This window comes from Enterococcus casseliflavus, from assembly GCF_029215545.1.
Classification (GTDB): Bacteria; Bacillota; Bacilli; order Lactobacillales; family Enterococcaceae; genus Enterococcus_D; species Enterococcus_D casseliflavus.
Genome location: NZ_CP119393.1, coordinates 2,593,455 through 2,651,125, shown reverse-complemented (window position 1 = coordinate 2,651,125; position 57,671 = coordinate 2,593,455). Strand labels below are relative to the sequence as shown.

General features: G+C 42.8%; 50 protein-coding genes, 1 tRNA gene and 1 other annotated feature (2 of these 52 cut by a window edge). Of the genes, 37 read left to right on the top strand and 14 right to left on the bottom strand.

Translation table 11 applies throughout. From position 1 onward, the window contains the following. Positions 1 to 701, top strand: partial view of a glycoside hydrolase family 1 protein gene (locus tag P0G38_RS12700; RefSeq protein ID WP_275851654.1) — the 3' end only. 730 nt of this gene lie to the left of the window's left edge; 701 of the gene's 1,431 nt are visible here — the last part of the coding sequence; its start codon lies off the left edge, out of view; the stop codon is at positions 699 to 701. Positions 702 to 818: 117 nt separating this feature from the next. Here the strand turns inward: P0G38_RS12700 and P0G38_RS12695 are convergent, their stop codons facing one another. Then, positions 819 to 2,423, bottom strand: coding sequence for an amidohydrolase (locus P0G38_RS12695; RefSeq protein WP_275851651.1), 1,605 nt, complete (start codon positions 2,421 to 2,423; stop codon positions 819 to 821). Continuing rightward, entirely contained in the window at positions 2,424 to 3,503 is a 1,080-nt protein-coding gene (locus P0G38_RS12690) for an ABC transporter substrate-binding protein (protein WP_061054440.1), read from the bottom strand. Positions 3,504 to 3,770: 267 nt separating this feature from the next. Here P0G38_RS12690 and P0G38_RS12685 point away from each other — a divergent pair, with 267 nt between their 5' ends. From P0G38_RS12685 to P0G38_RS12670, 4 genes are all read left to right on the top strand, one after another. Continuing rightward, complete coding sequence (locus P0G38_RS12685; protein ID WP_275851644.1) at positions 3,771 to 4,739, top strand: NADP-dependent oxidoreductase; 969 nt, start codon at positions 3,771 to 3,773, stop codon at positions 4,737 to 4,739. Positions 4,740 to 4,753: 14 nt separating this feature from the next. Beyond that, positions 4,754 to 5,116 (top strand): TIGR02328 family protein, encoded by a 363-nt coding sequence (locus P0G38_RS12680; protein WP_016610641.1) that lies wholly within the window; start codon positions 4,754 to 4,756, stop codon positions 5,114 to 5,116. 152 nt (positions 5,117 to 5,268) lie between these two features. After that, on the top strand, positions 5,269 to 6,330 hold the full coding sequence (locus P0G38_RS12675) for an LLM class flavin-dependent oxidoreductase (RefSeq protein WP_275851638.1): 1,062 nt from the start codon (positions 5,269 to 5,271) through the stop codon (positions 6,328 to 6,330). Next, positions 6,323 to 7,039 carry an NADPH-dependent F420 reductase gene (locus P0G38_RS12670; RefSeq protein ID WP_275851634.1) on the top strand — a complete coding sequence of 239 codons (717 nt, stop codon included), beginning with the start codon at positions 6,323 to 6,325 and terminating at the stop codon, positions 7,037 to 7,039. The genes P0G38_RS12675 and P0G38_RS12670 overlap by 8 nt, the downstream gene beginning before the upstream one ends. 236 nt (positions 7,040 to 7,275) lie before the next feature. Here the strand turns inward: P0G38_RS12670 and P0G38_RS12665 are convergent, their stop codons facing one another. Then, positions 7,276 to 7,728 carry a DIP1984 family protein gene (locus tag P0G38_RS12665; protein ID WP_005225396.1) on the bottom strand — a complete coding sequence of 151 codons (453 nt, stop codon included), beginning with the start codon at positions 7,726 to 7,728 and terminating at the stop codon, positions 7,276 to 7,278. A 562-nt stretch (positions 7,729 to 8,290) separates the two neighbouring features. Between P0G38_RS12665 and P0G38_RS12660 the strand changes: the two genes are divergently transcribed. Next, positions 8,291 to 9,943: a peptide ABC transporter substrate-binding protein gene (locus P0G38_RS12660; RefSeq protein ID WP_275851626.1), complete on the top strand. Its 1,653-nt coding sequence runs from the start codon at positions 8,291 to 8,293 to the stop codon at positions 9,941 to 9,943. Positions 9,944 to 10,036: 93 nt separating this feature from the next. Here P0G38_RS12660 and P0G38_RS12655 read toward each other — a convergent pair. Continuing rightward, positions 10,037 to 10,118, bottom strand: a tRNA-Leu gene (locus P0G38_RS12655). Between the two features lie 630 nt (positions 10,119 to 10,748). After that, positions 10,749 to 10,988: a binding site (T-box leader), on the top strand. Positions 10,989 to 11,079: 91 nt separating this feature from the next. Between P0G38_RS12655 and P0G38_RS12650 the strand changes: the two genes are divergently transcribed. The 6 genes from P0G38_RS12650 to P0G38_RS12625 all read left to right on the top strand — a co-directional run bounded on the left by P0G38_RS12650 (position 11,080) and on the right by P0G38_RS12625 (position 17,173). Then, complete coding sequence (locus P0G38_RS12650) at positions 11,080 to 11,928, top strand: SAM hydrolase/SAM-dependent halogenase family protein (RefSeq protein ID WP_275851623.1); 849 nt, start codon at positions 11,080 to 11,082, stop codon at positions 11,926 to 11,928. Next, positions 11,925 to 12,479, top strand: coding sequence for an ECF-type riboflavin transporter substrate-binding protein (locus tag P0G38_RS12645; protein WP_005225401.1), 555 nt, complete (start codon positions 11,925 to 11,927; stop codon positions 12,477 to 12,479). The genes P0G38_RS12650 and P0G38_RS12645 overlap by 4 nt, the downstream gene beginning before the upstream one ends. Before the next feature lie 26 nt (positions 12,480 to 12,505). Further along, entirely contained in the window at positions 12,506 to 14,215 is a 1,710-nt protein-coding gene (locus P0G38_RS12640) for an ABC transporter ATP-binding protein (RefSeq protein WP_275851619.1), read from the top strand. Further along, positions 14,205 to 15,035: an energy-coupling factor transporter transmembrane component T family protein gene (locus P0G38_RS12635; RefSeq protein ID WP_005225404.1), complete on the top strand. Its 831-nt coding sequence runs from the start codon at positions 14,205 to 14,207 to the stop codon at positions 15,033 to 15,035. The genes P0G38_RS12640 and P0G38_RS12635 overlap by 11 nt, the downstream gene beginning before the upstream one ends. A gap of 441 nt (positions 15,036 to 15,476) precedes the next feature. Further along, positions 15,477 to 16,361, top strand: a complete 885-nt coding sequence (locus P0G38_RS12630) for an ABC transporter ATP-binding protein (RefSeq protein ID WP_115232041.1) — start codon at positions 15,477 to 15,479, stop codon at positions 16,359 to 16,361. Next, positions 16,358 to 17,173 carry an ABC transporter permease subunit gene (locus tag P0G38_RS12625; RefSeq protein WP_275851613.1) on the top strand — a complete coding sequence of 272 codons (816 nt, stop codon included), beginning with the start codon at positions 16,358 to 16,360 and terminating at the stop codon, positions 17,171 to 17,173. Before P0G38_RS12630 ends, P0G38_RS12625 begins: the two co-directional genes overlap by 4 nt. A gap of 285 nt (positions 17,174 to 17,458) precedes the next feature. On the opposite strand, the gene ypfJ is transcribed toward P0G38_RS12625, so the two are convergent. Then, a complete protein-coding gene (gene ypfJ, locus P0G38_RS12620) occupies positions 17,459 to 18,349 on the bottom strand; it encodes a KPN_02809 family neutral zinc metallopeptidase (RefSeq protein WP_275851610.1) in 891 nt (296 codons plus the stop codon). A gap of 201 nt (positions 18,350 to 18,550) precedes the next feature. Between ypfJ and P0G38_RS12615 the strand changes: the two genes are divergently transcribed. From P0G38_RS12615 to P0G38_RS12595, 5 genes are read left to right on the top strand one after another with little or no spacing between them, the layout of a single operon-like run. Further along, positions 18,551 to 20,191 (top strand): BglG family transcription antiterminator, encoded by a 1,641-nt coding sequence (locus tag P0G38_RS12615; protein ID WP_008379149.1) that lies wholly within the window; start codon positions 18,551 to 18,553, stop codon positions 20,189 to 20,191. Then, on the top strand, positions 20,188 to 20,616 hold the full coding sequence (locus tag P0G38_RS12610; protein WP_016610653.1) for a PTS sugar transporter subunit IIA: 429 nt from the start codon (positions 20,188 to 20,190) through the stop codon (positions 20,614 to 20,616). Before P0G38_RS12615 ends, P0G38_RS12610 begins: the two co-directional genes overlap by 4 nt. A 12-nt stretch (positions 20,617 to 20,628) precedes the next feature. Further along, the gene (locus P0G38_RS12605) at positions 20,629 to 20,910 is read left to right on the top strand and encodes a PTS sugar transporter subunit IIB (protein ID WP_005225413.1); all 282 of its coding nucleotides are present in this window, start codon (positions 20,629 to 20,631) and stop codon (positions 20,908 to 20,910) included. A 2-nt stretch (positions 20,911 to 20,912) separates the two neighbouring features. Beyond that, on the top strand, positions 20,913 to 22,163 hold the full coding sequence (locus tag P0G38_RS12600) for a PTS ascorbate transporter subunit IIC (protein WP_060791761.1): 1,251 nt from the start codon (positions 20,913 to 20,915) through the stop codon (positions 22,161 to 22,163). Next, the gene (locus P0G38_RS12595) at positions 22,164 to 22,901 is read left to right on the top strand and encodes an SIS domain-containing protein (RefSeq protein WP_275851596.1); all 738 of its coding nucleotides are present in this window, start codon (positions 22,164 to 22,166) and stop codon (positions 22,899 to 22,901) included. It begins immediately after the preceding gene. Positions 22,902 to 23,049: 148 nt separating this feature from the next. Here P0G38_RS12595 and P0G38_RS12590 read toward each other — a convergent pair whose 3' ends face one another. Then, a complete protein-coding gene (locus P0G38_RS12590; protein ID WP_275851593.1) occupies positions 23,050 to 25,191 on the bottom strand; it encodes a helix-turn-helix transcriptional regulator in 2,142 nt (713 codons plus the stop codon). Positions 25,192 to 25,406: 215 nt separating this feature from the next. On the opposite strand from P0G38_RS12590, the gene P0G38_RS12585 reads away from it, so the two are divergent. The 8 genes from P0G38_RS12585 (at position 25,407) to P0G38_RS12550 (ending at position 38,955) form a co-directional block, all read left to right on the top strand. Beyond that, positions 25,407 to 26,783: an extracellular solute-binding protein gene (locus P0G38_RS12585; RefSeq protein WP_338070804.1), complete on the top strand. Its 1,377-nt coding sequence runs from the start codon at positions 25,407 to 25,409 to the stop codon at positions 26,781 to 26,783. An 85-nt stretch (positions 26,784 to 26,868) separates the two neighbouring features. Further along, the gene (locus P0G38_RS12580) at positions 26,869 to 27,762 is read left to right on the top strand and encodes a carbohydrate ABC transporter permease (RefSeq protein ID WP_008379138.1); all 894 of its coding nucleotides are present in this window, start codon (positions 26,869 to 26,871) and stop codon (positions 27,760 to 27,762) included. Positions 27,763 to 27,771: 9 nt separating this feature from the next. Next, on the top strand, positions 27,772 to 28,602 hold the full coding sequence (locus P0G38_RS12575; RefSeq protein WP_008379135.1) for a carbohydrate ABC transporter permease: 831 nt from the start codon (positions 27,772 to 27,774) through the stop codon (positions 28,600 to 28,602). Next, positions 28,599 to 31,688, top strand: a complete 3,090-nt coding sequence (locus P0G38_RS12570) for an alpha-mannosidase (protein ID WP_275851585.1) — start codon at positions 28,599 to 28,601, stop codon at positions 31,686 to 31,688. The genes P0G38_RS12575 and P0G38_RS12570 overlap by 4 nt, the downstream gene beginning before the upstream one ends. A 799-nt stretch (positions 31,689 to 32,487) precedes the next feature. Further along, a complete protein-coding gene (locus P0G38_RS12565) occupies positions 32,488 to 34,065 on the top strand; it encodes a hypothetical protein (RefSeq protein ID WP_087627101.1) in 1,578 nt (525 codons plus the stop codon). Between the two features lie 70 nt (positions 34,066 to 34,135). After that, the gene (locus tag P0G38_RS12560) at positions 34,136 to 35,638 is read left to right on the top strand and encodes a hypothetical protein (protein WP_275851581.1); all 1,503 of its coding nucleotides are present in this window, start codon (positions 34,136 to 34,138) and stop codon (positions 35,636 to 35,638) included. Positions 35,639 to 35,826: 188 nt separating this feature from the next. Beyond that, positions 35,827 to 37,143, top strand: a complete 1,317-nt coding sequence (locus tag P0G38_RS12555) for a hypothetical protein (protein WP_275851578.1) — start codon at positions 35,827 to 35,829, stop codon at positions 37,141 to 37,143. Positions 37,144 to 37,425: 282 nt separating this feature from the next. Next, positions 37,426 to 38,955, top strand: coding sequence for a hypothetical protein (locus P0G38_RS12550; RefSeq protein ID WP_275851575.1), 1,530 nt, complete (start codon positions 37,426 to 37,428; stop codon positions 38,953 to 38,955). Positions 38,956 to 39,306: 351 nt separating this feature from the next. Here the strand turns inward: P0G38_RS12550 and P0G38_RS12545 are convergent, their stop codons facing one another. Both P0G38_RS12545 and P0G38_RS12540 read right to left on the bottom strand, forming a co-directional pair. Continuing rightward, positions 39,307 to 40,146, bottom strand: coding sequence for an aldo/keto reductase (locus tag P0G38_RS12545; RefSeq protein WP_275851571.1), 840 nt, complete (start codon positions 40,144 to 40,146; stop codon positions 39,307 to 39,309). A gap of 135 nt (positions 40,147 to 40,281) precedes the next feature. After that, complete coding sequence (locus P0G38_RS12540; protein WP_005225417.1) at positions 40,282 to 41,109, bottom strand: manganese catalase; 828 nt, start codon at positions 41,107 to 41,109, stop codon at positions 40,282 to 40,284. 186 nt (positions 41,110 to 41,295) lie between these two features. Here P0G38_RS12540 and P0G38_RS12535 point away from each other — a divergent pair, with 186 nt between their 5' ends. Then, the gene (locus P0G38_RS12535; RefSeq protein ID WP_167822949.1) at positions 41,296 to 42,237 is read left to right on the top strand and encodes a magnesium transporter CorA family protein; all 942 of its coding nucleotides are present in this window, start codon (positions 41,296 to 41,298) and stop codon (positions 42,235 to 42,237) included. 71 nt (positions 42,238 to 42,308) lie between these two features. Here P0G38_RS12535 and P0G38_RS12530 read toward each other — a convergent pair whose 3' ends face one another. The 3 genes from P0G38_RS12530 to P0G38_RS12520 form a co-directional block, all read right to left on the bottom strand. Further along, positions 42,309 to 43,160, bottom strand: a complete 852-nt coding sequence (locus tag P0G38_RS12530; RefSeq protein ID WP_010747711.1) for a carbohydrate ABC transporter permease — start codon at positions 43,158 to 43,160, stop codon at positions 42,309 to 42,311. Further along, on the bottom strand, positions 43,150 to 44,022 hold the full coding sequence (locus P0G38_RS12525; RefSeq protein WP_275851563.1) for a carbohydrate ABC transporter permease: 873 nt from the start codon (positions 44,020 to 44,022) through the stop codon (positions 43,150 to 43,152). The genes P0G38_RS12530 and P0G38_RS12525 overlap by 11 nt, the downstream gene beginning before the upstream one ends. Positions 44,023 to 44,113: 91 nt before the next feature. Next, complete coding sequence (locus tag P0G38_RS12520; protein ID WP_087627106.1) at positions 44,114 to 45,373, bottom strand: ABC transporter substrate-binding protein; 1,260 nt, start codon at positions 45,371 to 45,373, stop codon at positions 44,114 to 44,116. Positions 45,374 to 45,780: 407 nt separating this feature from the next. On the opposite strand from P0G38_RS12520, the gene P0G38_RS12515 reads away from it, so the two are divergent. From P0G38_RS12515 to P0G38_RS12505, 3 genes are all read left to right on the top strand, one after another. Further along, positions 45,781 to 46,029 carry a GlsB/YeaQ/YmgE family stress response membrane protein gene (locus P0G38_RS12515; RefSeq protein ID WP_005225422.1) on the top strand — a complete coding sequence of 83 codons (249 nt, stop codon included), beginning with the start codon at positions 45,781 to 45,783 and terminating at the stop codon, positions 46,027 to 46,029. Between the two features lie 184 nt (positions 46,030 to 46,213). Next, positions 46,214 to 46,615, top strand: a complete 402-nt coding sequence (locus tag P0G38_RS12510; protein WP_005225423.1) for an Ohr family peroxiredoxin — start codon at positions 46,214 to 46,216, stop codon at positions 46,613 to 46,615. A gap of 77 nt (positions 46,616 to 46,692) precedes the next feature. Then, positions 46,693 to 47,727: a hypothetical protein gene (locus P0G38_RS12505; protein WP_275851554.1), complete on the top strand. Its 1,035-nt coding sequence runs from the start codon at positions 46,693 to 46,695 to the stop codon at positions 47,725 to 47,727. A gap of 60 nt (positions 47,728 to 47,787) precedes the next feature. Here the strand turns inward: P0G38_RS12505 and P0G38_RS12500 are convergent, their stop codons facing one another. Next, positions 47,788 to 48,132: a peptidase gene (locus P0G38_RS12500; RefSeq protein WP_005225425.1), complete on the bottom strand. Its 345-nt coding sequence runs from the start codon at positions 48,130 to 48,132 to the stop codon at positions 47,788 to 47,790. Between the two features lie 292 nt (positions 48,133 to 48,424). Between P0G38_RS12500 and pepA the strand changes: the two genes are divergently transcribed. The 4 genes from pepA (at position 48,425) to ytpR (ending at position 51,623) form a co-directional block, all read left to right on the top strand. Then, positions 48,425 to 49,501, top strand: a complete 1,077-nt coding sequence (gene pepA / locus P0G38_RS12495; RefSeq protein WP_034872382.1) for a glutamyl aminopeptidase — start codon at positions 48,425 to 48,427, stop codon at positions 49,499 to 49,501. Between the two features lie 133 nt (positions 49,502 to 49,634). Further along, positions 49,635 to 49,955, top strand: a complete 321-nt coding sequence (locus tag P0G38_RS12490; protein WP_275851549.1) for a thioredoxin family protein — start codon at positions 49,635 to 49,637, stop codon at positions 49,953 to 49,955. A 12-nt stretch (positions 49,956 to 49,967) separates the two neighbouring features. Further along, complete coding sequence (locus P0G38_RS12485) at positions 49,968 to 50,429, top strand: universal stress protein (RefSeq protein WP_005225429.1); 462 nt, start codon at positions 49,968 to 49,970, stop codon at positions 50,427 to 50,429. Positions 50,430 to 51,008: 579 nt separating this feature from the next. Next, entirely contained in the window at positions 51,009 to 51,623 is a 615-nt protein-coding gene (gene ytpR / locus P0G38_RS12480; RefSeq protein WP_005225431.1) for a YtpR family tRNA-binding protein, read from the top strand. Positions 51,624 to 51,691: 68 nt separating this feature from the next. Here ytpR and P0G38_RS12475 read toward each other — a convergent pair whose 3' ends face one another. Beyond that, the gene (locus P0G38_RS12475) at positions 51,692 to 52,996 is read right to left on the bottom strand and encodes a S1C family serine protease (RefSeq protein ID WP_010747716.1); all 1,305 of its coding nucleotides are present in this window, start codon (positions 52,994 to 52,996) and stop codon (positions 51,692 to 51,694) included. Between the two features lie 373 nt (positions 52,997 to 53,369). Here P0G38_RS12475 and rlmH point away from each other — a divergent pair, with 373 nt between their 5' ends. The 4 genes from rlmH to P0G38_RS12455 all read left to right on the top strand — a co-directional run bounded on the left by rlmH (position 53,370) and on the right by P0G38_RS12455 (position 57,395). After that, positions 53,370 to 53,849 (top strand): 23S rRNA (pseudouridine(1915)-N(3))-methyltransferase RlmH, encoded by a 480-nt coding sequence (gene rlmH / locus P0G38_RS12470; RefSeq protein WP_275851540.1) that lies wholly within the window; start codon positions 53,370 to 53,372, stop codon positions 53,847 to 53,849. A gap of 65 nt (positions 53,850 to 53,914) precedes the next feature. After that, on the top strand, positions 53,915 to 54,652 hold the full coding sequence (gene truA / locus P0G38_RS12465) for a tRNA pseudouridine(38-40) synthase TruA (RefSeq protein WP_005225435.1): 738 nt from the start codon (positions 53,915 to 53,917) through the stop codon (positions 54,650 to 54,652). Between the two features lie 42 nt (positions 54,653 to 54,694). Further along, a complete protein-coding gene (gene map, locus P0G38_RS12460; RefSeq protein ID WP_005234612.1) occupies positions 54,695 to 55,453 on the top strand; it encodes a type I methionyl aminopeptidase in 759 nt (252 codons plus the stop codon). A gap of 421 nt (positions 55,454 to 55,874) precedes the next feature. Then, positions 55,875 to 57,395 (top strand): C40 family peptidase, encoded by a 1,521-nt coding sequence (locus tag P0G38_RS12455; RefSeq protein ID WP_275851529.1) that lies wholly within the window; start codon positions 55,875 to 55,877, stop codon positions 57,393 to 57,395. 225 nt (positions 57,396 to 57,620) lie between these two features. Here the strand turns inward: P0G38_RS12455 and P0G38_RS12450 are convergent, their stop codons facing one another. Further along, a protein-coding gene (locus P0G38_RS12450) for an Lrp/AsnC family transcriptional regulator (protein WP_370447890.1) crosses the window boundary here: on the bottom strand, positions 57,621 to 57,671 show its 3' end. Its footprint extends 357 nt past the window's final position; the window shows 51 of its 408 coding nt (coding positions 358-408); the start codon falls outside the window, past its right edge — the gene reads right to left on this strand; it ends in the stop codon at positions 57,621 to 57,623.

Here is a 57,671-nt window from a genome sequence, read left to right as displayed (position 1 = left end):
GCTATCCTTATACCAGCCATCCAAATGATGTATTACTAGCCAAACAAGAAGAAAATATGCACTCGAAGTTTTGTGGCGATGTGCAGGTCACAGGGAAATATCCTTATTATGCAAAGAAATATTTTGCTGATCATGGCTTTACAATCGAGTTTGCACCAGAAGATCAAGCGATCCTAGCTAAGGGAACAGTGGATTACTACACGTTTAGTTACTATCTAACACTTTGTGTCTCTGCAGATGAGAAAGTTACCAAAAATGGACACAGCATGATTGGCGGCTCTGGCGTAAATAATCCTTATCTAGAGCAGACGGAATGGAATGCGATGATTGATCCAGTAGGATTGAGAATTGCGTTGAATGATATTTATGATCGCTACCAACTGCCATTGATGATCGTGGAAAATGGGATCGGGGTTTCAGAAACTGTTGCTGAAGATGGACAGATTCATGATGATTATCGTATCGATTATTTAGAAAAGCATATTTCTGAAATGGAGAAAGCCATCGATGATGGTGTCGAGTTGATTGGTTACACGATTTGGAGTGCCGTTGATATTGTCAGTGCTTCTACAGGAGAAATGAAAAAAAGGTATGGCATCATTTTTGTGGATAAATATGACGACGGGACAGGGACTTTAGATAGAAAGAAAAAAGACAGTTTCTATTGGTATCAAAAAGTGATTGAACGAAACGGCTTATGATTAAATACTCCAGTACTTGCGGTGAACAAGTGCTGGAGTTTTTTTGCGCATCAATTTCAGCGCGTACAAAATAAAAACCACGCGTAGCTCACGCGTGGTTCCTATCGGTGGTTCATGTTAGTTGCCCCGATAAACAAATTGCCCATCAAATACGGTCGCTTCAACAGTCGTTTGAAGCAATTCTTCGGCAGTCAAAGGCAAGATGTTTTGGGACAAAATACAAAGATCGGCTAAACAGCCAACTTCTAATCGCCCGATATCTTGCCGACTCAAGGCTTTGGCGGCGCCTGCGGTGTGGGCATAGAGGGCATCGGCGATGGAGATTTTTTCTTGTGGCATCAATCCGCCTGCAGGCTGGCCGTTTTTTTCCTGCCGAGCAACCGCATAATACAGCGAGTCTAAAGGGGTCACGTCGATCACGACTGGCGTATCAGTCCCAAAAGCCAAGGTTGCGCCTTGCTCTAGAAAGGACTGAAAAGGAAACATTTGACTGGCACGCTGAGGTCCTACTTCTTCATCGAGGGTCTCATAACCGACTAATAAATGGCTAGGCTGTACGGAGAGTACCAGTTGTTCTTGGCGAACTAGTGGCAGATCAGCGGCATCCATCACTTCCAAGTGTTCCAAGGTATTGGCTTTGCCTTTAGAAAGCGGGTAAGCAGCAGCACTTTCTTGATAAAAGAGGAGTGCTTGTCGAATCGCTTCATCACCGATGGTATGGATGCGCATCGGCCAGTCTTGCTGGTTGGCTTGTAAAATAAAGCGGCGCATCCGTTGAACATCGATCAACGGCATCCCGACATCACCAGCAAAATACGGTGTTTCATATTCCTTTTTTAAAAAAGCCGTGTGCGTACTCGTCACGCCATCAAAAAATTGTTTGACGCCGCCCATTTGTACTTTTTCGGAGCGATAAGTATGGTAAGTTTCTTTCAGTTGCGTGATGTCTTCTCGCATGGCTGGATAAAAGACAGCGCGCAAGGTCGCTTCTGCTTCTGTTTGCCGATAAAGAGTGGGGTAAACCAAATCGTCCCAGCTTTCTCCTGTCAAGGCAACATCACCGATCGTCGTAATGCCGTATTGATTGAGCTGCTTCATATAGGTCAGAAAGGCAGCAGGGCTTTGTGCCTGAAATGACTGTAAGACCTTTGCTAAATAATGAATGGCGATCGCTTCTAAAAAGCAGCCGCTTAATTGTCCGCTGTTTTCGTCAAGTAATGCCTCCCCGCTGATCCCTGCTGGTAAGTTCTCAGGTGTGATCCCTAAAGCAGCGATCCCTTGGCTATTCAACCAAATACTGTGGGCATCACCGGAAATCAGCATGACAGGCGTGTCGGCACAATAGTTGTCGATCGAATCTTTCGTTGGGTAGACTTGCTGACCGAAATCACTGCTGAACCAGCCGATGCCGATTTTCCATCCATGGGTGATGGGCAGCGCGGGCACTTGCTGGGCAACGGCTTCTTCTGTCACTCCCGTAAGATGGGTCAGTACCCCTTGATGGAGTAATGCGGAAAGATAAAAATGAACATGAGCATCAATAAAGCCCGGGATGATCATTTGTTCTTTGAGATCAATGACCTGGGTGTCTTCAGCAAGTGTTGGCAGCGCTGAAAGAGGACCCACAGCCGTGATTTTCTGGTCTTCTATCAGGAGAAAGCCCGCAAAAGTCGTTTTCGTTTTGGTATCAAAGATGTGTTCAGATTTTAGTAATAGTGACAATTATAATCCCAACTTCCATTCAAGGAAAAGGTCGTTGTAAAGCTCAACCGCTTCTTTTCCTAAATATTCATAATGTTCCATTTGTTCCATCGCACTTGGCTCAGGGTAGAAAGCTTTGTCAGCAGTCAGTTCAGCCGGCAGCATAGCTTTGGCCGTTTCACTCGGCGTGGCATAGCCCACGTATTCGGCATTTTGTGCGGCATTTTCTGGTCGCAGCATAAAGTTGATGAAGGCGTAGGCTCCTTCAAGATTACCAACGGTTTTCGGAATCGCAAAATTGTCCGTCCAAATCGCACCGCCGTCATTGGGAACGATATAGGTGACGGCAGGATTTTCCGCCATCACATAAGCGGCATCGCCCGAATACCCGATTCCTAAAGGGGCATCGTTGTTGATCATCAAGGTTTTGATCTCGTCGGTCAAAACTGCTTTGACATTGGGACGGATACTTTCCAGCTTCTTCAAGGCTTTGGCGACTTTAGTCGGGTCTTTTTCATTTTGGGAAAGACCGAGCGTCTGTAACGCGATTCCTAAGGTTTCGCGAGCACCATCCACCATCAATACATCATTTTTAAATGCAGGGTTCCATAAATCCCCCCAGCCATGGATCGAAGAAACATCGACTTCTTCAGTATTTGCCATGATCCCGATCGTGCCCCAAAAATAGGGGATCGAATAGGTATTGTTTGGATCAAAGGCTTGATCCATCAAAAAAGGCGACAGATCTTCCGTTCCCGTCAATTTCTGATGGTCTAAAGGCACTAACAGTCCTTCTTCGATCATTTTCGGAATGATCGATTCGCTAGGGAAAACCAAATCATAGCGTGAGCCGCCTTGTTTGATTTTTGTTTCCATCGCTTCGTTGGAGTCAAATGTATTATAAATCACTGAGTAACCAGTCTCAGTTTCGAATGTTTTGATCAATTCGGGGTCAATATATTCGCCCCAATTGTAAATAATCACTGTATTTTTGTCGGACGACGTTGCTGCCCCCGATTCTTTCGTTAACACCGAAGCACCGAAAAACAGCAATGCGGTGATGCCGATCACACCGCCAAAAAATACCCACAACCTTTTCAATTCATCAATTCCTTCTTTCTTTACAATTTCGTATTTCTTGAGTAGCGTAATTGATTTTTAAAGAAAAGGCAATAAAAAAATGAAGAAAAAATAAACCCGTTTCTTTCAAGGCTTAGCAGGAGGAATGGCCAGGTGGCTGCGGCAGTTTCCAAACATATCATTTGTCAAATTTCTTCCTTTTGCCTAAGCTAGGGAAGTGAGAAATCAAGGGATGGAAAAACAGGAACCTCTCTTTGATGAAGAATGAATGTAAGGAGTGAAGCATCAATGGAAACACGTGCTGTCGTTATTGAAGCCTATGGTGGAAAAGACCAATTAAAAGAAGCAACGGTCCAATTACCAGAATTAAAAGCAAATCAATTATTAGTCAAAGTTGCCGCAACGTCCATCAACCCGATCGATTGGAAATTAAGAGAAGGCTATTTAAAACAAATGTTTCCGTGGGACTTCCCAATTATTTTAGGTTGGGATGTCGCAGGGGATATCGTAGAAATAGGTGCTGACGTGACAGAATTCAAAGTTGGTGATGCGATCTATGCCCGCCCTGAAACGACTCGTTTTGGGACGTATGCTGATTACGCCATCGTGGATGCTGAGTTAGCAGCGATCAAACCAGAAAACCAAAACTACGCAGAAGCAGCTGCAGTGCCATTAGCTGGTTTGACTGCTTACCAAGCGTTGTTTGAACACGGTCGTTTAAAAGAAGGGGAAAAAGTCTTGATCCATGCCGGAGCAGGCGGAGTTGGTACCTATGCGATCCAACTAGCAAAAGCAGCTGGCGCTTACGTCATCACGACGGCTAGTCCTCGTAACCATGAGTTATTGCAAAAACTTGGTGCCGATGAGATCATCGATTACCATACGACAGATTTTGAAGAAGTCTTGCAAGACATCGATTTGGTCTTTGATACGATGGGGGGCGACACCCAGAAGAAAAGTTTCACTGTCTTAAAACATAAGGGCCGTCTGATCTCGATTTTGAGTATTGAAGACGAAGACTTGGCAAAAGAAAAAGACATCTTCGCCAAAGCAATTTGGTTACGAACCAACGGCAAACAATTGGCAGAATTGACAGAGCTGATCGAAGCAGAAAAAGTCAACAGTATCATCGGTGCAACCTTCCCATTGACGGCACAAGGAATTTACGATGCCCACGCATTGAGTGAAACACACCATGCAGTCGGCAAGATCGTTATTGAAAACCAAGACAATTTCATCAGCCAAGACGCAGAATAAAGGAGGCTGAACCGATGCGCTTATGGCATGAAGCGCTGATACCTGCTTTGCCTCGGCAGCAGCTGTTAGGCCAGCATCGTGAAGCAGCAGCCTTACGGGGGCTAGGCTGGGGCAAGAAGCACGCAACCGTCGATTACGTTTTTACCCATCCGCCCTATAAATTGTTTCAATACCATCAGTTAGTGCTGGATGAAATGACCCGTCGAGGCTATCGGCCAGCACCTGAATGGTACGATCCAGCGTATCGTGGCAAAAATCTGCCGCTGGAACCCTCCGTTCAAGCTGTTCCTTTGACTACGCCGATCTATCCAGAACATGATGAAGCATACTTGGAAGAATGCTTAGTGAATCTCCATAGTAAAGGGATCTATCTTTAAAGACCAAACACTTTCCTGAATTTTTGTTCGGGAAAGTGTTTTTTTGCTTTAAAATCGATAACTTACAAAAAGTAAGCATATTGTTCGCAACTTTTTTTGTTCCTTGTTATAGTGAGAACAGAGAATCAGTAATGAGAAATGAGGAAAAGAAAATGACCATCAATCACAGAAATCTTGAATTTGGGTTAGATACGTTTGGCGATCTAGCCTTTGATGATACAACGAAAGAACGGATCAGTTATAGCGAATCGTTGCGCAATATCGTGGCAGAAGGAAAATTAGCCGATGAAGTCGGCATCGATGTCATTGCCTTAGGGGAGCACCATCGGGAAGAATATTCGATCTCAAGTCCTGATACGGTACTAGCGGCTTTAGCGATGGTTACCAAAACCATCAAATTAGGTACCGGTGTAACTGTCTTGAGTTCGGATGATCCCGTGCGGGTCTACGAACGGTTTGCGACCGTTGACGCGTTGTCGAACGGTCGTGCACAAATCATGCTGGGACGAGGATCTTTTACTGAATCATTCCCTCTATTCGGCTATGACTTGCAAGATTATGAAGAACTATTTGAAGAAAAAACAGCGATGTTTAGTGAACTGAGAAAAGGCAAACCATTAACTTGGGAAGGCAAGTTCACGCAATCCTTAAAACATGCCGACGTTTTTCCAAAAATCGAGGGACACCAATTAGATACCTATGTAGGTGTCGGTGGAACCCCTGAATCGATCATTCGTGCCGTCCGTTATGGGTTTCCCGTTATGTTAGCGATCATCGGTGGCGAACCTGCTCGTTTTGCGCCGTATGTTGATCTGTATAAAAAGGCAGCGCAGCAATTGGGGCAACCGATTTTGCCAATCGGCATGCACTCCCATGGTGTGATCGCCGACACCGACGAAGAAGCCTATGAAATCGGCTGGAACTACATCAAAAAGAGCATGGACAAAATCGGTCTTGATCGCGGCTGGCCAGCCATGAGCAAAGAGCGCTTTGACTTTGAAGTCGAACATGGATCTTACTATGTAGGCAGTCCAGAAACCGTGGCGCAAAAAATCGCCCGTATGATGCCGCAAGTCGGTGTAGAACGCTTTGATCTGGTTTACGGTACTGGCGGACAGCTGCAAAAAGACCGTTTCAAAACGATTGAATTGTATGGAACCAAAGTGATTCCACGGGTGAAAGAATTGTTGGCAGCAGGTGATAGCAATGCCTAAAACCATCGGTATTTTAGGCGCAGGCAAGTTAGGCTTAGCGCTCGCAAATCTTGGTGCCCAGGCGGGCTATCGGGTCTTGATCGCTAGTACGAAGCCAGCAGAAAAAATCGCCTTGTCCGTTTCTGTGTTGGCTCCGGGAGCGATCGCAAAAAATGCCGCTGAAGTGATGACAGAAGCCCAAACGATCATTTTGGCAATCCCATTGAGTAAGTACCAACAGCTGCCAGCAGAAGCTTTGGCTGGCAAGCTAGTGATCGATGCCATGAACTATTGGTGGGAAGTCGATGGCAAAGAAACAGAATACTCATCCATCGAGCAGACTTCTTCGGAACGTGTGCAACGCTATTTTTCCCAAAGTAAAGTAGTCAAAGGATTCAATCATATGGGGTACCACGATATCCAAGAGGAATCCTTGCTGACGAGAACAGCTGCTCAAGGCACTGCCAAAAAAGCCATCGCCATTGCTGGTGATGACCAAACCGCCCTCGATCAGACAGCAGAAATCATTGCTGCCTTCGGCTTTGATCCCTTTCCTATCGGTGCTTTAGCTAATGGCATCATGTTAGAACCCGGCAGTCCTTTCTTTGGTGCCAATCAAACCAAAGAGGGATTGACGGCATTGATGAAGGCGTTTTGGAGCAGTGAGAAAGGGCAAGCGTTTCTGGCGCGTCCTTCTGCTGTGAGTAACAAGCAGCAGGCTCCCCAGTAAAAGAGCCGCCTCAAAGTACGCCTGGATACGATAAAAACAACCCTCTTCTCAAAAAAAGAAGAGGGTTTTTCCCATCCAGTCAAATCAGCACGTGGTCGCTAAAAAATACAATGTAATTGTTACGATTGTGATTCGTAAGCAGTGGTTGTTACGTTTACGTCTCTGCCAGACGATCCATAGTGTACATATCAGCCTGTACCTGCTTTGTGCTCGCCTTTGACACCCACCCATGTTTGTTAAAGATCGACTAGCCAGTTGGTTTGTTGGATCTTTCCATCTAGTTCTCGCAGCTGTTTGGCGGTCGCATTCAATTGCTCCGTTAGCGTTTTTGTATCGATCGTGCGCACCAGTCGAATTTCGTTGCGACCCATTCGGGGAGCTGCTTTGGTTTCATCCAGTGCTTGTGTAAGCAGTGCATGCTTGCGGCGCAGCTGTTCTCGCTGTTCTAGTGCTTCCATCAGCAATAACGCACTATCTGCTAAAGAGGCAGTCGCATTTTTCCGATTGATGGCAACGACTAATTCTGAATACTGTTGATTGATCTCATCGTATTCCTTGAACAATTCTGTGATACTGCGATCCAAGGTATCGCCTTCTTGGACTAACACACTGCTAGAGATTTCGTTGCGCAATTGAAACAGACGATTGTTCAAATCTCGTCTTAAAAGTAACGCTTCTGCTAATTTCATTTTGGCACACTCCTTTTTTACAAATCAGAAGGCTTATCTAGTTCTTATCCTAGAGAAGAACGTGACGAAAGGCAAGCAAGACGCAAAACAAGCTCTGATAGAAAAATCATAAAAAACTGAATATTCGCAATTCTTGTTGACTTCCAAAAACACCAATAGTATACTTTAAAACAATCATGAAATAGACAAAAAAACGTCATTTACCTGTTTTTTAGATAAAAAGAAAGACGATGAAGAGAAGAGTAGCTTTGGAATCTGTTAGAAGAGAACCCGGATGGTGAGAAAGGGCAGCAGAAAAAAAGTGAAGATGAGCTCTGAGTGATCTGATTTGTTCACGCAAATCAGACGGAAAGCAGCCGTTACCGTGCCAAGTATCTTAGCGTACTGTTGAGGTGCCATTTGTGAGAGTGGTGCGAAAAAGGGTGGTAACACGAAAATCTCGTCCCTTTGTTTGTCAAAGTTGATAAGCAAAGGGATGAGGTTTTTTCTTTTTATCGTTGAATGCGTTTTTTGCTGTCATGAAAAACACTTGCGTTGGTTGCGCAATCACATAGGAGGAAGAATGAAAATGATCTGGAAGAAGCGTTTATTGGTTGCAGCAGGAGTGATTGGGTTGACCCTTTCTGGCTGCACGACAACAGGAAATACTGAGGGATCAGAGGCTGAAACTAACGGAGCGCCGAATCAAGCGATCGCGGTGAGTCTACCAGCTGAGCTGACGACTCTCGATACGACCCAAACGACGGATAAAGCAACGTTTACCATCGTACAACATTTATTCGAAGGGCTCTACCGTTTCGATGAAAACAGCGAACCAGTTCCAGGCTTGGCAGAAGGAGTCGAAATCAGTGAAGATGGCAAAACCTATACCTTTACTTTGCGAGACGATGCGAAGTGGAGCAATGGCGAAGGGATCACTTCGGTTGACTTTGCTTATGCGTGGAAAAAGTTAGTTGATCCAGCAACGATGGGACCAAATGCCTATTTGTTAGATAATGTAGTCAATAGTAAAGACATTCGTGAAGGCAATGCAGAGGTAGAAACGATTGGTCTGGAAACTCCAGATGATGCGACCTTTATCGTGCAGTTGGAGCAGCCGCAACCTTCCTTTTTATCCTTGATTTCCATCGGTTGGTTGGCACCGCAAAATCAAGCCTTTGTTGAAGAAAAAGGCGATACCTATGCCCGGACAAGTGAAGATTTGTTGTATTCTGGTCCCTTTACTTTAACCGATTGGCAACAGACAGGAGACGAGTGGACGCTAGTGAAAAACGACCAATACTACGATGCTGATGTCGTTCAATTGGAGGAGATCAAAGGCTCCACCATCAAAGAAGAAAATACGGGGATCCAATTGTTTGAAAGCGGCGACCTTGATTTGCAAAAAATCAGCGGGATCTACGTCCAACAATACGGGGACAATGAAGAGCTAGTTACGCAAAACGATGTGGCGAACTTTTTCTTAGACTTCAATAAAACCGCCAACGATGCCTTAGCAAATGTTCATGTGCGTAAAGCGATCGCGTTGGCGATCGACAAAGAAAGTCTCGTGGATAATGTGTTGAACGATGGAGCGAAAGTTTTAAATGGATTGATCCCTACCGGCTTAGCTGCGAATCCAAATACTGGCGAAGATTTTCGAGCATATAGCGGTGATTACAACCTGTATGATTTAGAGGCTGCCAAGGAAGAGTGGGAAAAAGCCCAAGCGGAAATTGGCGAAAGTACGACGCTGCGTTTGTTAGTGACAGATGATGACAATGGCCAAAAAATCGGGGAGTACTTGCAAAGCCAACTCCAAGAGAACTTGCCAGGCTTGTCGATCTCCATCAACAAACAGCCACGTGCCAGCTTGAATCAATCAAGAGCAAATAGTGATTATGAGCTTTCCGTTTCTGGCTGGATCGCTGGAAGCAGTGACATGGATATGTTCTTTATCTTATACAAAAACGGCGCTTCCTTTAACTACGGCGGCTATATCAATGAAGAATATACGGCGTTGACGGAAGATGCGCGCACCGTTCATGCCAACGACCCCGATCAATATTTTGAAGATTACAAAGCGGCAGAAGAAATTTTGTTGGAACAAGATGCTGCGCAAGTCCCTCTTTACCAAAGTGCTTCAAATTATTTGATCAAATCAAATGTTAAAGACATCCAATTCCCAGCTTATGGTGCGCATTTCTTTTTCCGCACCGCCTATGTTAGTGAATAAGGGGAAAAATAGTTGAATGAAACGCGCATGTTTATTCGATGAACATGCGCGTTTTGCAACAAAAAAAGCAGTTCAGAAAGCTGAACTGCTAAATGCGGAAGATGGGAGTTGAACCCACACGAGATAAACTCACACGCGCCTGAAGCGTGCGCGTCTGCCATTCCGCCACTTCCGCATAAGATAAAGATAATCCTTTCTAGGAAGAAATGCAAGTCCAATCTCACAAAAAGGAGCCCGCCAGCGGGGACTGGCGGGATAGGAGTAAAAATGAAAAAGTGTTAGGGTTGTTTGTTGGTATGCATTTATAATAGCGGGAAAATGTGAAAAAAAGTTGACGAATCAAACAGAATTCTGAGAAGAAATCGTCAAGAAAAAGTGAAACCATTTAAAACAGTCAGAAGACAAAAAGGAGCCCGCCAGCGGGGACTGGCGGGAAGGAGTAAAAATGAAAAAGTGTTAGGGTTGTTTGTTGGTATGCATTTATAATAGCGGGAAAATGTGAAAAAAAATTGACGAATCAAACAGAATTCTGAGAAGAAATCGCCAAGAAAAAGTGAAACCAGATAAAACGGTCAGAAGACAAAAAGGAGCCCGCCAGTGGGGACTGGCGGGAAGGAGTAAAAATGAAAAAGTGTTAGGGTTGTTTGTTGGTATACAGGTATCATACCGAGAAAATATGAAGAATTTTCGAGTGAAATTTAGAAATTGCGTGAATCTTTTGACAAATTATGGCTTCTGTTTGAATTTTTTCTTAAAAGAGAATTGACAAAAGGCACAAGCTTTGATAATTTTAATGAAACAAAATGCAAACGCGATGAAAAAGAAAGTAGAATCACGGGCGTTGTCTAGCAGAGAGTTCCAGCAGGTGAGAAGGAACGACAACAAATGATTTGAAAATGACTTTGGAGCGGATTTTCTGACTAATTAGGAAAATACGGTTGCCCCGTTAACAAGCGACAGTCTCCGAGTGTTTTCGGGTACTGAATGAGGTGAGGCCTGTGAAGGCTTTACAGATTAAGGTGGTACCGCAGGTGATGCCCTTAGCTTTGGCTAAGGGCTTTTTTTGTGTCTGTAGGGTCAGCTGTTTCATGCGAAGGTTTTGTTGAAAAGGAGAAAGGTTGTTGGGAGGAGAGAAAATGCACAAATTAGTGGTTCAAACCGATTTTGGTTTGCAAGATGGAGCGGTCAATGCGATGTACGGGGTAGCCTATCAAGTGGCACCAAAGCTGGTCATTGCGGATTTGACTCATGAGATCGAGCCATACAACATTCATGACGCCAGCTATCGCCTGCTGCAAAGCGTCACCTATTGGCCAGCAGGAACAGTCTTTGTTTCAGTGGTCGATCCTGGCGTAGGGTCTGATCGAAGAAGTGTGGTTGCCAAGCTGGCGACCGGGCAGTTGGTTTTGACACCAGATAACGGCACCCTGACCTATTTAGCGACTTATATCGGAATCGCTGAACTTCGGGTGATCAATGAGGCAACTGAGCGCTTGGCAGGATCAGCCGAAAGCCATACGTTTCATGGTCGGGATGTTTATATGTATAATGCCGCTCGGCTCGCCAGCGGTGCCATCAGCTTTGAAGAGCTAGGAACACCTGAACCTAAAGAAGCGATCCAAGTTTTTGCCATTGAAAAGCCAAGCCAAACAGCTGAAACGATCACAGGGACGATCGATATTCTCGATATCCGCTTTGGTTCGTTGTGGACGAATATTCCCCACACGTTCTTTAAGCAATGGCAGGTCCAATACAATGAGTCGCTGCTCGTCAGTATCTACTACCAAGATACCCTGCGTTATCAAGAAGAAGTGCGTTTCGGACGCTCCTTTGCGCAAGTGGCAGAACAAGAACCCGTCTTATATGTCAATTCCTTACTGAATATCGGTTTAGGGCTCAACTTGGCTTCATTTGCTGAAACCTATAAAATCGGCACTGGCACAAATTGGAAAATTACCCTCAAAAAAAGGAGAAATGAAAAATGAATCAATCAAAATTTACAGTAAAACACATTGTTGCAATCGGTATCGGTGCTGCGGTCTTTTTCGTCTTAAAACGGTTCGTCACGATTCCGACGGGTTTCCCAAATACAGATATCGCCACAGCCTATCCTTTCTTGGCGCTATTAGGCGTTGTCTACGGTCCGATCGTGGCTGGTTTAGCAGGTTTTATCGGGCATGCCCTAGGAGATTTAACAACTTATGGTCCATGGTGGTCTTGGATCGCCGCCTCTGGGATCTTAGGGGTGTTCTTTGGACTTTTGACTCGTTGGATTCCAATCCAGCAAGGAACCTTTGGCGCTAAAGAAATTCGGACCTTCTTGATCGGTGAAACGATCGCAAATTTGGTCGTCTGGGTGATCATTGCCCCGATCGGGGATATTTTGATCTATGGCGAACCAGCGAACAAAGTCTTTACGCAAGGAGTCATTGCGGGATTGACCAATGCAGTCGTAACTGGGATAATCGGAGTGATCCTGCTAAAAGCCTATGCCCAAACCAAAACCAAAAAAGGCAGCTTGAGCAAGGAATCCTAACCAAAGAAATGTGTGAAGGCTAAAAAATGAAACAAAAAATCATTCAATTTACGAATTTTTCTTTCCAATATGATGCACAAGCGGAACCGACCTTGAAAAACATCGATCTAACGATCTATGAAGGAGAAAAAGTCCTGATCGTCGGTGCCAGCGGTTCTGGCAAAAGTACATTAGGAAAATGTTTGAACGGTTTGATCCCGCAAAACGACAAAGGCAGTAGTACTGGAGAATTGATGATCGGTACCAATGCCTTTGGGCAAGCTTCCATCTACGAGCTGTCTTTGACCGTCGGCACGGTGCTGCAAGACACCGATAGCCAATTTGTAGGCTTGACCGTAGCAGAAGATATCGTGTTTTCATTGGAAAACGATCAGCGCAGTCAAGCAGTGATGCAAGAGGCGCTGCGTTTTTGGGCAGAAAAGACTGACTTAATGGATCATTTGGCGAAAAAACCGCAGGAATTATCGGGTGGCCAAAAGCAGCGTGTTTCAATGGCAGGTGTTTTGATCGATGAAACACCGATTCTACTGTTTGATGAGCCGCTAGCCAACTTGGATCCGCAAACAGGTGTGGAAGCCATCAAAATGATCGACCAGCTGTATCAAGAGAAGCGTTTTACCACCATCATCATTGAACATCGCTTAGAAGAAGTGTTAGCCGCAGCTGTCGATCGCATCATCGTGATGGAAGAAGGCCGCATCCTTGCCGACAGTACACCGAATGAACTATTAAAAACGGATATGCTACAGCAAGTCGGCATTCGTGAACCACTGTATTTAGCTGCTTTAAAAAAAGCGGGGGTTCCCGTGACCGACGCTGCTGATTTGGTCGCGGTAGAAGCATTTGCATCACCTGAGATTGCCGAAAAACTGACTCAGTTTCAAGAAAAATTTCCGAAACCGGCGCTTCCTAGCCACCAGCCGCCGTTGTTGCAAGCAAAAAATCTATCGTTTTCCTACCAAGTGGGCAAACCAATTTTGCAAGCACTGGATTTTACCATCCATCAAGGAGAAATGATTAGTTTGGTCGGGCATAATGGCGCAGGAAAATCGACCTTGTCCCATTTGATTACTGGCTTTTTGACTCCGACTTCTGGCAAGTTGCTTTGGCAAGGAACGGACATGGGCAATGATTCCATCAAAGAACGAGCGCAAAAAATCGGGTATGTGTTGCAAAACAGCAATCAAATGCTGTCAAAAAACTTCCTGTTTGACGAAGTTGCCTTAGGCTTGCGCAACCGAAACGTTCCAGAGGCTGAAATCACAGAAAAAGTTCACCAGACCTTGAAAATTTGTGGTCTTTATCCGTTTCGCTCATGGCCATTGTCGGCACTAAGTCATGGGCAAAAACGCCGAGCCGCCATTGCAGCGATCCTCGTCTTAGATCCTGAACTCATTTTATTGGATGAGCCGACAGCGGGACAAGACTATCGCCATTACACCGAAATGATGCAATTTTTACAGGAGTTGAACCAGCGGGGATTAACGATCGTTATGATCACCCACGATATGCATTTGATGTTGGAGTATACACAGCGAACGATCGTTTTGACAAAAGGAACGATTTTGCTGGACGCACCGCCAGAAGTTGTTTTAGCAGACAAACAAGTGGTGAGTGCCGCAAACCTCAAAGAAACCAGCTTGTATACACTGGCGACCCTTAACCAGCTGACAGATCCCGCCGCTTTTACTGCCGCCTTCATTGCCAGCGAGAAGGGGGGACACGATGGAGAGTAATCTAATCGGCTATCTTGACCGCAAAACGTGGATTCACCAATTAAGCGGTGCCGCAAAACTGATTTGTTTTTTGCTGCTATCCGTCATCGGGATGATCTCTTATGATACGCGCTTTCTCATTGGACTGGCATTGTTTTCGGTCTTTCTATTTGCCAGTGCTGGAATTCGCTACCGAGATATCGCTTTTGTATTAAAATTTATCATCTTTTTTTCGCTTTTGAATTTGGTGGCGGTCTATCTTTTCGCACCAGAATATGGGGTGGAGATCTACGGTACGCGCCACGTGATTTTCGAAGGGATCGGTCGGTATACATTGACCCAAGAGCAAGTGTTTTATGAGCTGAATCTGTTGATCAAATATTTTGTCACGATTCCTCCAGGGTTGATTTTCTTGTTTACCACCAATCCTAGTGAGTTGGCGTCCAGCATCAACCGCATCGGGATTTCCTACAAGATCGCCTATGCAGTCGCACTGGCTTTGCGTTACATTCCCGATATTCAAGATGATTTTCGGACCATTGCCAAAGCGCAGCAAGCACGGGGCGTGGAGCTTTCTAAAAAAGCACCTTTGCGCAAGCGAGTGGCAGGCAATGTCGCGATCGCGATTCCTTTGATTTTTTCCAGCTTGGAACGGATCGACCATATTTCTGCTGCCATGGAGCTAAGAAGGTTTGGCAAGCATAAGCAGCGTACCTGGCTGAAAGCTAAGCCGATCCAAGGCAAAGATCTCTTGGCGATTGCTGTCGTTTGTTTGATCGTGGCGCTCGGATTGTCCTTGATGGTCCTTAATGGCGGACGTTTCTACAATCCGTTTCGTTAACAAATCAACCCATGAAAACTTAAAAAACGGACGCATTGTCAATAATGAAAGTGGGACGGATGAGTCAACTCTGATTTATCCGTCCCAGAAATGATCGAGCAAAAAAACGCAGACCTAGCAGCAACTGACTTTAGCAAATGTAGTACTCGCTAAAGTTAATTGACTGACTATCCTGCGTTTTTTTGCCGAAAAAAAAGGAGCCCGCCAGCGGGGACTGGCGGGATAGGAGTAAAAATGAAAAAGTGTTAGGGTTGTTTGTTGGTATGTATTGATAATAGCGGGAAAATGTGAAAAAAATAGGAAGAGAAAGCAATAGAAGTGTGTCAATCTGTTGATGATTTTCGTAAAATATTCCAGCGGAAGCCTTTTAGATGTTTGATTGACGGAAATGCGAAATAAGGCTACACTGATGGCATCAAAGCAGTACAAGGAGGGGACAGGATGGATGCCATTACGATCAACGGACTAAGCAAACAATACAACAAGAAGTACGCCATCGAGAATGTATCATTGCAAGTGGCAGAAGGAGAGATTTTTGGCTTTATCGGACCAAATGGTGCGGGAAAATCAACGACCATCAAAGTATTGTTGAATTTTATCAAACCAGATGCAGGGCAGGCAGCGATTTTTGGACGAGATTGCCAACAAGCAGCCAAAGAGATCAAAACGTTTACTGGGTATGTTTCCAGTGATGTACGGTTTTATTCAAAAATGACGACAGCAGAACTACTGGCATTTACGGCGGATTTTCATCAAGTCAAGCAGCCAAAAAAAGAGATTCAGGAGTTGATGGAGCTTTTTCAAATTGATCCAAACAAATCGATCGCAGAACTTTCTTTAGGGAACAAGAAAAAAGTCGGGCTTGCGAGCGCCTTGATTGCACAACCGAGAATGTTGATTTTAGATGAGCCGACCAATGGCTTAGATCCTTTGATCCAAAAACGGCTGTTTGAAGAGCTTCTCAGAAGAAACAAACAAGGGATGACGATTTTTCTATCCAGTCATGATCTGCATGAAATTCAGACCTATGCCCATCGGACCGCCTTTATTCGTGAAGGACAGATCATCACCGTAAAAGAATTGAGTGAGGAAGAAAATTTCGGCAAAGTTGTAACGCTCACGAATGAGGACAGCCTCTCATTAGCCGGCTTGGAAAATGTACAGGTTCTTGCTCAGGAATCACACAGCTTGCGTTTTTTCTATCAAGGGGACATGAATCAGCTGGCACATTTTCTAACCAATCCTGCCATTAAAGAGTTCACGATCGAGCACCCAACCCTTGAACAGCAATTTATGCTCCTGTATGAAGGAGGTTCTCAAAAATGACTTTAATGAAAATCGATCTTAAAAATACCTTCAAAGGCTGGCTAGTCTGGGCGATCCTTTTTGCAGCAATCATTTTTGGATTTACGGCTATCTATCCTCAAATGATCACGCCAGAAATGAAAACGTCATTAGATCAGATGTTGGGCTCTTTCAGCCCAGAATTACTAGGCATCTTTAACATCCAACTGACAGGACCCTCAAGTTTGGTTTCTCCAACAGGTTTTTTCGGGTACTACTTTCAATACTTATTTATTGCTGCGTGTATTTATGGGATGCTTTTAGGCTTGAACAGCCTGATCACTGAAGAATCAGAAGGAACGATCGAGTACTTATATGCTCAGCCTATTAGCCGCAGAGAAATCGTTGGGTGGAAGTTCCTCGCTCGATTGTTGTTGCTGACTGGCTTTTGGCTGATTGCTTATGGCAGTAGTCTGGCATCATTTGCTTTGTTCAAACTGCCAGAAGACGACCTGTCCGCTTTTATAGAAGAAATCAGCAAAATCTTCGTTGCCGAGTATGGTGTCTTAGTCTTCTTCCTCTGTCTAGGTTTCTTTTTATCCACGATCTTGCGTTCCAGCAAACAAACCGCCAGCGTCGGCTTAGGCTGCGTGTTCGGTCTGTATTTGCTCGGCATCGTGGGGGAACTCTACGATAAATTGGAATGGCTGGCAGGACTTTCACCTGTGCGGATGGCATTACCCGTCCAACTCATGGATAACGGTGCCACATCAGTCCTATGGGTACTGCTGATCGGTATCATCTGTTTCTTTGGCACCTTTTCCCGTTATGAGCGCAAAGACTTGCAGGTCTGAGTATATCAATCAAAAGATAAAAAAAGAGCCTGTCAGCGGGGACTGACAGGCAAAGGAGTAAAAATGAAAAAGTGTTAGGGTTGTTTGTTGGTATGCTTATATAATAGTCTCGAAATGTGAAAAAAGTATGACGAAGCAGGCACGTTTTTGCGAAAAAATCATTGCGAAAGTTAAGAAAGCGTAAAGCGTCCCTTCACCAAAAGGCTTGAAGGGGCAACAAGAACCTAAAATCACTCCGAAGCAGCAGGCGGTTCATGCTGTTTCGGAGTGATTTTTTAGTTGAAGCTACTTGCTCAAGTCAAGGCTATCGACATTAAAGGTGTCGCCATGTGCTAAGTCACCATAACGATAGCCACGGTTAAACCAGTCCACGCGTTGCTGCGATGTGCCGTGCGTAAAACTATCTGGAACAACATAGCCTTGGTATTCTTTTTGCAGCGTATCATCCCCGATGGCATTGGCAGCCGTGATCGCTTCTTGAATGTCGCCAGCTTCTAAGATCGGTTGTCCTTGATAGGTTTCACCTTGCAAATATTTCGCAAAAGTACCAGCTAAGTAGTCAGCTTGCAGTTCCAAACGAACGCTGTACTGATTGTATTCCTTTTCTGAAACTTGCTGGCGGATTTTGTCCAATTGTTGGGTGATTCCCAGCTCATTTTGCACATGATGACCGACTTCATGGGCGATGACATAGGCCATTGCGAAGTCGCCGCTTGCGCCATATTTATCGGAAAGCTCATTGGCAAAGCTAAGATCAAGGTACACATTCTCATCTGCTGGGCAATAAAACGGACCAACCTGTGACGTGGCATAGCCGCATGCCGACTGGACACTTCCCGTAAATAATACGAGTGTCGGGTCTTGATAGGTTTCTTGCCGCTCTTGAAAAACGTCTTGCCAATAATCTTCTAAATAGCCGAATACGACTGCGGAAAACTCTTTTTCCTCCGTGTACTCACTGGTGCCCACATTTTCTGTCTGGTAATTGGCTGCTTGACCGCTGCCACCCAAGACATCCGGCAGCGAATTTAAATCACCACCGCTAAACAGGAAAAATAAAACAGCGATGATCACCGTACCGATCCCGCCACCAGCAGCCAGCATCCCGCCTGAGTTAGATGATCGCCCCGTTCGATCATCGACATTTCTGCTTTGTCTACCCCCACGCCATTTCATGTTATCTCCTCCTATATAAATCCTAGCTTAATTATAAGAGAAAGGCGGCAGATTGTGAAAAAAAGCGCCTTGAAATTGTTATAAAATGCCAGCAGGAGCCTTGAAAATCAAAGTGTACACTCCTTTTAATCATTCTTTAATCTAACAATTAGCCTTCTAATTTGGTACAGTAGCAATAAAATAGAGGTAGAGGGTGAGCGTATGAAAATGAATTATTCGGGGACATCGGAACGAAGGATTTTGATTTTTAAACGGTTGATTGCTGGCGAGCACCTCAGTTATCAGCAGTTAGCAGAGGATTATTTCGTTTCCCGCAGCAGTATTGCAAAAGATATTTCTTATTTAAAAGAACTGTTTCAAAAAGAAAGCTTACGTCTGAGATTTGATAATTCAGGTACATTTTTTGAAGGAAGTGAATCCCAGATCCATCGAGTGCTGAAACGCTTTTGCTTAATGATGCTGGATCAACCAGCGGCGTTTTCCTTGTTGGTGGAACCTGAGAAATACCAGGAAGTAAATCAGGCGTTTCGTCGAGCGTTAGTGGAAAAACAAGTGGAAATGCCCGACAGCTATATCCAAAGTATCGTCCTTTCCATCGTGCTGCTGATCGAACGGGCGAGTCATGCGGAAAACTTAGTGATTGAAGAAAATCGCCAAGTGGGGAAGCTGTTTTTGGAGTTCGACAAATATCCGTTAGTCTATGAGCTACTGAAAGAAATCGAAGAACAGCACATTTATCAATTTTCACCAAAAGAAGTGCAATATCTAACCTACCTGATCGTCGGTAGCGGCTTGAAATTTTTTATGAAAAGTGAAAAAGTTCCTTTCGTCTTTCGGGGAAAAGTACGCAACTTGATTCAAAAAATCAGCGAAGGCTTAGGCACCGACTTGACCCAAGACAATCGATTGGAAGAAGATGTGACGATCCATCTGTATCAACTGCTGTTGCGGATCGAAGCGCAAACCACAGTCATCAACCCTTTGTTAGAGGAAATCAAACAAAACTATCCTGCCTTGTATGGCGTGGTCTGGTTCTCGCTCCATGATTTTTTGAAAGCGTATCAAGTGGGGATCTCTGATGATGAGATCGGATTTGTCACAATCCATTTTCAAGCAGCGATCGAGCGAATGCGCCGCATGAACAAAATCATTTTTGTCTGTCCCAATGGCGTCGGCACTAGCTCGTTTGTCTCTGCGAAAATCCGTCGCATTCTGCCAGAGATCGACAGTATCGAAACCGTTTCAGTAGAAAAATTAAAGCAGATGGACATCTCGGCGATCGATTTTATTATTTCAACCATCGATCTTGTCGGGATTCAAAAACCTGTGGTGCGGATCTCGCCTATGGTGACCAATCGCGACATGAAGCGGATCATGAATCACTACATCGATTTAGTCATCGATAATGAGGCGGTGGTCGATCAAAATGGTTTACTTCTTCAAGCCCAATCGATGATCCAGCCAACCGTCTTTTTCGAGCGATTTGCCAGCAAAACAGAAGCCATCAATTTTCTGATCGAACAAACCCCTTTTAGTGATGAAAAACGAAAAGCGCAGTTTCAGCAATCCGTCATTGAAAGAGAGCAGCTACAATCAACCTATTTAGATAATGGCTTTGCCATCCCTCATGGCAATCCGAATTATGTCGAAAAAACAGCCATCTCGATTTTACTTTTGGATCAGCCAGTAGAATGGGGCAACCAAAAAGCCGACATCATTATTTTATTGATGATCCGAGAGGATGAGACGCAAAAGGTGGAACCAATGATGAAATTGATCATGCAAGGAATCGAAAACAAAGAATGGTTCCTATCAAAAATGTTGGAGGTTAAATCAGAATGAAAGTGAAGGATTCTTTGCCTGAAAAGCATATACAAACGGATGAGACAGTGGCAGATTGGCGCTCAGCCGTAAAATTAGCCAGCCAGCCCTTGCTGGATGAAGCGCTGATCACGTCAGCTTACATCGAAGCGATGATTCAAAGCGTGGAAGAAAATGGTCCTTACATGGTGTTGGCCGATTACTTTGCGCTGATGCATGCCCGTCCTGGAGAAGGGGTTTTGGAACAAAGTATGAGCCTTTTAGTAACGAAACAGCCCATCGATCTTGAGGGCAAACCGGTGCGGATATTTCTTGTCTTAGCCGCCGCAGATAGTCAAAGCCATCTAGAAAGCTTGAAAGAGATCATGGCGATCTTTATGGATGAAGAAAAATACAACGTGATATTAAATGGCGATCGGGAACAAATTTGTCAATTATTCCAATAGGAGGAAAAGGATATGAAAATTTTAGCAGTATGTGGATTTGGTGTAGGAAGCTCAATGGTATTGAAAATGACGATCGACAAGGTGATCAAAGAGTTAGGGTTGACGGCAACTGCCGAGAATACTGATTTATCAACGGCAAAAGCGACACCAGCAGATGTTTATTTTACGAGTAATGAATTATTGAATGAGTTAAAAGCATCCGTGAAAGCACCCGTTTATCCAATCAAAAAGTATATGGATAAAGAAGAAGTCAAACAGCAAATGGAAAAATTTTTAGCTGAAAGAGAGGGATAATCATGAATTTTGTCACGGATTATATTTTAAAAAATCCGCCAGTCCTACTGGGGATCATTGCCATGATTGGGTTATTGGTACAAAGAAAACCTTTTGCAGAAGTCGTCAAAGGAACCTTAACAGCTTCCTTCGGGATGGTGGCATTGACGGCTGGGGTAAATATGTTGGTGGGAACGATCGCACCGATCAATGCAGCGGTTCAAACCCAATTAGGCGTTGCTGTGTCAGATGGACTCTCTGACATCACCTTTACGGCAGAATACGGCGGAACAGTTGGTTTAGCGATGTTTTTCGGACTTGTCATTCATTTATTGATTGCTCGCTTTACACCTGTGAAGACGATTTTCCTCACCGGTCACATGTTGTGGTGGTTCCCATTTGTCATCGTCGCTGGGGGCGTTGAAGGCGGACTTACTGGAATCCCACTGTTGATCTTAGGGGCTGTTCTATCTGCTTGTTACTGGTCCTTCATGCCATGGATCATGCGTAAATATGTATGGGATGCCACAGGCGATGATTCATTCTTGATCGGTCATCCAACGGGGATCTTGTCATTGGTTTCAGGCTTTGTTGCAAAACGGGTCGGAAACAAAGAAAAATCGACGGAAGATTTGAAAGTGCCTGAAAATCTATCGTTTTTCCGTGAAATATCGATTACTGGCGCGTTAGTGATGTTTTTGATGAATATCGTTATCGGTTTGATTGCGCCCGTATTAGTTCCTGAAGGGGGCAACTTGGTGATGTTTGCGGTTGATGCTGGCTTGAACTTCGGTGCAGGATTATTGATCATGTTGTATGGGGTACGTCTATTGATCAACCAAATCATTCCCGCCTTTCAAGGGATCGCAGAAAAAGTCGTTCCTGGAGCGAAACCAGCTTTTGATGTGCCCATCTTGTTCAACTATCGTCCAAATGCTGTAATCATCGGCTTTATCGTGGCGATGATCACCTCAACGATTTTAGTGGTCATTGCTAATACGACCAACGTCTTTGGCATTTTGATCGTTCCTTTAGTCATCACCAGCTTCTTTGAATGTGGCGGTGCTGCGGTGATCGGCGAAGGTCAAGGGGGCTTGCGAGGTGCCATTATTGGTACGATCACAGCTTCTGTCGTTATGGTAGCACTCGTTGGGATCTCTGCAGCGATGTTCTCAACGACGATTCAAAACTGGATCTTGATTTTCGGTGGGAACGATTTATCTCTATGGGGCATCCTTGGTGAATTGATCGGCAAGCTGTTTGGAGGGTTTTAAATGTTTCAATACTTTGAAAAAGCAAAAGAACTATTGTCTATTGTAGAAGAAAAAGAAGCACCAGCGATTGAGCAAGCCATTGAATTACTGACGCAAGCCAACCTGACCAAAAAAGCCATCTACATTTTTGGCGCAAGTCACGCTGGGATCTTAGCTGAAGAGATGTATTATCGAGCAGGTGGCATGATGACCATCAATGCGATCTTTGGAAGAGAACTGATGCTTGATCGCAGCCCAATCACCTTCACTAGTAAAATGGAGCGCTTAGAAGGCTACGGTAGGGCCTTGGCGGCGACCCAACCCTTTACAGCAGGTGATGTGCTGATCTTGCATTCGGTGTCTGGGCGAAACCCCGTTATCATCGATATGGCGCTTCATGCCAAAGAAAAGGGGGTCAAGATCATCGCATTAACGAACCTTACCTATTCGAAAACAGTCACCAGCCGCCATACTTCAGGCTTGCGTTTGTTTGAAACGGCGGATATCGTCATCGACAATCATGGGGAGATTGGCGATGCAGCGTGTACGATTCCTGACGTCGAACAAAAAGTCGGCCCCACATCCACCGTAGTCGGTGCAACGATCTTAAATGCGATCATCGTAGAAGTTTGCCAAAAACTAAAAGAAGCCGGTGTCGACTATCCGCCGATTTTTTACTCAGCGAACTTAGACGGCGGGGATGAATTGAACCAGTCCCTGTTTGAAAAGTACCAAGAAGCGATCCATTATCAGCTGTGACTGTATAAGTAACTTATCTTTTTATTAGAACGATCAGAACGATAAATTTGAAAACTACTAAATGAATGAAATGCTTTGGGGAATCATTTCGTAAATGTAGGGATCAAATCTCGTTCAGATCGTTTTTTGTGTATTAGAATTTTAAAGCTTAATGAATTTTGTTGGTACGATAAGTACCTGGTGTCGTCCCTTCAAATTGTTTGAATACCCGAATAAAGGAATTGGTATTTTTAAAGCCGACTTTGCTAGCAATTTCATTGATTGAACTTTCTTGTTCACTCATTAGACGTTTGGCTTTTTCCACACGTAGTTGATTGACGTATGGTTTAAAGGACATGGACAGTCGTTCTTTAATCAACCGGCTTAAATAGGCTTCACTTAGATGAAACTGCTGGGCAATATCTGTTAAACTGAGGTCGTTGCAATAGTTGCTATTAATAAATTGAATGATTTCATCTGTTTTGGATCCATTATTATTTTCCGTGGTTTCGATCTGAGTGATCAGCGTGTCAAAAAGGAAAAAAATCGTTTTTTTCACATCGGGATCTGAAAAACCTTTTTTTAAGTAAAGAAATTGTTTCTTATTTTGTTCGTAGAATTCAGGGTAGGAAATCTCTTTGATCACAGCGATACGTTTTATTGTTAAGGTCAGAGCTGTTGAAAATTCCTGAAGGAAGCCTAGGGAACGGTTGCTAGAAATATTGATCTCCACGATTTGTTGCAATAATTCTCTAGCATGGACAAAATCACCTACTTTGAAATATTGAATCAGTAACTGTTCTTCATCAACGGTATAATTGATTTTATGAAAAGCATTGGATGTTGGAACCGGTATTTGATAGAACTGATTATTGCCGTTGCATTCATCTGACCACTGACAGGTTTCATGAAAGACTTCGATAAAATGTTCGAGAGAATGAAAAGGTTTGGAAAGTAGATAAGTCATTCTCAAGTTCAAGCTGGCTTCTATCGTTAGTTTCAATTGATCGGTCTCTTTCATGATTTGTGAATATTCCTGATCGTAAAAAAGAATGACAAGGTGTTTTTCGGAAAAACTGATGATATCATAACGCTCGATAGGAAGATTTTTCTTGATCAACTGTTTGCGTACATGAATGATCTCTGTTTCATTAAAAGTGGCTTCTTCTGCCATCTCACCTGAGAAGGTCAGAAAAGCAAAACTCCCGCCTTTTTCTATGCCTTCAAGATGAAAAGTAGGCAGTAAACTCTTGCTCATATTGTACGTATATTTTCCGTAAAGCAGATTCTTTAAGAATAGTTCCTTTACTTCTTCTGAGACAGGGGACTGGAGCTGGTTGATCGAACTAGACGACTCGATTATCTGGTGCAAAGCTAAGTTGATATCATCAACCGTTAAAATATCAACATTACTCTTTTTGATTTCATCTAATATTTCTAGATAAGGCTTGTACATCCGCTTACTCAAGAAAACGACGATCAAAGCACCCAGTACGATCAAAACCATTAATGGAAGGAGAAAGGAAGAAATCGTAGATAGTGGAAAACTGCTTTGAATCGCTGTTGTCAATTGATAATTGGCAAAAGGGAGCACCTCTGAATTTTTTGTAAAAACGATAGTATCTGATTTGGCCTCTTGCTGAATGGTATTTTGTGTAAAATCAGTAAGTATCGGTGAATTGGTCTCACTAGAAGGATATTGGTGATCGATAACTTGTATTTCTTGATTCATTGGAGACAGTAGTTCATTTTTTTTCCAGTAGGCAAAGAAGTAGAGGGTCTGATTCTCTACTTGCTCTTTATGAAGCATGATCAGCCGTTGATCAAGGGTTTCGAAGATGGAGGAACTGAAGCTGGCATCTGTCAGCATTTCGGAAAGAAGCCCGGCTTTTGTTTCTATATTCAAAAAGGAAAAGAAATCATTGTAAACAAAATAGCCGTCAGAACTTACGATAATATGATTCTCTGGATTCAAGATTCCGATAGAGTATTCAAACTGATTCATTAATAAATAGTTTTCACGAATTTCATCATACATCGCTGAAAACAGCGCATAATCAGATTCAGTACTTTGGGAAAACAGTATAATACTTTCTTTTGTTGCTAAAGATTTCATTGAATTGAGGGCAAATCGAAGTTGCTGATCAATGCGAAAAGCACTGTTTTCTAGCGTCATAATACTTTGGGTAGTTTGTTCAGTTTTCCGCTGATTGACTTCATTATTGATGACGATCACCATAATAAAAATAGTATATGCAATGATAACCGTTAAAAAGGTTAAGAATATTTTTCGATAGGTTTTTGATTTCATAAGTGCTCCTTTCTTTTTTTTGGTAACGTTTACATTGATTATAGAGATAAATCAGCTTTAGTCAAATCATCATTATTTGTAGTTGTCTACAAAACTTGATATTAAGAGTAAAAAATGTATATTTCAACGAATAATAATGATATTCAACAATGTCTAAACACGCTATATTTAAAGCGCTTACTTTAAGCGAGAGAAAATGAAAAAATTTAGGAGGAATGATTATGTCGATGAAAAGAAAAGCTGTATCATTACTGTCTCTAATGACACTTCCAATGGTTTTAGCTGCTTGTGGGAACAGCGGTGGCTCGTCAAATGGGGACGGGGCAGAGGGGAAAACCGAGATAAAGATCACTTGGCGAAATACGGGGGAAAACGATAAAATGACCCAATACTTGGAAGAAACATTTATTCCAGAATTTGAGAAAGAAAATGAGGACATTAAAATCGTGCTTTCTCCAATTACGGCAAGCGAAGGGGATTATTTTTCAAAAGTTGCTCTTTCCATGCAGTCAGAAAGCACAGCACCCGATGTAGTGGCAGAAGATTCGTTTATGTTGAATTCTGATGCAAACGCTGGTTACTTAACCAATCTTGATGAATATGTTGCTGACTGGGATCAATGGGATAAATATACAGAAAACTTAAAAGCTGGTGTTATTGCTGAAGATGGTAGTACGTATGCCATTCCAGGAACTTCTGATTCTCGCGGGATTTGGTACAACAAAAATGTCTTTAAGAAAGCCGGTCTGCCTGAAGACTGGCAGCCAACAACTTGGAGGGAGATCATTGAGGCAGCTGAAGCAATCAAAGCTTCCGATGAGAATGTGATCCCCTTAGGATTAGGTGTAGCTAAAGCCAATGGTGAATCGGTTTCGATGCAGACTTTCCAGATGCTCTTATATGGTACTCAAGATACATTATTTGATAGTGAAACGCGTAAATGGCAAGTAAATACACAAGGAATCATTGATTCATTGGCTTTCATTGATGAAGTGTATAACCAAAAACAATTAGGACCATCATTATCCGTTGCGATCAACAGCAATTACGGATCTGTGATGTTCCAAGATAAATTTCCTAATGATGAAGTCGGCATGCTTTTAGATGGATTTTGGAGTGCAGGTAACTGGGCCGAAAATGGGGCAACTCCTGTTGAGAATATGACAGAACGCTTTGGTTTTGCAGCCATGCCTACACAAAATGGTGGTGAACCGCCATTTACGACCATGTCCGGAGGCTGGACATGGGCCATTCCTGAAAAAGCACAAAATAAAGAAGCTTCATGGCGAGTAGTTCAAGCACTCGGTGGAAAAGAACAACAAGCTGCACGCGCAATCGCTGAAGGGAATTTAACCGTCCGAGACGATTCAGCAGAAATAGCTGAATATAAGGAGCAACCTTTTATTGAGCAAGCAACCTCTTTCTTACAATATGCTCATTTCCGTCCGGCAGATGACAAATATCCAAATGTTTCAGTAGAGATCCAAACAATGGTTGAAGCAGTTGCCACTGGCAGCAAGACACCGGAAGAAGCTGCTCGAGATTACGCAGCCAACGTGACGAGGATTGTCGGTGAAGATGCCATTGATTAAGTAAATAAATAGGAGAAGGACTCGTTGAAAACGATCCGACTAGTGTCTAACGTTCCTTCTCTTATTACTAAGAAAGGAGAAAAGAATGGAAAATTCGCTAAAACGAGAGCAGCAAATGTCCAATAGTAAAAAAGCGTTGATTTTTTTATTTCCCAGTTGGCTCTTGCTGCTGATATTTTTTGTTGGTCCAGTTATCTTAACTTTTATCTTTTCCTTCACGAACTTGGCTCTGACCGGTGCTGAAGCAAGTCAATTGCGGTTCATCGGCTTTGAAAATTTTGTGCGCATGTTCAATGATCCGGCTTTTCAAACTAGTGTCGTACGAACCTTGATTTTTGTCATTTTTTCTGCAGTGATTGGTCAATGTTTCTTAGGTTTTTTGATTGCATTTATGATGCGAGAGAAAAATCGAGCCTTTCGGCGAGTCGTTGGTCTGATCATCATTGCTGCATGGGTTACACCGGAAGTGGTTGTTTCCTTTTGCTGGGTCGCTTTTTTAGGAGATAGCGGAACAGCTAATTGGTTGATGGGACTGATGGGATTTGAGCCGGTTGCTTGGCTGTTTGCTTTTCCTATGATAAGTGTTGTGGTTGCCAATATTTGGCGAGGAACCGCTTTTTCAATGATGGTGTTTCAATCCGCTTTAGATGAGATCCCTAAGGAAGTAGAGGAAGCTGCAGTTATGGATGGCGCCAGCCGCTGGCAAGTGATTCGAAAAATTACGATACCGATGGTCAAAGGTACCATTGCAACGAATTTGATGCTCGTCACTTTGCAGACATTGGGTGTCTTTACGTTGATTTATACTATGACTGGTGGTGGTCCCGGCAATCAGACTGCAACCCTTCCGGTCTTCATGTACAAACAAGCTTTTGTGAGCTATCAGCTAGGATACGGAACAGCGATTTCGCTGGTCTTGCTGCTGATTGGTGCTGCCGCAAGCTTGATTTATATGAAAATGCTGAAAGTGAAAGTGTAGGTGAAAAAAATGGTAAAACGCAGTGAAAAATTGGAGACCATGATTCATTATCTGCTTTTGGCAGTATTAGCCTTATTGTTTTTGCTCCCATTGTTGTGGATGCTGATCGCCTCTATTGATCCGGGCGCTATTCAAACTTTGAAATTACCTGAAGCAGTATCATTTGAAAATTTTGCTTCGATCCTTTCTGATCAAACTATCATTCGGTCATTCGGAATCGGCTTGCTTTTGTCCGGCTGTCAATCGATTTTAGTTGTTGTCTTATGTGTTTTGGCAGCATATCCCTTGTCGAGGTATCAGCTAAGATATAAAAAAAGTTTTTTGATGGCGGTGCTGTTCATGACCTCATTACCGATGACTGCTGTCATCGTGCCGGTCTATCAACTGTTTATCTTTTTGAAGTTTCAAGATTCGTTACTGGCGGTGACGTTCTTCTTGACGGCGTCCTCACTGCCTTATGGGATTTGGATGATGAAGAACTTTATGGATTCGGTACCAATCGACTTAGAAGAGTCCGCTTGGGTCGATGGGGCTTCAACATGGCAAGGGGTGCGAAAAGTCGTAGCGCCGCTGATGGTTCCAGGTATTTGTACGGTTGGTATTTTTACTTTTACTGGAAGCTGGGGCAACTTCTTTGTTCCTTATATTTTGATTCAGTCACCCGAAAAAATGCCGGCATCAGTCTCGATCTTTCAGTTTTTCGGCAACTTTGGTATGGTCAATTATGGCCGTTTAGCCGCTTTTTCGGTGCTATATACCTTACCAGTCGTCATTTTATATGCTTTGTCACAAACGTATATGTCTAAAGGATTTAGCATGGGAGGAGCGACGAAAGGATGAAAGATCCATTTCATACGACAAAAAAATTAACGAAACGAATCGCTGAACTAAAAGCGTATCGTTTTCAAAAAGTACAAGACCTGACAATGTGGTCGGCAAAAGAAGATAAGTCAAAAACGGAAAAACACCCACCAGAAGAGTGGGACTTTACACTTTCAGTTAGCGATTTCTGGCAAGGGAGAGACCGTTATATTTGGGCTCATCATGAATTGACAGTTCCAGAGGAGGAAGACTTATGGTTACTGATCGATTTTGGTCGTACAGGTGGTGGCTATAATTCAGGCTTTGAGTCCTTGCTGTTGATCGATGGGGAACCTTATCAGGGTGTCGATTCGAATCATACAGAGATTTTTCTGGCGGATCATTACCGGGGGAAAACCATCCGACTTGATTTAAAACTATGGTCGGGCTTGGAAGGCGGTGGGGCTGAAGTCATTCAACGGCATGAGTTTCGGCAAGCTTATTTGGCAAAACGACACTTAGCTGCTGATGACTGTTTCTTTCTCGCTGATATGATGGCGAAAACTATCGATGGGTTACCGGAAAATGAACCAATACGATACAAGCTGTTGAATCTTTTAGATGATGCCTTTCGGTTGATTCAGTGGCAGGTACCCGGATCTATCTCTTTTTACCATAGCGTTGAGGAAGCTGATCATTATTTAAATCAAGAACTGCAAAAAATACCTAAACTTTCGGAGATCACTGTGACGGCTATCGGCCATACACATATCGATGTTGCTTGGTTGTGGCGGCTGAAGCATACAGGGGAAAAAGCTGTCCGCAGTTTTTCAACGGTTTTACGTTTGATGGAACAATACCCAGAATATATTTTCTTGCAAACCCAACCTCAGCTATACAAATATGTCAAAGAAAGCTATCCAGCTCTTTATGAGAAAATCAAAAAGAGGATCAAAGAAGGCCGTTGGGAAGTGGACGGAGCCATGTGGCTGGAAGCCGATTGTAATATACCGTCAGGCGAATCATTGGTCCGTCAGATACTCCATGGGAAGAAATTTGTGAAGGAAGAATTTGACAAAGAAATGCATTTCTTGTGGCTTCCGGATGTGTTCGGTTATTCTTGGGCACTGCCCCAAATCTTGAAAAAATCCGGCATTGAGACGTTTATGACGACCAAAATCAGCTGGAATCAATATAACCGGATGCCTCATGATACCTTTTATTGGCGGGGAATCGATGGGACAGATATTTTGACGCATTTTATCACCACGCCAGTTGATGGTAAAACGGATGAATGGGCAGAAGAATGGTTTTATACCTACAATGGAACGCTTTCTCCGGAGACCGTTCAAGGAATTTACGACGGATATCAAGACAAGCGTTTGAATCAAGAATTTCTGCTGTCTTACGGTCATGGGGACGGCGGAGGCGGTGTCACTAGAGAGATGCTGGAAAATCGACGACGCCTTGACCAGATTCCAGGATTGCCGCAAGTCAAAACAGGAAAAGCGAAAGCCTTTTTTGAACGACTGCATCAGACAGTAGAACAAAATAAGCCGCTGGTCTCTCGTTGGGATGGCGAATTGTACTTGGAATATCATCGAGGAACCTATACCTCGCAAGCGTTTGTCAAAAAAATGAATCGAAAAGCTGAAATTGCTCTACGGGAACTTGAGATTCTCTATACATGTTTAGCAGCCAGCAAAGAAGACGAGTATCCTAAGGATTCGCTTTTTGAAACATGGGAGACGGTTCTTCGTAATCAATTCCACGATATTATTCCTGGTTCTTCGATCAAAGAAGTTTATCAAGACCATAGAGCAGAGTTTGCCGTCGTGACTCAGACCATTCAACAGTTATTTGAAAAATTAAATGGACCTGCTAGTCAAAAGTATACAGTCATCAATACAGCTGGCTGGTCACGGAATGAATTGGTGGAACTTCCCCTTTTACAAGAAGGCCGCTTTATTGATTCACAAGGAAAAGAACTTCCGGCTTATTTTGATGGAGAAAAACAGTCTGTTCTTGTGGCAAATGTTCCGCCTTTGAGTCAGGTGATGATAGAGTTTCAACCGATAGCAGAAAATAAAGACATCAAACCGCTCGCTGTATTCACAGAGGGGGCGCTTGAGACCGATCGTTTGCGAATTTTATGGGAAACATCGGGAAATTTGATCAGCATTTTTGATAAGAAACTAGGTAGAGAAATGTTGGAAGGAAAAGGGAATGTTTTTCAGCTATTTGAAGACAAACCTTTAAATTACGATGCATGGGATATCGATAGTTTTTATCAAGAAAAAGCAACAGTGCTTCAAGCCAATCAAATACGATTACGCTCAAATAATGCGCTTTATGCTTCCGTAGTATTTGAGTATACGTTTGGTAATTCGCAGATACATCAGGAAATGCGGGTCTATGCTCATACACAACGAATCGATTTTTTAACAAACGTGTCATGGCATGAACGCCAACAACTGTTGAAGGTAAACTTTGATGCAGCAATTCGATCAACTGAAGCAGTATTTGATATTCAGTACGGAAATGTAAAACGAGCTACCCATGCTAATACCAGTTGGCAATTGGCTCAGTTTGAAACAGTAGGCCACCAATGGGCAGATCTTTCAGAAAAATATAGTGGGGTAAGTTTATTGAATGACTGTAAATATGGTTATGCTGTTAAGGAAAATCAATTAAGCTTGACCTTGCTTAAAGGCGCTATCTATCCTGATCCACTGGCTGACGATGGCGATCACAAATTTACTTACAGTTTTTATGCCCACGAGCACGATGCCATCGATGGGGGAACAATGGAAGAAGCATGGTCCCTCAACTCGCCATTAACGGTTATTAACGGAGAACATTCTTGGTTGCTTCCGTTGCAAATAGACTGTGAAACCTCAGTTACCATCGACGCAATCAAGCAAGCAGAAACCGGCAAAGGGTGGATTTTACGCTTACATGATCACACGGGAGGAACTAGAAAGGTTACATTGCAGTTGCCAAGCAGTTTTTGGCAAGAAACAGATTTAATGGAGATACCTTTAAATAATGAGCAGTGGAAAGATAAAGTCTCATTTACCTTGTCACCCTTTGAAATAAAGACATTTCATTTTTATCTAGACTGAAATAACACAAGTGGGTCTACCTATTAAATGTGTCGTGTGTTTAAAAAAGTATTAGGTTTCGCACCTGTCTGATACAGAGTACTACTTCTTATAAGTCTTAAAAACTTAGAAGGTTTTATAAAAAAACTAAGAGAAACAAAAAGACATTTTTTCATTACGAGAGAATGTCTTTTTTGGTGATTGCTTGCTAGAGGAGGATATTGGTATAGATGGGACAAAGTGGTTTAAGTAAATAAATAAAGATTGATAGAAGTCTGGATTTCATTTGCGGTATAATGGTCTTTAAAAATAAAAATACGTAAAATGATATATAAAATATGAATAAAATTCTACGAAAACGATTGTTGTTTAACTTCCCGCTCGGTATAATTAGCTTGGGAGCTACAGCAAGACAACAAATAATGAATAAAAAATCTACAAACCGTTGATTATAAAGGAGCAGCTTATGGAGTAGGTAGAGAGGAAGATCGAAAAAAGACAACATTGTAAGAGTAACAGGCGGTGAATTCTTCCACATCTCTAACTTCCAGCAATTAGCAGAAATCTTTGAAAAAATTCGTTACGAGCTATTTGACGAAGATATCCAAAAGCTGCAAATCGAACTTTCAGATACTATTGCTCAAAATCTTCAGACGACCAATGTGGAGTCTGAACGTTTAGCAGCATAGAGTTCTTTTTAAGGAATATGAATTTGTTGTTCATCAAATGGTTATCAATTAGTTTTTTACTAGTGAAAAGTAATCATTTGATGGACATTTTTAATATATTTCCAAATCCTTAAATGAAAGGAGCGAATTGAATGCAAACAGATAAACGAATAACCTCGAAAAGTAAGAATGACGTAGTTAGAGAAAATCACTTATGTCTAGTTTTTTGTGTTTTACTTTTTTGTTTCACTATCAGTCACTTTTTTATTTTATCTGTAGAATCAGCCGAAGTTTCAGACACTGATTCAAATCAGATGGAAGGCACCTTAGCCGCGATCCTCAACAGCGAAAGAATTAATCCAGAACCCACAAAGCCACTTACTGAACCATTGCTAGAAATCGTCACAGAGCTACCCGATTCAGAACTAATGGTTCCCTTTTTGGAATTGATCTATGCAGTGACACCAAGCGAGGGGGAAACGCTGGAAGAAGTCTATGTTAAGGTAAATGGCGTATTCGATCGACATTTGTATCAAAGAAAAGCGGGAGAACCTGAAGTCAAAGAGCGAACATTCGGTGAAGCTCGTCTCTTTCTTTCTACCGATGAACAGAAAAGTAAATTTGAACTGGTCGCCGTCGACAGTAGCAATCTAAGTGCCATCTACCCCATTGAGCAATCATTTTTTATGGCAGAAAATCCTGTGCCGCCGTTACCGTCTACGGCTGATGTATCAACGATAGATTCTCACGGAGAAGAAGTGACTTTCATTAATAACAGACTTCAACTTCAATTAAGTAGTAGTCATTACAATCAAGAGGACAGGATGAAGAATGAATCAGCGGTTCTTCAATTGCTAGATGAACTCTCTTACTATGATATTGAAATGATTGCTGGACCAAATAAAAACGGCTCTGTGACAGTTGGCTTGAAGCAAAACTCTTACTCATCTCTTTATCATCTTATTAACGATTTACCCTCTTTTTCTGATTTTTTAATAACTGATGCAAAAATTGAAGAAATCGATTTGGCAACAGCTGAACTGATTCCAAGGGAAGATTCTTCAATCAATCGCTCTGGTGAATTAGAGCCGAAAATGGTAAAAATTGGCTGGGTACCGGGTTTGTTTTTCCGAAGATATCAGCACGATATGATAGGGTTTAAATTACAAGAGGAAACCTCGTTTTTAAACCAAGAATCGTTTCCTGAAACTTATCTTAGTAGGGAAATGATCAATAAAAAAATCGATGAAGTCGTTTCAGAGATTGACGGCGTTCGTATAGATGGAAACCAAGCAAATGATCTTAGTGGAACCAAGCTATTTTCGAATATGAATATTCGGAATGTTCATTTAGAAGGAAATTATCCTTTTGTTCGTGTGAGCCTACCTAGTCATTCACCCAGAGAATTAATAAAAAACGCCAAAACACTACTAAAGGATCATTCGGAAGTTTTTGAGAAATCCTATCTAATGATTGTTACAGATATAGAATCATCATCTAGTGTGGGGATACCAGAAGTTAACACTCAGGGAAGACAATTGCCTGAGTTTGAGCATGAAGTCTATCGTTATTGGGCGACTATCAATAAATATGGTACTGTATCCTCTTTGATTGAAATAGGCTTAAAAGGGTTATCCATAACTATGAAAGTGATGTTAGGTATTATGATGCTTTGTGTCACTTTGACGTCTGGAATAATTGTTTACCGAAGGAAAAAAAGAGTATTGTGAAAATTTAGAAACATATGCATCAACCTTATTAACGATAACAGTTCGATTTTGTACGTAAGGAATGAATGGAATGAACAAAAACAAGCAATCATTAAAATCAAAAAAACTCTTTCGCAGTTACAAAATTTTCTTCCTGCTTTTCCTTGCTCTTGCCAGCAATCTTATTACGAGCATACAAGTATCAGCAGCCGAAGTACCAACCGGCCAGTCTCAAGGCGTCTTAGCCGACATCCTCAACAGCGAAAGGAATACCCCGGAACCCACTGAGCCGCTCACTGAACCATTGCTGGAAATCGTCACGGAACTTCCCGATTCAGAATTAATGATTCCCTTTATTGAATTGATTTATGCAGTGACACCAAGTGCGGGGCAAACGCTGGAAGAAGTCTATGTCAATGTGAACGGCGAATACGATCGACATTTGTATCAAAGAGTGATAGGGGAGCCGAAGGTCACAGAGCGAACATTTGGTGAAGCTCGTCTCTTTCTTTCTACCGATGAACAGGAGAGCCGATTTGAATTAGTCGTCGTCGATAGCAGTAATGCAAGGACTCATTATCTCATCCAGCAACCCTTTTGGTTGTCAGAAAACCCCGAACCGTCATCACCGACTATCGCTGATGTAACGACGGAAGATTATTATGGGGAAGAAGTGACCTATATAAATAATCGTCTCCATCTCCAATTGAACGATGAGAGTTTTTCGCGAGAAAATGAGGGAGGGTTCGAAACGATGCTTGACCTTGTTCTTGATGAATTTTCCTACTACGATATGGAACTGATTGCTGGACCAGACAGAAATGATCGAGTAGTGATCCAGTTGAAGCAAACCTCGTATGAGGAACTGGACAGACTAATTTCTGATCTCAAGTTATTTACGTATGATGTGATTGCCAATGGGAGGAGAGAGGAAATCGATTTAGCAGCGGCTGAACGTCTCCCAAAAACAGAGGAACCTGTCAATCGTTCTGTAGAATTCAAACCAGAGATGCTAAAAATCGGCTGGGTACCTGGTTTGTTTTTCCGAAGGTATCAGGACAACGTGGTAGGTTTCAAGCTGCATGAAGAAACCACTTTTTTAAATCCCGAGTCGTTTCCTGAAACTTATCTCAGTAAGAAACTGATAAATGAAAAAATCGACGAAGCTGTTGCAACGATTGGCGGCGTTCGTTTAGAAGAAAATCGACCTTCCTATCCTTATGTGGAAATAGGTGTAGGAGAAAATACCCCAAGAAATTTAGTGAAGAAAGGGCAACAACTACTAACTGATTATCCCGAAGTCTTTTCAAAAGGGTATGTAATAATCAGAGAAAGTCAAAAACTTCATAGTGTGCCAGATGTCTATCTACGACGATGGCGTGTTATGAGCACCTTTGAAGAACGGAACTATTCTATCTGGGCGACCATCAATAGGAATGGCACAGTATCATCCATATACAAAATGGGCTTGAGAGGGCTGCCGACTATCGTGAAACTACTAGGAGGCGCCGGTCTATTTTGTGGCATTCTGAGTTTCGCCATCTTCATTTACCGAAAAAGACCTCCTCGTAAGAAACACGAGTTTTGGGGTTGAAATTCGTTGAAGGACAAATGAATCTCCTTTCATTACGAAGGCAGGCTTCAAAGGCAATGATTTATTTCTATAAGGTAGAGAATGTTTTTGTGTAAACCTTTTGGTTCCAAATGTGTAACAAATTAGAATCTGATACAGCATACGATGTGTTGCGTATCTCAAATCAATAAAAGAAGGGAGTTAAATAGATGCAATTCATTGATTATGCGGCATCAATCGTCGAGAGAGTCTTTAGGGAACTCTTTCGCCACTTGAAAATCTGCTACCTGCTCTTCTTTACTCTTGCCACTTATCACTTTACAAGCATACAAGTATCAGCAGTCGAAGTACCAACCGACCAGTCCCAAGGCATCTTAGCCGACATCCTCAACAGCGAAAGAATTAATCCAGAACCCACAGAGCCGCTCACTGAACCATTGCTGGAAATCGTCACAGAGCTACCCGATTCAGAACTAATGATTCCCTTCTTTGAATTGATTTATGCGGTCACACCAAGTGCGGGGGAAACGCTAGAAGAAGTCTATGTTAAGGTAAATGGCATATTCTATCGACATTTGTATCAAAGAAAAGCAGGAGAACCTGAAGTCACAGAGCGAACATTCGGTGAAGCTCGTCTCTTTCTTTCTACCGATGAACAGGAGAGCCGATTTGAATTAGTCGCTGTCGATAGCAGTAACAAAAGGACTTATTATCCCATAGAGCAGTCATTTTGGTTATCGGAAAATCCCGAGCCGCCGTTGCCGACTATTGCCGACATATCAATACTTGATCGTTATGAAGGAAAGATAGCTTTTGTACATAATCGTCTCCATCTCCAATATAATGACGAGATACTTACAGGAATAAACGAGCAAAACGGCGAAACGAGTTTAGATCAGCTGTTGGATGAACTTTCTTACTATGACATGGCGTTGATTGCTGGACCAGGCAAGAATGAGAGAGTAACGATTCAGTTAAAGCAAACTCCTTATAGAGAGCTTAATAGATTCTTTCGTGATTTAGAAACATTTACTTCTGGTATTGTTACCGATGGAGAAATTGAAGAGATGACTTTAGCTGAGGCGGACCAGTTACCCAAAACAGCAGCACCCGTCGATCGCTCGGTTGAGTTTAAACGTCATATGTTAAAAATCGGCTGGGTACCGGGCTTGTTTTTCCGAAGGTATCAGGACAACGTGGTAGGTTTCAAGCTGCATGAAGAAACCATTTTTTTAAATCCCGAGTCGTTTCCTGAAACTTATCTCAGTAAGAAACTGATAAATGAAAAAATCGACGAAGCTGTTGCAGCGATTGACGGCATTCGTTTAGAAGAAAATCGACTTTCTTATCCTTATGTGCAAATAGCTGTAGGAGGAAATACACCAAGAAATTTAGTGAAGAAAGGGCAGCAACTACTGACGAATTATCCCGAAGTCTTTTCAAAAGGGTATGTAATAATCAGAGGAAGGCAAAATTTTTATGGCTATACTACCACAGACGAATACAAAAGACGATGGCGTGTATGAGTATCTTTGAAGAACGGAACTACCCTATCTGGGCAATCATCAACCCGAACGGCACAGTTTCGTCGTTAACGAGTATGGGTTGGCACGGCGTGACTGTCAGCATGGCGTTAGTGATAGGATTTGCTTCTATCGGCTTTATTGTGTTTTTATTTGAATTTTTTGCTTGTCAAAGGGCAGAAAAACGGAAGAGGAATAGGCAATCAGGTAGAAACTGATACCCGTTTGTCATTCTTAAAATCTGAAAGAATTCTGTTACCTCTAAAGAAGAAAGGAGCAAAGTGAATGCAAGTCGCTGCGAAAATAAATTCAACCGACGAAAAAGGCATTAAAAACCTCTTTCCCATCTATAAAATCTTTAGTCTGTGTTTCTTTGCTCTTGCCATCTATCATATGACCAGTTGGCAAGTATTAGCAGCCGAAGGACCAACCGACCAGTCCCAAGGCGTCATAGCCGACATCCTCAACAGCGAAAGGATTACCCCAGAACCTACAGAGCCGCTCACTGAACCATTGTTGGAAATCGTCACGGAACTTCCCAATTCAGAACTAATGATTCCCTTTTTTGAATTGATTTATGCAGTGACACCAAGCGAGGGGCAAATGCTGGAAGAAGTCTATGTTAGTGTGAACGGCGAATATGATCGGCATTTGTATCAAAGAGCGATGGGGGAGCCAAAGTTCACGGAGCGAACATTTGGTGAGGCGAGGCTTTTTCTTTCTGCTGATCAACAGGAAAGTAAATTTGAATTGGTCGCCGTCGATAGCAGTAACAAAAGGACTTATTATCCCATAGAGCAGTCATTTTGGTTATCGGAAAATCCCGAGCCGCCGTTGCCGACTATCGCTGATGTAACGACGGAAGAGTATTCCGGTGAAGAAGTGACCTTCATTAACAATCGGCTCCATTTTCAACTGGATAGGGAGCGCTTTAATCGAGAATTAGGGTCAAACCATGAAACGGTTTTAGACAAATTACTTTATGAACTTTCATATTTTGGTGGTGAACTTCTATCCGGTCCAGATAAAAATGATTTTGCAACAATTCGTTTGAAGGGAACTTCTTATGAAGAGCTTGAAAGGATTATACAGAAGTCAATCTCAGAATCCTATGGATTTATCGCTGATGGAAAGATCCAAGAGATAGCTTTAGCCACATCAGATTTATTGCCTAGTGAGGAAGAACCTGTCAACCGCTCCTTTGAGTTAAAACCTGAAATGGTGCGAGTTGGTTTTGTTCCTGGATTGTTTTTGAGAAGGTATCAAAACAATGTGTTGAGCCTTCAATTGCATGAAGAAACATCTTTTTTGAATGCTGAAACGTTTCCAGAGACTTACCTTAGTAAAAAACTGATAGAAAATAAGATTGATGAAACAATTACAGCAATAGATGGGATTCGATTGGAAAGAAATCCTTCTAGTTATTCTCTTTTCCGCGTAAAGGTTGCTGATGGGACACCTAGAGAATTGATAAAAAAAGCCCAAAAACTATTGGCAGAGCACCCCAACATTTTTGCAGAAGCACGTTTAGCTATATTGGCAGACATAAAAACACCACGTTATGCCACAATTCCTGAATACGAAAGAAAACCTCTTGATAGGCGATTAAATCACTTAGAACAACAAATATACCAATTTTGGGGAAGGATTAATGAAAATGGCACAGTTTCTTCAATGGCAGATATGGGCTTAAGAGGGCTGCCGACTATCGTGAAACTACTAGGAGGTGCCGGTCTATTTTGTGGCATTCTGAGTTTCGCCATCTTCATTTACCGAAAAAGACCTCCTCGCAAGAAACACGAGTTTTGGGGATAACGTTCATTGATTGGCATGTGGAAATTCCTTTCAAGCTGAAGGAGAACGGGGGAAACGCTGTTGTCTTTAAGTGTCGGAACAGTGAAGGACAACCTTCTTTCGAGAAACCAACATTCGATTAAAAGCTGTGATGAACGCCTAGCTGAGGCTTGTCGCCTTTAAGAAAATCGAAGTGCTAGCAAGGGAATTTCTGCCAAAAAGAATATTTTGATCGTACGACCTTGATCCACGCAAAGCTAATCACTGGAGCCTTGATTACATAAAAAGCCTCTCAAAAGCAGCTGGTCGCTGATTTTTGAGAGGTTTTGTCTACCAAGAGATAGCTATGGTGTTTTTTCCAGTTGAAATTGTTTATTCAAATTCTTCATACTCATTTGGGTCTTGACCATCGATGCGGCCGTCTGCTTTGTTTAACTGATTGATTTGATTGATTTCATCTTCAGTCAGTTTAAAGTCGAAGATTGCAAGATTTTCTCGTTGATGGGCGAGGTTTCTTGATTTTGGAAGGGGCAAAATGCCACGATCCACATGCCAGCGCAAGATGATTTGACCAGCTGATTTTTGGTATTTCTCAGCTAATTCAGTGATCAGTGGTTCTTTCAGGGCATCGCTGCCACGACCTAATGGGCTCCAGGCTTCCGTTACGATGCCGCGCTTTTTGTTTTCTGCGACCATTCGTTCTTGGACCCAGTAAGGATGGATCTCAATTTGATTTAGTGCAGGGGTCACACCAGTTTCTTCAATGATGGCATCCAAATGTTCTGGTTCAAAATTGGAAACGCCGATGGAACGGATCAAGCCTAATTTTTGGGCGGTCACTAAGGCTTTCCAAGCTTCGACATATTTGCCGCGTTTTGGTAATGGCCAGTGGATCAAAAAGGCATCGAAGTAGTCGAGCCCCATGCGAGCAAGGGATTCTTGAATGCTGGTTAAGGCATCATCATAGCCATGGTATTTTCCTGGTAATTTTGAGGTGATATAAAATTCTGAACGTGGGATACCAGAGCGACGGATCGCTTTGCCGACAATGCCTTCATTGTCATAATTGGTTGAAGAATCGATCAAGCGATACCCGTCGGCGATCGCTGCTTGCAGCTGGCTCAATCCTTCGCCACCACGGATCTGATAGGTACCGATGCCCACTGCGGGGCGTAAATTGCCGTCGTTTAATGTCAGTAAAGGTGCTTTCATAAAATGATTCCTCCTTTTCTTCTCTACATTCTACTCTAACGCTTTTTTGACAGGAACGTAACCAACTTGCTCAAACAGACAAAGAAAAAAGAGCAACGGTTTCTGTTTCAGAAACAATTGCTCTTTTTGATCAAATTATTTTTCAGGCGGTGTGCCATACATTTTTGGTGTGACTTGATCGAGTTTTGGCGCTTTTCCTTCGACTTTTGGTTCGTCTAGCCATTGGTATTCGCCTTCACCATCAAGGGCTTTGCCTTTCGCCCAAGAGCCTTCTTTACTTTGGTCGCCTTCTGAGAAGTTATAGAAATCATAAGCGATATCTAAGCGTTCGTTTTTGCGGTCAAAGGTAGTCGGCACTAAAATTGAGCCTTCGTTTTCTTCCAATTCTTTCACGGCAGCTGCCCAGAGATTTTGGTGGTAGCTATCACGTGCTAATAAAACTGAAAGTAAGTCTTTGACCCCACGGTCATCGATCATTTCATAGATGCGTGCTACTTGCAGACGACCTTGTGATTCCGCATTTAAGTTGGCACGGAAATCAGCAAGTAAGTTGCCACTAGCAATGATATACGCACCTGACCATGGATTGCCGACGCTATCCGCAGGACGTGGTCCTAAGCCTGCAACGATGGCATGTTGCGGATTCATTCCAGAAATGATCGCACCGATCGTTGGGTCTTTTTTCATAGCAGCTTCTTGATCTTCCACAGGTGCACCTTCCAGTAGACGTGCAACCATCGTTGCTAACATTTCAACGTGTCCAAGCTCTTCAGTAGCGATATCCATTAACATATCTTTGTATTTTTCTTCCCCACGGCAGCTCCATCCTTGGAATAAGTATTGCATGGCAACACTCATTTCTCCATATTGTCCACCGATTAATTCTTGAAGGTATTTCGCAACTAACGGATTTGGTTTTTCTGGCTTAGCTTCAAACTGTAATTCTTTCTGATGACGAAACATACGATTCCTCCTAAAATTTTTTTATTGGGCCCATAAAAAGTTTCTCATGAATCGAAACGTTCGTCTAATAAAACGCACTTTGCCAAAATGAAAAAAGCATCGAAAAGAAAAGCCATTTATTTTGACAAAAAGCCTGAAGCGTTAGATAGTTAAATTAAGAGAGAATTAGAAAAGGAGCGAGTCACCATGTTTCAGTATTACAAAATGGAAGACCGAAAAATAAGGAAATCTTCGGAGGAGGATTACAATTGGCTAGTGGTTTCTGGCACAGATCCAGAGGAACAACGACACTTGTTAGATAAGTATCAACTGCCTGAAGATATTTTTATTGGCGCCAATGAACCGGAAGAAGTGTCACGGTTGGAATACTTGCGCAACACCAAGTTAAATCATCCGATTCTCTATACCTTGATCGATTTGTCGGAAGTGACTGAGGATCGAATCGAAGACCGTCTTGAGCCTGTGACTTTTATCTACACCAAAGATCTATTGATCACGTATGTCTCTCATCAATCCAATCTGATCAAACGATTGATCGAAAAGCATGAGCAAGATATCCAGCGGTATGAAGATATCGTTGCCTATTCGACGTTGATGATCTACACCCATTACATCAAAGGTCTGCAGGAGATGAAGAAGCAAATCGATGATTTGGATCAAGCAGCCCGTAAAACGACAGAAAACAAGGAATTGTTTAACTTAGCCGATACCGAGCGAGACATGGTCTATCTTGATCACACCTTGCGGGACCAAAACCATACTGTCGATCGATTGATGGATCGCAAAGAATTTTTGGATCGTTTAGATAATGAAGCACTCGTTTATGACATCAAGCTGCGGCAGAAATTTGCCATGAAAATGGTCACTATCTATCGTGACTTGTTAGAAACTATCGGTGGCTTGTTCTCCGATATGATGGACAACAATCTAAACCATCTGATGAAATACTTAGATTCTGCGGCATTAGTGGTGGCTGTGCCGTCCTTGATCGCGGGGCTATGGGGGATCAACACCGGAGGACTGCCAGGAAAAGACAATGCGATCGGTACGATTGTCGTCTTTGGCTTGGCTATTTTAGTCGGCATTTTAACTGCCGTCTACTTGTCACGAAAAGACTTTTCAAAATAAAAAGTGCCGCTGCTCTGTTGCACCATTCATCCATAAAGGAGAAAGGTGTGACGAAGCAGTCGGCACTTTTTTTATTTTAGTCCGCTGTCTAAATTGCTGTCGAGAATCCAGCGCTGAAAGGCGAGGAAGACCAGCAGCAAAGGCAAAATGGAAATTACCGAGGCAGCGATCAAAATCGTCCAATTGATATTTTCCGCGCCCACCAAGCTGCGGATCGCCACTTGCAAGGTGTATTTTTTCGGATCATTCAAGACGATCAAGGGCCAGATATAATCATTCCACCGCCACTGGAAGGAAAAGATCCCCAGTGTCATAATGATTGGTCGGGCAATCGGCAGCATGATTTTCAAAAAGATCATCCCATCCGAAGCGCCATCGATGCGGGCTGATTCAATCAAATCGTCAGGAACGGAGACGAAAAAGGTTCGGAACATAAAGATACCTGTTGCTGTATTGATGGAAGGGATGATGATCCCCAATAAGTTATCATATAAGCCTAGCGAACGAATGACAGAAAACGTTGGGTTCATGATAACTTCCGTCGGCAGCATGGTGGTGGCGATGATACAGATGAAGAAAAAACGCAGCCATTTGGCATCGTATTTTGCAAAGGCATAGCCACAGGCGGCGCTGACTAGGATCGTCAATAAAGTGGTGACCACCGCTGAAATCAACGTATTATTGAAGTAACGAAAGAAATCCAATGTTGTCCAAGCATCAATAAAGTTTTGAATGGTTGGATTTTCAGGAATGATTTTCAAGGGATAAGCAAATAGTTCAGTCCCTGGTTTAAAGGCACTTAATAAGAACCAAAGTAGTGGGAAAAGGTACAGCAGGGAAGTGATGATCAGTGCCAGCGTTAAAAAAAACATCGCTGACTTTCTTGTGACAGGTCGTTTGGTTTTGATGGTCTTAGATGTCATTCTTGCCGCCTCCAATCTTCATTTGTGCTAAGCCTAACAGTAAAAGAATCACGAAAAGTACCATGGAGGCAGCACTGGCATAGCCGACCCGCATTTTGTCAAACCCAGTCGTATAGATATATTGCACGATCAACATGTTGTCGGTTCCTGGACCACCATTGGTCAGCGATTGCACGAGGGCGAACTCTTTCATAGCGCCGATCGAAGCCAATAAGATGACCATAAAGGAAGTCGGCCGCAGCATAGGCAAGGTGATGTAGCGTAATTTATGCCCAAAGCTGGCGCCGTCGATCTCGGCAGCTTCATACAACGAACGGGGGATATTTTTCAAAGCTGCAGTAAATTGCAGCATGTTAAAGGCAGTCCCGCCCCAGATGGCAGCCAAAATAATGACAGAAAAGGCAGCATTCGAGTCGGTAAACCACGGGACAGTTTGTTGTCCTGCTTGCTCTAGAATAAAGTTGATAAAGCCAAAGTTTTCACCAAACAGCCATTTCCAGATAACCCCAGCGATGACCCCAGAGATGGTCCATGGTAAGAAAAAAATGATCTTTGCGAAAAATTTGCCTTTCGCCAGCTGACTGTTCAACATCAAAGCAACGGCGAGAGAAACGACATAGATACTTGGGACCAGAATGATCACGTAACGAAATGTACGAAATAGTGCTTTATAGAAGCTGGCGTCTTGAAACAATTCTTGATAATTCGCCAAGCCGATAAAATTGGCTGTCGCAAAGCCTTTATAGTCGGTTAACGAGTAATAAAGTCCTAAGAGTGCTGGAATCAAAAAGAAGATAATGAACAAAATGATGCTTGCGCCAGTGAATAGCAACGGCCATTTGTTTTTTTGTAAAGTACTCACAGAAAATTCCTCCTCCGACGATCGTATCAGCAACAAAGAACCCGCAGTCTGCAAAAAGTCAGACTATGGGTTCTTTGTGGTTGAACGTCTGTTATTTCTTCAAAAACCCATCATTGTAATCCTTGATCGTCTTGTCGATTGCCTCATCTAATGTAATTTCATCATTTAATACTTGCACGATGGCATCACGGTAAGCCCCTGTCAATCCAGTGTAGCCTTTCATACTCATCGTCACTTGATCGGTAGTTTGCTTGCTGCTGATTGGTTGAGCAGCGGCTGCGATCTCTTGGTTGTAGATTTCATAAGCATCCTGGCCTTGTTCATAGTCGACCGTCAAATCTTCCACCGCAGGTAAGTAGCCAGCATAGGTACAAAGCTGTTTGTAATTTTCTTCTTCGTACAACCATTTGATGAATTTTTCGCCTTCTTCACTGTTTTTACTATTGTTGAAGCCGGTGATGAAGTTGCCGCCCATATTGACCGCGCGGGTCTCTTCATAAGGAGAATAGGTGGATTGCCAGTTAAAGTTGCTGATGTTGGTAGAAAAATCAACGATCTGCCAGCTGCCAGAAAAGTAAGCTGGAACACGGCCGCTCTTGAACATAGCAGAAGCATCTTCTCCAGAGGTCCAAACCGATTTTGGCATCACTTCGTCATTGTTCAAATCAACAAATTTTTGCAAAGCCGCTTTCGTAGCATCATCGGTCGTGTAAGAATCACCGCTGTCATCTAAAAAGAAATCTTGTCCCCCGTATTGATAGGTGAAAGCCCGTAAACGGTGATCCGACGCGTCCATGACCATGCCGTATTTGGCATCGGTTTTTTCAACGACTTCATTGATCGCAGTTAAAAATTCATCCCAAGTCCAAATATCCTCTTCCGAAGTGGGGTAGGTCACACCAGCTTCGTCAAACAAATCCGTATTGATAAACAACCCAGTGGCAGTGACATCAGAAGGGAGTGCTTTGACGACATCTGCTTCATCTTTGATCGTCATCGATTCCAATGTTTTTGCCTCACTGGCGATGTCCGATAGATCCATCAGATAGTCATTCCAGTCAGGTTGAACGGTAGAAACCCGCACGACTTCTGGCGCATCATCCGCTTGAACAGCTTTGGTGATCTTTGTCAGCAAGTCCGCATAAGGCACATCGGTGACTTCGACAGTCACACCAGTTTCTTCCTTGTATTTTTCCGCCATTTTCGAATAAGCGCCGCCTTCACTGGTATCTCCAGAAACGAACATACGAATCTGCTTGTTCTCGCTGGCACTGTCACCACTGCCGCAGCCAGCGACCCCTAACATCACTGCCGCCAAAGACAAAATTGAATACCCTATTTTTTTGTTCATTTTGTTCCTCTCCTTTATTGAATGATTTTTTGTCCAAAAAAACGTTTCCAATCGAAAACGATCGAAACGTCCCCCAATGAAAAATAGCTGATGTACTGAAAAGATAGCAGTCCTAGGACTGATTGAGGAGTGAAAAGTGCCAATTATCTGACAAAATAAGAGTGGTTCTCCCTCAGTTTAGCGGATAAGATGCAAAATACAAAATAAAACGATTTCAAAAAATGCACCAATACTAAAAAAAACGAATTAAAGCTCTTACAACGATAATTAGGAAGTACTGATAAACGTTAATATAACAAGGTTTGAAAATTTTTTTTGCAAATTGAGTGCAAATCTTTTGTCTAAAACGGGGATTAAGCGTAACATAATATGTGTAATAACTACTTAAAAGAAAGAAGGAGAAAAATATGCATTGGTTATGGGTATTAATCGTAGGAGCTATTATCGGTTTGATCGCCGGAGCTATCACAAATAAAGGTGGATCAATGGGTTGGATCGCCAACATCGTTGCAGGTTTAGTAGGTTCAGCTATTGGACAAGCGATCTTAGGTTCTTGGGGTCCATCACTTGCTGGAATGGCAATCGTCCCATCAATTATTGGTGCGGTTATTGTAGTTGCTGTTGTTTCATTCTTCTTAGGACGTTCAAACGGCTAGTCCATTCAGCAATTGTTTTCATTCATTTATTTCGGGTAGGAACTACCTTGAATAGACAGGCAAATCCAGAGTTTCTGGGTTTGCCTTTTTTGTTTTTTAAAAGGATGCATAAGCAATCCCTTTGTCAGATTAGAAAATTGTCGTTACACTTGAAGTAGGTCAAAAAAAGAAAGGAAGAGGTTCAATGAAAAAGCAATATGAAACAGCGATGATCAATCGAGGCGGACGTGTCGGAGAGGTCGAGGCACCAAACGGTAGTTTTCACCTGAAAATCGACAAGCCAGGTCTTCATAGTGAAGGGACCAATCCAGAGCAATTATTTGCCGCAGGCTATGCTTCATGCTTCAACGGTGCCGTACAGCATATGCTGAAAGAGCATAACATCGAATCCGAATCCGAAGTTAAAGCAAGAGTGTCTTTGTATCAGCATGAGGACGGTAGTTACCAAATCGGCGTGATTTTAGAAGTATCGTTACCAGGCGTTGAAAAAGCCGAGGCAGAGAAAATCGCAGAAGAAGCCCACGATTTTTGTCCGTATTCTCGTGCCACTCGCGGCAACATTGATGTCGAAGTTCAAGTAGTCTAAGCAGTATTACGAATAGGCAAACAATAAGCGGTTGGGAAATCAGCCGACAAGAGGGAATTCATCAAGGAGGCCAATCAATGAGACAAACAGAGAGCTTGCTGCTTTTGGGCGTGTTTGTGGTTGGCCTTTTTGTGGTGTACTGGCTAAAAAAGCAACGACAGGCGCGCCACAACCAAGCAATGGCAGCTCAACTGAAGCGTTATCCCAGCGTGCGGCAAGCGTGGCTGGCAGCCGGGGCGAAAAGGGAAGGAGTCCTTTTGGTTCCCGGTTTAAAAGAAGCCACTGCCGCAGTGGCAACGACGGCAACGGCGAAAGCAGAAACAAGGCTGCACAAGCATGCAGATCAATGTCAGGCAATGACCCCACAAGGGTTGGCCGTTTCAGAGGACTATTTGTTCCTCTCAGCGTATTGTTCGCAGCAGGAACATCACTCACAGCTTTATATAATAGAAAGAACGAGCGGGCGGCATCTGAAAACGGTGGTTCTGCCAAAACGCCCCCATGTAGGTGGCCTAGTCTTTGAACGAGCAACGCAAATGCTGTGGCTAACCATTACAGGGAAAGGAATGGGGCGCGTGGCGTGTGTTTCTCTACAAGCACTGCTGGAAGATGATTCCTTGGCAACCAATCAGCCTATCGCTTATCAGCAAGTCATCGAATTGGCAGGCATCACTCACAGCTCCTATTTGGCAGCCGATGGCGAGGAACTTGTCTCGGGGACTTTTGCCTTGAAACAAGGAGGCGTGGTGGCGAATTATCCGCTGCCTGTTCTTTCAGCCAGCGGTCGCAAAGCGCCTCATCGCATCAAGCCGCGTAAGAGAAGGGTCACCACCACGAAAGTCCAAAGTATCGCCTTTACCACTGAATACATGTTGCTGGCACGTTCCTTTGGACCAGGGTCGGCGGAGTTATGGGTCTTTTCAAAGGATGCAACGGTGCTGACCCGCAAACATGCGTTGCGACGCATCAAGTTTCCCCATTACCTTGAACAGATCGTGGTAGAAAAAGGACAGCTGTACTGCTTGTTTGAAAGTGGGGCATGGGCGTATCGGCAAAAAGGCGGCAGCATCGATGAAGTCGTAGTATTGGACCTTGCGACCTTGCTCCAGTAAAAGCACTGCTTAAAAAGAAAAAAGACCAGCCTCTTAAGAAGCTGGTCGTAAGTGCAGTGATTAGTCCACGATTGCTCGTTGGATATCTAAGACGGTGCCTGTATGAGCATCTGCCAAAAATTCATAGGTGACAAGCTGCCCGTCTTCGGTGCGGGTGATGCCGCCAGTATATCCTTGGGAAGTGATCGCAAATTTGCGCAAAGGTTGTTTTTCGAAATTGATCCAAGAACCTTCGATCGGTCCTTCTTTGATAAACGCCGCTTTTATATTGTCTAAGACATCATCGGCATTCATGGCTTGCCTTTTCTTCAACCAGATCGTTGAAAAAATCCCTCCTGCAAAGCCAAGACCTAAACCGATGGTCAGTCCATTTTTAAAATAATGCAATGGATGCTCATTCTCCATCTAATGTCCCTCCTAAAGTAAGTTTTCCCGAATGTTTTGATCTCGGTGAAAGCACAGGTTCTCTTAACAATAGTTTACCATAGTTTAGAAATATTCTATAAGAAAAATAACCAACAATAGAAATTTGCGCTATAATAAAGAATATCAGTAGGAATAAGGAGGAAGAGAGCACATCCGTTGTTTCACCCAAAAATTGCTGGAAAACACAGCAACAGCAAGCGTTGCTTTTTCAAAAAAAGCAGCTTTGTTTCTTTAGGGCAGCAAACAACCGATACGTGTTTCTCGAATGATCATGGAAGAAAAAACATTTCAACGCATCAAAGAACTAACGGAGTTACAAGGAACCAGCGGGTTTGAACACGACGTGCGGGCGTATATGCGTGAGGCGATGACCCCCTTGGTGGACGAGATCCAACAAGACGGCTTAGGCGGCATCTTCGGTTTGCGTCACCACCAAGAAGCAGATGCCCCACGAGTGATGTTAGCTGCTCACATGGATGAAGTTGGTTTCTTATTGACGACGATCACCGATCGCGGCTTATTCAAAGTCACTCCTTTGGGCGGATGGAACCCTTATGTGGTTTCTGCTCAACGCTTTACATTGAAAACAGCAAAAGGCGATTATCCATGTGTTTCTTCTTCAGTACCGCCACATTTGTTGCGAGGAAGCAGCGGTCAAAAAAATGTCGAAGTCACAGATATTTTGTTTGATGCTGGGTTTGAATCAAAAGAAGAAGCAGAAAGCTTTGGGGTACGTCCTGGCGATACGATCGTCCCACAAGTGGAAACCATCAAAACAGCCAATGGGAAAAACATCATCTCGAAGGCTTGGGACAACCGTTACGGCTGTGCAGTCGTATTAGAAGCTCTTGAAGCCTTGAAAGAGGAAACGTTAGGCCATACGCTGATTGCTGGTGCCAACGTTCAAGAAGAAGTCGGCTTACGAGGTTCTCGTCCGTCTGTGACGAAATTCAAGCCAGACTTGTTCTTTGCGGTCGATTGCTCGCCAGCAGATGACACAGTCACCAAAAATGGTACCTTTGGTCATCTAGGAGCCGGGACTTTGATGCGAATCTATGATCCAGGCATGATCATGTTGCCACGGATGAAAGAATTCTTGTTGGATACAGCAGAAAGCAACAACATTCCTTACCAATACTTTGTTTCAAAAGGCGGTACGGACGCTGGTGCGGCACACATGGCAAATGAAGGGATCCCAAGTTCAGTCATCGGTGTTCCTGGACGTTACATCCATACTCACCAAACCCTATTCAGTATCGCTGATTTTGAAGCGGCACGGGAAATGGTGATTCAAGTCTTGAAAGGTTTGGATCGTTCAACTGTTGATACGATCTTGGCTGGACAATAAGCGAGAACGAACGAAAGCAAAGAGACAGCCATCCGTTGTCTCTTTTTTTCTGCAGCGCTTTGCAAGATCAGCATGTCAGTTGGTAGTCCCTGAAAGAAAGGTGTATACTGAAAGAAAAGAAAGTGGTGAGCATTTGATTATTCCAAAAGATTTAGCAGAGTTAGCAACATATGTGGAGAAAGGCAAAAATGTCTTCTTTTTCACCGCCGATTGGTGTGGCGATTGCCGATACATCAAACCGCAATTGCCTGAGATCGAAGCGGACTTTCCAGAGCTTCAATTTATCGAAGTCGACCGTGATGAATACATGGATGTAGCGGTTGAATGGAACATTTTTGGTATTCCTAGCCTCGTCGTTATCGAAGACGGCAAGGAGCTGGGACGGTTAGTCAACAAGGATCGCAAAACCAAAGAAGAGATCAAAGCCTTTTTAACCAGCGTACAATCAGCATAGGAGGGGAAAAAGATGGAAGCACAAAGATATCAAAACATTTTAGTAGGGATCGACGGTTCAGATCAAGCGATGTCTGCCTTCAAAAAAGCAGTGGAAGTCGCTCGTCGAAATCAAGGGAAGGTCTATGCCGCAACGATCATCGATCAGCAAGTGCCGACCATGATGGGCTATGCACCTTTGGATAGTTCCATCTTAGAACAAGAAAAAGATACGGCGAAAAATCTGATCGACGACTGCAAAGCTTATGCAAAATCAGTGGATTTTGATCTAGTAGAAGGCATCGTTGCGTACGGCTCCATCAAAGACGCCCTTGCCACTCAATTACCAGACCAATACGACATCGATTTGATCATGGTGGGGCAATCTGGGCTGAACGCAGTGGAACGCTTCATGATGGGGAGTGTCGCCAGCTTCGTTATCCGTGAAGCCCGGTGCGACGTGCTGATCGTATCGCCTGAAGAAACAAAAGCCTAAGGTCATTTTTTGAAAAAATAAGCTTGTCGTTGCCGAGTTCTTTTCCTTAAAGAAGATGGCAGCAAAAGAAGACAAGGGTTAAAAGAAAGTTCCTGAGAACCAGCGATGTTTCACTTGTTAGCAAAGCATTGTCTTTCGCTGATGAGCTGCAGCTGGTTCTTAGGTTTTTTTGTGCTCGTTTTGAGGGAAGATATCTGTCGCTGCTGTCTTGTTTCGTAGGTAATAGTGCCAAACAGAAGTTTTTTTGAACTAGCGTTTACCGGCTCGTTAGCAAAGCAGCGTCTTAGCTAATAAGCCGCAGCTGGTTCTTAGGTTTTTCCTGTATCCGTTTTTTGGAAAATTTATTGTTGTTGCCTTCTTTCGTAGAAAGTGGTTCTACCAGCAAGTTCTTGGGAAGCCGCGGGTTCTGCTCCTTCGCCAATTTTCAACCTAAGCCAGCCAGCAGAAGTTGGTTCTCAGGCGTTTTTTGTCTTTGAAAATAAGTAGAATTTCAAGGAAAACAAAGAAATTCCATGACGGATGCCGAAAAATTTGTTAAGATTATGGGCGGAATGTGTAAGTACCTAAGGAGGAAAAAACGTGATTTTTGCTTATAACAAAGAATATGTCAGTGATACACTGCTTGCCATCACAGCAGATGATAAAGGATTAGAACAAACCGTCGAACGCAAAGGCAATGTTGCCCAAATCAAAAATGAAGAAGGCACGATCGTCGGCTGGAACTTTTTTGCGATCTCAGAAGTGATGACGATCGAAGGCCGTGGCCAAGTGACGTTGACGAAAGAACAAATCCAACAATTGAACACCATGATCAAAGAAGCAGGATTCAGCGAAGAACTGCCAGCAGATACAGAACCAAAAATCGTCGTTGGCTATGTGAAGTCTTGTGTGGAACATCCAGACAGCGACCATCTGTCTATCACGGAAACTGAAGTTGGAGATGGGGAAGTCTTGCAAATCGTCTGTGGTGCTGCCAATATCCGTAAAGGCTTGAAAGTCGTTGTCGCAAAACCTGGGGCAATGATGCCAGATGGCTTGATGATTTGGCCAGGGACGCTTCGTGGCGTAGAAAGCTTTGGAATGATCTGCTCTGCTAAAGAACTGCATTTAGAAGGTGCACCAATGAAAAAAGGCATCCTTGAGCTGCCTCAAGATGCCGTTGTAGGTGAAGCTTTTCCAGTAGGTAAAGCCTAAAAAAATGAACTGCCGCTTCCTGTTTTTGCGGCAGTTCATTTTTTGATTGTTTCGATTGGTTTTGGTGATTAGTTGCTGCTGTCTGTTGATTGTTCGTTGATCGACGTATCAACGGAAAGTTTTACTTCTGCTGTTTTTTCTTCATCGCCACGATAGAAGGTTACAGTGATCGTGTCACCGACTTTGTGTTTGTACAACGCAGATTGCAGATCCGTTGTTGTGCTGACTTCTGTATCATCGATCTTCGTGATAACGTCATATTGTTGCAATCCTGCTTGTTCTGCTGGTGTTGCATTGTTGACTGAGTAGATCACAACGCCTGAAGTTACGGATGAAGGAACTTTCAAGATTTGTTCTTGTTGTTGTGATGTGATGGAACCTAAATCGATCGTTTGGATCCCTAGTGCAGGGCGGACCACTTTGCCGTCTGCTTCTAGTTGATTGATGATTTCAACGACATCGTTACTTGGGATCGCAAAGCCCATCCCTTCGACACTAACACCTGAAGCAGAGCCAGAGGTGCTGGCGATTTTACTTGAGTTGATCCCAATCACTTGGCCATCAACGTTGATCAGTGGACCACCTGAGTTCCCTGGGTTGATCGCAGCATCCGTTTGAATCGCATTGATGCTGATCGTACCACCAGATTCGTTTTGGCTTGTTACTTGACGATTCAAGGAAGAAACGATCCCTTGTGTCACAGAGTTTGCGTAGTCAGAGCCTAGAGGAGAACCGATCGCGATGGCTGGTTCGCCGACTTTCAAGGCACTTGAATCACCAAATGTTGCGGCAGTCGTCACATGCTCTGAAGAGATTTTCAATACAGCTAAGTCTGTGTAAGCGTCAGTACCGACCAATTCAGCTTTGACTTTCGTACCGTCTGCTAAAACAACTTCTAAACCGTCTTGACCTTCTACGACGTGGTTGTTGGTTACAACATAGGCATCGTCGCCATCGATTTTGTAGATGACCCCACTCCCTTCAGAAGAAGCTTCTAAAGCACTGTCGTCGTCGCTTTGGCTATCGCCTTCACTTTGTCCGCCTTGCTGACCAAAAAGGCTGTTCCAATCGTTGCTTTGACTTTGTTGTAGATTAATGATGGAAACGACAGAATCTTGTACTTTTTCAACTGCCTCAGTGACATCGCTAGTCACATCAAGTTTTACATTGGATACTTGGGTTTGTCCGTTAGAATCTTGGACCCCGCTGTTGGTCGTGGTTTCTGGTGTTGAAGTCAAAGAGGAACCCATTGCCAGATACAGACCGCCGAAGGTCAATAAACCGCCGACCATACCGCCTAAAATCCCAATACCTAATCGTTTTAATAAACCAGGAGAAGTTTTCTTGCCTGGTGTGACATATTTTCTTGCCATTACTATTTCCCCCTTAATGAATAATTCGTTATAATCAGTATATTCCTTCTATCTGAGATTAGTCTACTAAGAGATTTTGAAAAAAATATGAAGAAGTTGCGTAAGAATCTGTTTCAAACGATGAAATTTTCTTCGCAAAACCCGTTCATTTTTGAATAAAAATAGCAGGGGAATCTGGGGAGAAGCAAAGGTCTGTTTATCCACAGTGTGTGGACAAACTTGAGAGCTTTGTTTGGATGGATGGAGAAACCCTTGAAGTGTCGCGGTTTTATAGATGGGATAGGAGAATTTCAAAGAAAGTCAAAGTGTGTAAAAGGTTGTGGATAGCACTGTCCACATTTTCATAAAATAAGGGGATAACGAGGAGGAATCTATGAAAATCAAAATCGTCACAGTAGGAAAACTAAAAGAAAAGTACCTCGTTCAAGGAATCAACGAGTACGCCAAACGATTGGGGGCATACGCAAAGCTTGAGTTTGTCGAAGTACCAGATGAAAAAGCACCAGAAACCTTGAGTGAAGCCCAAATGCTGCAGATCAAAGAAAAAGAAGGGCAGCGCATTTTAGCCAAAATCAAAGACACCGAATATGTCTTTGCCTTAGCGATCGAAGGCACCAATCCCACCAGCGAAGCCTTCGCCAAACAAATCGATCAACTCGGCATCCAAGGAAAAAGCCAACTGACCTTCGTCATCGGCGGCTCCCTAGGCTTAAGCCAAGAAGTCATGACCCGCAGTGATGTCAAGATCTCTTTTGGCAAAATGACCTATCCGCACCAACTCATGAAACTGATCTTATTGGAGCAAATCTATCGCGCGTATCGAATCAATACGGGGGCGCCGTATCATAAGTAAATACCTCAAGCAATATAATAGAAAAAACTATCCAACGATAGTATCGGTAAAAAGGAGCAACAACCATGCGAAATATCAAATTAACGATTGAATATGACGGCAAGCGCTACTTAGGGTGGCAACGACTAGGAGATTCTGAAAAAACGATCCAAGAAAAAGTTGAAGGGGTCATCAAATTATTGACGGGAGAAGAAATTGAGATCGTCGGTTCTGGTAGAACCGATGCGGGCACGCATGCTCGAGGACAAGTGGCGAATTTCAAGACGACCCATCAAATGAGTTTGCCAGAGATGCAGCAGTTCTTTAACCGCTATTTGCCGCAAGACATCGTCGTCAACAAGATTGAAGAGGTGCCTGAGCGCTTCCATGCACGCTATCACGCCAAAGGCAAGCAATACAGCTATTATGTTTGGAACAACGCGATCCCATCAGTCTTTGCTCGCAATACTAGTTTTCATTGCCCGCAGCCCCTTGATTTGGAAAAAATGCAGCAAGCGGCTGAGAAGTTGATCGGCACCCATGATTTTATCGGCTTTTCTGCATTGAAAAAATCAAAAAAATCAACGGTGCGCACGATCGATGAAATCACCATCACACCAGAAGGCGACCTATTGCGGTTTACCTTCAAAGGCAACGGCTTTTTGCATAAAATGGTCCGAATCTTGACAGGCACACTGATTGCCATTGGCGATGGCACACTGCCACCAGAAGTGATCGATCAAGTGTTAGCCGATAAAGTACGACAAGCAGCTGGTGAGACAGTGCCTTCTCATGGCTTATTTCTAGATGAGGTGTATTATTAAAAGAAACAGGGTAATGGCTATTTAAGGAAAGGAGATCATCTATTGATCACATTAAAATCCCCACGAGAGATCGAACAAATGAAAACTTCTGGTCGTATCTTGGCAAGTATTCACGAACAGCTACGGGAAAAAATCGTTCCCGGTATCACCACGAACCAAATCAACGCCTTTGTCCATCAACAGATAGAAGCTGCAGGGGCAACAGCCGCGCAAATCGGGTTTGAAGGCTATGAATTTGCGACGTGTATCAGTGTCAATGAAGAGATTTGTCATGGTTTCCCTTCAGAATATGTTTTAAAATCAGGCGATGTCGTCAAAGTCGATTTTTGTGTCGATTACAAAGGGGCAATCTCTGACAGCTGTTGGACGTATGCGGTAGGAGAGATTTCACCAGAACATCAAGCACTGATGGAAGTCACGAAAGAAGCCTTGATGAGAGGCATCGAGCAAGCACAGGTTGGCAACCGAGTTGGCGATATTGGTTATGCGATCCAAAGCTTCGCTGAAGAAAAAGGGTATGGTGTCGTGCGGGACTTTATTGCTCACGGCATTGGCCCAACCATTCATGAAGAACCATTCTTTCCTCATTTCGGGTTACCTGGCAAAGGAATTCGGTTGAAAGAAGGTATGACGATCACCATCGAACCGATGATCACGACCGGCACTTGGCGCATGAAGATGGACCCGAACGGCTGGACAGCACGCACCATTGACGGCAGCTATTGTGCCCAATATGAACATTCGATCGCCATCACCAAAGAAGGTCCAGTTATCATGACGTTGCAAAAGGAAGAAACGTGAACACAAGGCCGATAGAATAGAAGAAAATACGAAAATCGTTCGAGTGTTTCTACACGAACGATTTTTTGCATTTACTTGTCGAAGTTGCGAAGCTAGGGTATAGCACATTAAAATTGGAAGAAAAGTAGGTCTTTTTAGGAAATGATTATGAAACAATCAAACTACTTCCAGTAGAAGCTTTTTGGAGTAAACATTAAAAGATATAAAAGCTGGATATAAGAATAGTCAGTATCGAATTATTTTTTTGTTATTTCCTTTTTAAAATATCGTCATAGTTTTGAGAGAACGAAAAAAATTCTCGGAAAAATCAGAATCGTTAAATTTAGAAGTTTTTATTCATCTATATTTATCTCTTTATAGCCTTTATTTACTGAAAAAACCGTGATATACTTTTAAGATAAAAATATAAAGGAGAGATAAAGTGAAAAAACGTGTATGGGGTATTTTATTATTAGGAATTGGTTGTTTTTTTGTTCATAATTTCACATTACAATCTGTACAAGCAGATGAGTTTGACGATGGGCAGGTGACTTTTGAAGACTATTCAAAGGATAATCGTAGTTCAGTTATGACATATGAAGAATATGTAGAATTCATCAATGAAATTAATTCTCAAAATAATCAACTAACAAGAGAGGTCGTATCTCGTTCATTATCAGGCGGTAATCTGAGTCAAAGAGAGCAAATTGTAGCAGAAGCAAAAAAACATATAGGTAAACCATATACTCAAACAAATCCTGATAGATTGGGACCTGACAAATTTGATTGTTCTGGCTTAGTTTATTATGTTTTTAATCAAGTTACAGGAAAAGATGTCGGAAAATTGACGTGGGAGCAAGAGTATGCTGGAAAGCAAATTCCTATCTCTGAGGCTAAACCAGGTGACTTACTTTTTTGGGGAAGTAGAGGGAAAACGAGTCATACTGCCATTTATATTGGAAATAATCAGTATATTCATGCTCCAACTTTTGGAAGAACGGTTGAATTATCTCCAATCTGGGACAGTTTCTATCCATCATTTGCCATCCGGATGGATCTATCAGAATACCAAACAGTGCCTTATGGAAAAACGGTTATGGCGGTCAGTAATTATCCAATATGGAACAACTTAGAATTTACTTCTCAAAATGGAAATACTTCTAATTTTCAAGATGGTTTAGTTTATTATGCGAAAAATCAAATCTCTTTTAGTGATGGTAGAACGTTTTATGAACTATATCGTGGAGATTCCTTTGTAGGATTTACTAATACTGTAGCTGTTGAAGAATTAACCGCTACAAGCGAGAATAAAAATATTATGGCAACTAAAAATTTTCCAAGATGGGGAAATCTCTATTGGACTAGTAAACTAGGCGATACTTCTGATTTCGCCGATAATCCAGTGTACTATACATCTGTTAGTTATACTTTAACAAATGGTAAAAAGTTTTATTCTCTCTATCGTGGTGATCAATGGTTTGGTTATATCAATGCTGAAGCGGTTATTGATTTGAAGGCTGAAAATATTGATAAATTTGTCAGTGCGACGAGGAATTATCCGATTTGGGGAAACCTATATTGGACGAGTAAATTAGGAAGTACAGAAAAATATTCGAGTGGTCTGGTCTATAAAGCAAAATATAAATATACTCTGTCAAATGGAAAGATATTTTATTCTATATATCAAGGCGACACATGGATAGGTTATATTAATTCTGATGCTACTGAAGATTTAAGAACTGAAAATATTAACATAGGAGTACAGATTACTAGCAAAAACTATCCTATGTGGAACAATTTTTATTGGACTAGTAAAAAATTCGAAGCAGGTCAGTTGTATGGTAATAGTTACACTGCTAAAGTAAAATATACATTAGGAAATGGAAAGACCTTCTATTCCTTATATGATAATACAAATACATGGATTGGATATGTTAACACTCAAGGTACAAGTGTTAAATAAGTTCTCGCAAAAATTATCAATATTTTTTATTATCCTAGATGAAAGCAAAAAGCGAATCCACACTTGATTCGCTTTTTGCTTTCTCAAGTTTAATTAATATAATTAGGACAATGAATTTCGAACAATTCATTTAAAAGGAAAAAAACTCAAATCGTTTTGCCCCTTTTTCTTATCCCTCTCACCGCTCCAGTGAAAGCTTTATTCAACAACCCTTTAGCAAGCACATCAATCATCCCCATGATTGAGTTTGTCAGCCACAAAGGTTTCTACACTATA

What these genes read in the sequence shown, in the direction of transcription:
- P0G38_RS12685 (WP_275851644.1), top strand. Translation starts at nt 3,771, where the DNA reads ATGGAAACACGTGCTGTCGTTATTGAAGCCTATGGTGGAAAAGACCAA.
- P0G38_RS12680 (WP_016610641.1), top strand. Translation starts at nt 4,754, where the DNA reads ATGCGCTTATGGCATGAAGCGCTGATACCTGCTTTGCCTCGGCAGCAG.
- P0G38_RS12675 (WP_275851638.1), top strand. Translation starts at nt 5,269, where the DNA reads ATGACCATCAATCACAGAAATCTTGAATTTGGGTTAGATACGTTTGGC.
- P0G38_RS12670 (WP_275851634.1), top strand. Translation starts at nt 6,323, where the DNA reads ATGCCTAAAACCATCGGTATTTTAGGCGCAGGCAAGTTAGGCTTAGCG.
- P0G38_RS12665 (WP_005225396.1), bottom strand. Translation starts at nt 7,728, where the DNA reads ATGAAATTAGCAGAAGCGTTACTTTTAAGACGAGATTTGAACAATCGT.
- P0G38_RS12660 (WP_275851626.1), top strand. Translation starts at nt 8,291, where the DNA reads ATGAAAATGATCTGGAAGAAGCGTTTATTGGTTGCAGCAGGAGTGATT.
- P0G38_RS12650 (WP_275851623.1), top strand. Translation starts at nt 11,080, where the DNA reads ATGCACAAATTAGTGGTTCAAACCGATTTTGGTTTGCAAGATGGAGCG.
- P0G38_RS12645 (WP_005225401.1), top strand. Translation starts at nt 11,925, where the DNA reads ATGAATCAATCAAAATTTACAGTAAAACACATTGTTGCAATCGGTATC.
- P0G38_RS12640 (WP_275851619.1), top strand. Translation starts at nt 12,506, where the DNA reads ATGAAACAAAAAATCATTCAATTTACGAATTTTTCTTTCCAATATGAT.
- P0G38_RS12635 (WP_005225404.1), top strand. Translation starts at nt 14,205, where the DNA reads ATGGAGAGTAATCTAATCGGCTATCTTGACCGCAAAACGTGGATTCAC.
- P0G38_RS12630 (WP_115232041.1), top strand. Translation starts at nt 15,477, where the DNA reads ATGGATGCCATTACGATCAACGGACTAAGCAAACAATACAACAAGAAG.
- P0G38_RS12625 (WP_275851613.1), top strand. Translation starts at nt 16,358, where the DNA reads ATGACTTTAATGAAAATCGATCTTAAAAATACCTTCAAAGGCTGGCTA.
- ypfJ (WP_275851610.1), bottom strand. Translation starts at nt 18,349, where the DNA reads ATGAAATGGCGTGGGGGTAGACAAAGCAGAAATGTCGATGATCGAACG.
- P0G38_RS12615 (WP_008379149.1), top strand. Translation starts at nt 18,551, where the DNA reads ATGAAAATGAATTATTCGGGGACATCGGAACGAAGGATTTTGATTTTT.
- P0G38_RS12610 (WP_016610653.1), top strand. Translation starts at nt 20,188, where the DNA reads ATGAAAGTGAAGGATTCTTTGCCTGAAAAGCATATACAAACGGATGAG.
- P0G38_RS12605 (WP_005225413.1), top strand. Translation starts at nt 20,629, where the DNA reads ATGAAAATTTTAGCAGTATGTGGATTTGGTGTAGGAAGCTCAATGGTA.
- P0G38_RS12600 (WP_060791761.1), top strand. Translation starts at nt 20,913, where the DNA reads ATGAATTTTGTCACGGATTATATTTTAAAAAATCCGCCAGTCCTACTG.
- P0G38_RS12595 (WP_275851596.1), top strand. Translation starts at nt 22,164, where the DNA reads ATGTTTCAATACTTTGAAAAAGCAAAAGAACTATTGTCTATTGTAGAA.
- P0G38_RS12590 (WP_275851593.1), bottom strand. Translation starts at nt 25,191, where the DNA reads ATGAAATCAAAAACCTATCGAAAAATATTCTTAACCTTTTTAACGGTT.
- P0G38_RS12585 (WP_338070804.1), top strand. Translation starts at nt 25,407, where the DNA reads ATGATTATGTCGATGAAAAGAAAAGCTGTATCATTACTGTCTCTAATG.
- P0G38_RS12580 (WP_008379138.1), top strand. Translation starts at nt 26,869, where the DNA reads ATGGAAAATTCGCTAAAACGAGAGCAGCAAATGTCCAATAGTAAAAAA.
- P0G38_RS12575 (WP_008379135.1), top strand. Translation starts at nt 27,772, where the DNA reads ATGGTAAAACGCAGTGAAAAATTGGAGACCATGATTCATTATCTGCTT.
- P0G38_RS12570 (WP_275851585.1), top strand. Translation starts at nt 28,599, where the DNA reads ATGAAAGATCCATTTCATACGACAAAAAAATTAACGAAACGAATCGCT.
- P0G38_RS12565 (WP_087627101.1), top strand. Translation starts at nt 32,488, where the DNA reads ATGCAAACAGATAAACGAATAACCTCGAAAAGTAAGAATGACGTAGTT.
- P0G38_RS12560 (WP_275851581.1), top strand. Translation starts at nt 34,136, where the DNA reads ATGAACAAAAACAAGCAATCATTAAAATCAAAAAAACTCTTTCGCAGT.
- P0G38_RS12555 (WP_275851578.1), top strand. Translation starts at nt 35,827, where the DNA reads ATGCAATTCATTGATTATGCGGCATCAATCGTCGAGAGAGTCTTTAGG.
- P0G38_RS12550 (WP_275851575.1), top strand. Translation starts at nt 37,426, where the DNA reads ATGCAAGTCGCTGCGAAAATAAATTCAACCGACGAAAAAGGCATTAAA.
- P0G38_RS12545 (WP_275851571.1), bottom strand. Translation starts at nt 40,146, where the DNA reads ATGAAAGCACCTTTACTGACATTAAACGACGGCAATTTACGCCCCGCA.
- P0G38_RS12540 (WP_005225417.1), bottom strand. Translation starts at nt 41,109, where the DNA reads ATGTTTCGTCATCAGAAAGAATTACAGTTTGAAGCTAAGCCAGAAAAA.
- P0G38_RS12535 (WP_167822949.1), top strand. Translation starts at nt 41,296, where the DNA reads ATGTTTCAGTATTACAAAATGGAAGACCGAAAAATAAGGAAATCTTCG.
- P0G38_RS12530 (WP_010747711.1), bottom strand. Translation starts at nt 43,160, where the DNA reads ATGACATCTAAGACCATCAAAACCAAACGACCTGTCACAAGAAAGTCA.
- P0G38_RS12520 (WP_087627106.1), bottom strand. Translation starts at nt 45,373, where the DNA reads ATGAACAAAAAAATAGGGTATTCAATTTTGTCTTTGGCGGCAGTGATG.
- P0G38_RS12515 (WP_005225422.1), top strand. Translation starts at nt 45,781, where the DNA reads ATGCATTGGTTATGGGTATTAATCGTAGGAGCTATTATCGGTTTGATC.
- P0G38_RS12510 (WP_005225423.1), top strand. Translation starts at nt 46,214, where the DNA reads ATGAAAAAGCAATATGAAACAGCGATGATCAATCGAGGCGGACGTGTC.
- P0G38_RS12505 (WP_275851554.1), top strand. Translation starts at nt 46,693, where the DNA reads ATGAGACAAACAGAGAGCTTGCTGCTTTTGGGCGTGTTTGTGGTTGGC.
- P0G38_RS12500 (WP_005225425.1), bottom strand. Translation starts at nt 48,132, where the DNA reads ATGGAGAATGAGCATCCATTGCATTATTTTAAAAATGGACTGACCATC.
- pepA (WP_034872382.1), top strand. Translation starts at nt 48,425, where the DNA reads ATGGAAGAAAAAACATTTCAACGCATCAAAGAACTAACGGAGTTACAA.
- P0G38_RS12485 (WP_005225429.1), top strand. Translation starts at nt 49,968, where the DNA reads ATGGAAGCACAAAGATATCAAAACATTTTAGTAGGGATCGACGGTTCA.
- P0G38_RS12475 (WP_010747716.1), bottom strand. Translation starts at nt 52,996, where the DNA reads ATGGCAAGAAAATATGTCACACCAGGCAAGAAAACTTCTCCTGGTTTA.
- rlmH (WP_275851540.1), top strand. Translation starts at nt 53,370, where the DNA reads ATGAAAATCAAAATCGTCACAGTAGGAAAACTAAAAGAAAAGTACCTC.
- truA (WP_005225435.1), top strand. Translation starts at nt 53,915, where the DNA reads ATGCGAAATATCAAATTAACGATTGAATATGACGGCAAGCGCTACTTA.